This window comes from Syntrophobacterales bacterium, assembly GCA_019429105.1.
GTDB lineage: Bacteria > Desulfobacterota > Syntrophia > Syntrophales > UBA5619 > DYTH01.
The window spans coordinates 1-48,753 of sequence record JAHYJE010000026.1; the positions used below are offsets into that span (position 1 = coordinate 1).

37 protein-coding genes and 1 tRNA gene are annotated in these 48,753 nt (G+C 50.7%); 12 read left to right on the forward strand and 26 right to left on the reverse strand.

The genetic code is table 11. From position 1 onward, the window contains the following. Positions 1 to 23: 23 nt before the first annotated feature. From K0B01_09825 to K0B01_09835, 3 genes are all read right to left on the reverse strand, one after another. Complete coding sequence (locus K0B01_09825) at positions 24 to 677, reverse strand: HD-GYP domain-containing protein (protein MBW6486433.1); 654 nt, start codon at positions 675 to 677, stop codon at positions 24 to 26. Positions 678 to 797: 120 nt separating this feature from the next. Continuing rightward, positions 798 to 1,121: a transporter substrate-binding domain-containing protein gene (locus tag K0B01_09830; GenBank protein MBW6486434.1), complete on the reverse strand. Its 324-nt coding sequence runs from the start codon at positions 1,119 to 1,121 to the stop codon at positions 798 to 800. 490 nt (positions 1,122 to 1,611) lie between these two features. Beyond that, positions 1,612 to 1,699 (reverse strand) — tRNA-Leu (locus K0B01_09835). Between the two features lie 123 nt (positions 1,700 to 1,822). On the opposite strand from K0B01_09835, the gene K0B01_09840 reads away from it, so the two are divergent. After that, entirely contained in the window at positions 1,823 to 3,142 is a 1,320-nt protein-coding gene (locus K0B01_09840; GenBank protein ID MBW6486435.1) for an amidohydrolase, read from the forward strand. A 31-nt stretch (positions 3,143 to 3,173) separates the two neighbouring features. On the opposite strand, the gene K0B01_09845 is transcribed toward K0B01_09840, so the two are convergent. Further along, positions 3,174 to 5,876, reverse strand: coding sequence for a glycogen/starch synthase (locus tag K0B01_09845; GenBank protein MBW6486436.1), 2,703 nt, complete (start codon positions 5,874 to 5,876; stop codon positions 3,174 to 3,176). 191 nt (positions 5,877 to 6,067) lie between these two features. On the opposite strand from K0B01_09845, the gene K0B01_09850 reads away from it, so the two are divergent. After that, positions 6,068 to 6,886, forward strand: coding sequence for a class I SAM-dependent methyltransferase (locus K0B01_09850; protein MBW6486437.1), 819 nt, complete (start codon positions 6,068 to 6,070; stop codon positions 6,884 to 6,886). On the opposite strand, the gene K0B01_09855 is transcribed toward K0B01_09850, so the two are convergent. After that, positions 6,883 to 9,735, reverse strand: coding sequence for a PAS domain S-box protein (locus tag K0B01_09855; GenBank protein ID MBW6486438.1), 2,853 nt, complete (start codon positions 9,733 to 9,735; stop codon positions 6,883 to 6,885). The genes K0B01_09850 and K0B01_09855 overlap by 4 nt on opposite strands. A 21-nt stretch (positions 9,736 to 9,756) precedes the next feature. Then, positions 9,757 to 11,859: a PilZ domain-containing protein gene (locus tag K0B01_09860; protein MBW6486439.1), complete on the reverse strand. Its 2,103-nt coding sequence runs from the start codon at positions 11,857 to 11,859 to the stop codon at positions 9,757 to 9,759. Positions 11,860 to 12,288: 429 nt separating this feature from the next. Here K0B01_09860 and hrpA point away from each other — a divergent pair, with 429 nt between their 5' ends. Genes hrpA through K0B01_09875 form a run of 3 tightly spaced genes read left to right on the forward strand, consistent with a single transcriptional unit; the run spans position 12,289 to position 17,524 of the window. Next, positions 12,289 to 16,098: an ATP-dependent RNA helicase HrpA gene (gene hrpA / locus K0B01_09865; protein MBW6486440.1), complete on the forward strand. Its 3,810-nt coding sequence runs from the start codon at positions 12,289 to 12,291 to the stop codon at positions 16,096 to 16,098. 56 nt (positions 16,099 to 16,154) lie between these two features. Continuing rightward, on the forward strand, positions 16,155 to 17,198 hold the full coding sequence (locus K0B01_09870) for a hypothetical protein (GenBank protein MBW6486441.1): 1,044 nt from the start codon (positions 16,155 to 16,157) through the stop codon (positions 17,196 to 17,198). Between the two features lie 32 nt (positions 17,199 to 17,230). Further along, positions 17,231 to 17,524: an antibiotic biosynthesis monooxygenase gene (locus K0B01_09875; GenBank protein ID MBW6486442.1), complete on the forward strand. Its 294-nt coding sequence runs from the start codon at positions 17,231 to 17,233 to the stop codon at positions 17,522 to 17,524. 43 nt (positions 17,525 to 17,567) lie between these two features. On the opposite strand, the gene K0B01_09880 is transcribed toward K0B01_09875, so the two are convergent. The 17 genes from K0B01_09880 to K0B01_09960 all read right to left on the reverse strand — a co-directional run bounded on the left by K0B01_09880 (position 17,568) and on the right by K0B01_09960 (position 36,311). Then, positions 17,568 to 18,506 (reverse strand): dihydroorotate dehydrogenase, encoded by a 939-nt coding sequence (locus tag K0B01_09880; GenBank protein MBW6486443.1) that lies wholly within the window; start codon positions 18,504 to 18,506, stop codon positions 17,568 to 17,570. 38 nt (positions 18,507 to 18,544) lie between these two features. Next, positions 18,545 to 19,381 carry a dihydroorotate dehydrogenase electron transfer subunit gene (locus tag K0B01_09885; GenBank protein MBW6486444.1) on the reverse strand — a complete coding sequence of 279 codons (837 nt, stop codon included), beginning with the start codon at positions 19,379 to 19,381 and terminating at the stop codon, positions 18,545 to 18,547. 99 nt (positions 19,382 to 19,480) lie between these two features. Continuing rightward, positions 19,481 to 19,948 (reverse strand): ribosomal protein S18-alanine N-acetyltransferase, encoded by a 468-nt coding sequence (gene rimI, locus K0B01_09890; protein ID MBW6486445.1) that lies wholly within the window; start codon positions 19,946 to 19,948, stop codon positions 19,481 to 19,483. Between the two features lie 3 nt (positions 19,949 to 19,951). Further along, entirely contained in the window at positions 19,952 to 20,650 is a 699-nt protein-coding gene (locus K0B01_09895; protein MBW6486446.1) for a PTS sugar transporter subunit IIC, read from the reverse strand. 64 nt (positions 20,651 to 20,714) lie between these two features. Then, a complete protein-coding gene (locus tag K0B01_09900; protein MBW6486447.1) occupies positions 20,715 to 21,215 on the reverse strand; it encodes a PTS sugar transporter subunit IIB in 501 nt (166 codons plus the stop codon). 6 nt (positions 21,216 to 21,221) lie between these two features. Further along, positions 21,222 to 21,635, reverse strand: a complete 414-nt coding sequence (locus K0B01_09905; protein MBW6486448.1) for a PTS sugar transporter subunit IIA — start codon at positions 21,633 to 21,635, stop codon at positions 21,222 to 21,224. Positions 21,636 to 21,771: 136 nt separating this feature from the next. Continuing rightward, the gene (gene recD / locus K0B01_09910; GenBank protein ID MBW6486449.1) at positions 21,772 to 23,694 is read right to left on the reverse strand and encodes an exodeoxyribonuclease V subunit alpha; all 1,923 of its coding nucleotides are present in this window, start codon (positions 23,692 to 23,694) and stop codon (positions 21,772 to 21,774) included. Between the two features lie 96 nt (positions 23,695 to 23,790). Then, complete coding sequence (locus K0B01_09915; protein ID MBW6486450.1) at positions 23,791 to 25,389, reverse strand: CTP synthase; 1,599 nt, start codon at positions 25,387 to 25,389, stop codon at positions 23,791 to 23,793. A 7-nt stretch (positions 25,390 to 25,396) separates the two neighbouring features. Continuing rightward, positions 25,397 to 29,068, reverse strand: a complete 3,672-nt coding sequence (locus tag K0B01_09920; GenBank protein MBW6486451.1) for an SIS domain-containing protein — start codon at positions 29,066 to 29,068, stop codon at positions 25,397 to 25,399. 169 nt (positions 29,069 to 29,237) lie between these two features. Then, on the reverse strand, positions 29,238 to 30,491 hold the full coding sequence (locus K0B01_09925) for a UDP-N-acetylglucosamine pyrophosphorylase (GenBank protein ID MBW6486452.1): 1,254 nt from the start codon (positions 30,489 to 30,491) through the stop codon (positions 29,238 to 29,240). A 103-nt stretch (positions 30,492 to 30,594) separates the two neighbouring features. Next, positions 30,595 to 30,897, reverse strand: a complete 303-nt coding sequence (locus K0B01_09930) for a hypothetical protein (protein MBW6486453.1) — start codon at positions 30,895 to 30,897, stop codon at positions 30,595 to 30,597. Between the two features lie 78 nt (positions 30,898 to 30,975). Continuing rightward, positions 30,976 to 31,407: a PH domain-containing protein gene (locus K0B01_09935; GenBank protein ID MBW6486454.1), complete on the reverse strand. Its 432-nt coding sequence runs from the start codon at positions 31,405 to 31,407 to the stop codon at positions 30,976 to 30,978. A gap of 122 nt (positions 31,408 to 31,529) precedes the next feature. Then, positions 31,530 to 32,018: a cyclic pyranopterin monophosphate synthase MoaC gene (gene moaC / locus K0B01_09940; GenBank protein ID MBW6486455.1), complete on the reverse strand. Its 489-nt coding sequence runs from the start codon at positions 32,016 to 32,018 to the stop codon at positions 31,530 to 31,532. A gap of 175 nt (positions 32,019 to 32,193) precedes the next feature. Beyond that, on the reverse strand, positions 32,194 to 32,895 hold the full coding sequence (locus K0B01_09945; GenBank protein ID MBW6486456.1) for a hypothetical protein: 702 nt from the start codon (positions 32,893 to 32,895) through the stop codon (positions 32,194 to 32,196). Between the two features lie 12 nt (positions 32,896 to 32,907). Continuing rightward, positions 32,908 to 34,170, reverse strand: a complete 1,263-nt coding sequence (locus K0B01_09950; GenBank protein MBW6486457.1) for a glycosyltransferase — start codon at positions 34,168 to 34,170, stop codon at positions 32,908 to 32,910. A gap of 51 nt (positions 34,171 to 34,221) precedes the next feature. Then, a complete protein-coding gene (locus tag K0B01_09955) occupies positions 34,222 to 35,430 on the reverse strand; it encodes a glycosyl transferase (GenBank protein ID MBW6486458.1) in 1,209 nt (402 codons plus the stop codon). A 32-nt stretch (positions 35,431 to 35,462) separates the two neighbouring features. Further along, positions 35,463 to 36,311 carry an HAD-IIB family hydrolase gene (locus K0B01_09960; protein ID MBW6486459.1) on the reverse strand — a complete coding sequence of 283 codons (849 nt, stop codon included), beginning with the start codon at positions 36,309 to 36,311 and terminating at the stop codon, positions 35,463 to 35,465. Positions 36,312 to 36,575: 264 nt separating this feature from the next. On the opposite strand from K0B01_09960, the gene K0B01_09965 reads away from it, so the two are divergent. The 7 genes from K0B01_09965 to glgP all read left to right on the forward strand — a co-directional run bounded on the left by K0B01_09965 (position 36,576) and on the right by glgP (position 47,724). After that, entirely contained in the window at positions 36,576 to 36,794 is a 219-nt protein-coding gene (locus tag K0B01_09965; protein MBW6486460.1) for a hypothetical protein, read from the forward strand. Positions 36,795 to 37,020: 226 nt separating this feature from the next. Beyond that, positions 37,021 to 37,554, forward strand: coding sequence for a hypothetical protein (locus tag K0B01_09970; GenBank protein ID MBW6486461.1), 534 nt, complete (start codon positions 37,021 to 37,023; stop codon positions 37,552 to 37,554). 42 nt (positions 37,555 to 37,596) lie between these two features. Beyond that, positions 37,597 to 39,126, forward strand: a complete 1,530-nt coding sequence (locus tag K0B01_09975; protein MBW6486462.1) for a YifB family Mg chelatase-like AAA ATPase — start codon at positions 37,597 to 37,599, stop codon at positions 39,124 to 39,126. A 63-nt stretch (positions 39,127 to 39,189) separates the two neighbouring features. Then, positions 39,190 to 40,266 (forward strand): branched-chain amino acid aminotransferase, encoded by a 1,077-nt coding sequence (locus K0B01_09980; GenBank protein MBW6486463.1) that lies wholly within the window; start codon positions 39,190 to 39,192, stop codon positions 40,264 to 40,266. Positions 40,267 to 40,630: 364 nt separating this feature from the next. Next, positions 40,631 to 41,239, forward strand: coding sequence for an outer membrane lipoprotein carrier protein LolA (locus K0B01_09985; GenBank protein MBW6486464.1), 609 nt, complete (start codon positions 40,631 to 40,633; stop codon positions 41,237 to 41,239). A 162-nt stretch (positions 41,240 to 41,401) separates the two neighbouring features. Further along, positions 41,402 to 43,378 (forward strand): amylo-alpha-1,6-glucosidase, encoded by a 1,977-nt coding sequence (locus K0B01_09990; protein ID MBW6486465.1) that lies wholly within the window; start codon positions 41,402 to 41,404, stop codon positions 43,376 to 43,378. A gap of 92 nt (positions 43,379 to 43,470) precedes the next feature. Continuing rightward, positions 43,471 to 47,724, forward strand: coding sequence for an alpha-glucan family phosphorylase (glgP, locus tag K0B01_09995; protein MBW6486466.1), 4,254 nt, complete (start codon positions 43,471 to 43,473; stop codon positions 47,722 to 47,724). Between the two features lie 50 nt (positions 47,725 to 47,774). Here glgP and K0B01_10000 read toward each other — a convergent pair whose 3' ends face one another. The 3 genes from K0B01_10000 to K0B01_10010 all read right to left on the reverse strand — a co-directional run. Then, positions 47,775 to 48,209, reverse strand: coding sequence for a DUF488 domain-containing protein (locus K0B01_10000; protein ID MBW6486467.1), 435 nt, complete (start codon positions 48,207 to 48,209; stop codon positions 47,775 to 47,777). Between the two features lie 13 nt (positions 48,210 to 48,222). Continuing rightward, positions 48,223 to 48,591: a DUF488 domain-containing protein gene (locus K0B01_10005; protein MBW6486468.1), complete on the reverse strand. Its 369-nt coding sequence runs from the start codon at positions 48,589 to 48,591 to the stop codon at positions 48,223 to 48,225. Next, positions 48,566 to 48,753, reverse strand: a 188-nt coding sequence (locus K0B01_10010; protein MBW6486469.1) for a type II toxin-antitoxin system HicB family antitoxin, incomplete at its 5' end; no start/stop codon positions are given. The genes K0B01_10005 and K0B01_10010, both read right to left, overlap by 26 nt.

The following is a 48,753-nucleotide window of genomic DNA, read 5'->3' on the forward strand; positions in this document are numbered from 1 at the left end:
AATTGCAAAACTCTCACATTCTGTCATTCCCGCAATGATTTTAAGCGGGAATCTGGTTCTAACTGCTTGAAAAACCGTATTCCCGATAGAAGCATTCGGGAATGACAAATAGTTTTGCAATTGGCTCCTTTTACCCGAAATAATCTGAGACAAGCATCTGCGACGGCATTGTCGTAAAATATTCCCCTGTTATTCTCGATCTCCGCCAAAGCTGCATCGATGCCCAAGGCGGGACGATAGGGCCTATGTGAGGCCATGGCTTCCACTACGTCGGCAACAGAAAGAATACGGGCCTCGATGAGTATTTCCTCTCCTTTCAGCTTTCCCGGATAGCCGGAGCCGTCCATCCGCTCATGGTGCTGGAGGACAATCTCCGCCAGCGGCCAGGGAGATTCCACGTCTTTCAACAGCTCGAATCCTCTTTGGGCATGTTCCTTAATCATGGCAAATTCGATGTCTGTAAGTTTTGTCGGCTTGGACAATATCTCGGCAGGTATGGATATCTTCCCAATATCATGAATGGAACCGGCCATGCGGATGCCTTGAATTTTCTCTTCGGGTAATCCCATTTCCGTGGCGATGGCACGGGCCAGATCCGCAGACCGAATCTGGTGGCCCGCCGTATAGGGATCTCTTGCTTCCACGGCCGACACCATGACCTGTATGGTCGTATTCACTGCTTCCTGAGACTTTCGAGGGTAATTTCGAGATGTTTCTCTGCTTTTTTGCGCTCGGTAATGTCGCTGATAAAATTTAACGTTGCCGGATTCTTCCATAAAGAAAATCATATCGATCACCTAGGCATTTCCTTCGGTCATCGTCTTTTGGGCCTTATCCCAGTCCATCCCCCGCAGGTCTGCTTTGCTTCCCGTTTTTTCTTCCCAGAGACGCCATTCATCCACCAGAATGCCCTGAAGATGACCTTTCTCATCGCGAAAAATAAAAGGCGGATAATTGTCATCCGAGACGACCGTAATTTCTTTCAGCGAGGTGGTATTCGCAGCCATGCCGGCGATGGCCGGAAAATAAAAAATAAGAAACAGGAGTGCAAAAAGGAGGTAATGAGCGGCCTGTGTTTTTTGACTTTTATAAGAGGGATTGTGTTTCTTGACAATGGACATCGCTGATGCATCTCGATCATTGAATGAATGGTTTCGTCATCCGAACGGTTGGCGCCCTGTCAGATGCCCTTTCCGGAACCGATCAAAAACTGCAATTAAGTTTGTGCTCCGTTTGCTGCTTGGTTTCCCGGCAGTACCACAAGATTTCATGTTTAATCAAGCCCCTTCAAGTTTAAAACCTCGTTTTTTGGCTGGAGTTTATTTTGGAGTCACCCCGCTTTCATCACACACTTAAACAGACTTTTATCAGTGAATCAGAATCCTTATCGATTCTCCTCCCATGAACTGGGCCAGTTTATGGATTGTCGTAGATATGCCTAAACGATATTGCTGCTTGTGTACAGAAACTTATGACGTGACTTTCGGAATTATCCTTCAAAATCTCCGCCGTCTAGGCCAAAGACTGATTAACGTTCAAATGGCAAACACCACGCAGAGCAAAAAAACAAAGGGATTAACAGATTCAATCTCTGCAAATCCCTGATTTTTTTGGTGCCTAGGGAGGGGGTCGAACCCTCACAGCGACAAGCGCCGAGGGATTTTAAGTCCCTTGCGTCTACCAGTTCCGCCACCCAGGCAATAACTTGAAGGGTGTTGTCTATATTCTTTCTTGAAAATGGTGTCAAGAATTTCATTCTCAATGCATTTTGATTGATTTTTCCGCTTGCCTGTGCCAAAGGCAGCGGCGGGAGGCGCTTTTTATGACAATCGTTGATACAATTATTCTGGGAGGACGGGTTCTCCCGATGGACGATATGAACACCGTTCTGACCGAGGGAGCGGTTGCGATAGAGGGCGAAAATATCGTCGCCGTTGCCTCGGTTGCGGAGATAAAAAGCCGTTTTACGGGACATTTGGAGATTGACGCCCGGGATTCGCTGATCATGCCGGGGCTGATAAACTCTCACACCCACGCCGCCATGACCTGCTTCCGCGGAATCGCCGACGACATGGAGTTGATGGAATGGTTGAACCGCTACATCTTCCCGGCGGAGGCGAGAAATGTTGATCCGGAGCTGGCCTATCGGGGAAGCATGCTGGCCTGTGCGGAAATGATCCGTTCCGGGACGACAACATTTTGCGATATGTACATATTCGAGGATGAGACGGCCCGTGCAGCCAAGGAAGCGGGCGTGCGCTGTCTGGTCGGAGAGGTTCTTTTCGATTTTCCTTCGCCGAATTTTCAGACGCCGGCAGAAGGGTTGTCATACACGCGGAAATTACTTGAGAAATGGGCAGGCGATTCACTGGTGCAGATCGTTGTCGAACCGCACGCACTTTACACCTGCTCCCCTTCCCTGCTCAAGGATGCCAAGGCGCTGGCCGATGAATTCAGAGCGCCTTATGCAACGCATCTGCTTGAAAATAAAATGGAAGCTAATCAACTCCAGGAGAAATTCGGCAAACCGGCAATGAAATTTCTCGAAGAGATCGGTTTTCTGAGCGAGCGTTTTACCGCCTTTCACTGTGTGGCAATGACCGACGAAGATATCCGGATTTTTGCAGATCATGGTTGCCGGGCGGTGCATAATCCGGAAAGCAACATGAAGCTGGCCTCCGGCATCGCCCCTGTATCGGCGATGCGGAAACAGGGAATCCCTGTTGGCCTGGGTACTGACGGCTGCGCAAGCAACAACGATCTGAATATGTTCGGGGAAATGGATACAGCGGCAAAGCTGGCCAAGGTCGCCTCTCTTGATCCAACCGCTCTGCCGGCGCTCGACGTGATAAGAATGGCAACCTGCGAAGGCGCCCGCGCCCTGGGTTTGGAGCATGAAACCGGCTCGCTGGAGGTCGGTAAAAAGGCTGACATCATTATAATCGGGCTCAAAGAGCCTCACCTTACCCCGCTCTACAATGAATATTCACAGATCGTCTATGCGGCGGCAGGCGCCGATGTGGATACGGTATTCATTAACGGCAAGATGGTCATGCAGAATAGAAAATTGCTGACAATCGACGAGAAGGAGGCGATGGAGCGGGTAAGAGAAATCGCGGTACGGGTCAGAAAAAGTCTGTAAACCGTAGGACCCGTCAGGTTTTCCATCACCGCTAAACGAGCGGACGCCCGCCGTTGAGCTTTTCGTAAATGGCTATATATTCGGCGATCATGTGTCCGAGGCTGTAGCGCTCCCGCGCATATCGCATAATTGTCACGATATGCCGCCTGCGCACTTCCGCTGGATGCCGGTGAAATGCGACGCATTTTTCCAGACCGTGCCACAATCCGCCGGCATCATAATCATGGAAAAGAAAGCCGTTGCCGAAATCAAACGAAGTTCCGTCTTCCTGAAGCCGCAATTCATGTATTTTGTCATGGTAGCCCCCGGTGTCGCGGTTAGTGGCTGTCGCTCCGAAGATGTTTCCAACCTGGTCAATCTGTCCACACGGCTCATACAACGACGCCCCGAATACATCATGTGCGGCGGCATAACCCAGAAGGGACAAGGCCTCATCAAAGGGTTGATAAGCGATCCGTCCTCCGGAAGCGCAGGCAATTCCCCCTAAAATATCCACATGCGTCCGATCGGCGCCGATTCCGTCGCCAACAAAGGCAAATTGCACATCTTGATGCGTTTCGGCAAATTTCTGAACAATCTGTTCGATAAGCTCCACCCCTTTTTGAAAGGCATCCAGGCGGGAAGGCCAGTAAAGGAGGATCGCCTCCGGGTCAACTCTCAATCCCATTCTCCGTTGGAATTCGAGCATATTTTCCCGTTTGGCCTCTATTACATCGTCGTCAGGGCCATATTTTCGGACCAGCGCTTCGCAATGTTCGGGATACATAAGCGAGGAAGGGGCATTGATGATAGAACGTACGACGCCATGCCGGAACTTCTCCTTAACCTCGTTGCGGACGCTTTGCGGCACCAGCTCCCTGTCTAAAAAATAATCCTCCACGACCTCCTGCAAAAACCGCTCGCCCACGAAATTGATCATCGTCGCGTTTTTTATTGCCGTTGCCTGGGCGTCTATACAGGCCTTTCCGTCCTTCTCGGAGCGGTACATCAGGTCACCGATGCGATCCATATCGATTCCCTCAAAAAGATCAAATGGAATGAGCGAAGTAAAGATGTTATGCACAGTGTGCAGAACGGGCAGGCCGGTTGCTTTGGCATAGGCAACTATTGCGCCTCCCGCCATCCAGTCGTGCGTGTGGAGGAGCAGGCGGTTGCCGCTCTGGGCGCGTACGGTTTTTATTATGTTCTTTACCGTTTCCTTCTGGAATTCTGCCGCCGTGGCAATCGGATCGCCGGAATAGGCGCTCAGGTTATCGGCAAAGAGCGAGGAACTGATCAAGTGGATATTTTCCGGATCAATTCGATAGCGCGCCTCCCGCCATTGAACCTCGCTCATCTGTAATTCGCGCTGAAATCTCTTTTTGAGATTCAGGATGGCAAGGTGAACCTCCAAACCCCGTTCGGTAAGCCCTTCGCACAAGGCGGAAACAACCTCGCCCTGGCCGCCGCTTTTCCCGGAGATGAAACGGGCGAGGTTTCCCATATCCTCCGGCAGTCTGCCAGTTTCCGGAGAGATAATCAGTATTGCAGTTTTTTCCCGTTTCTTGATCACATCAAAGCGCTTTACGGCAACCTCAAGTTTATCGATCTTCCTGGTGAGAATATGGGTGGGCTGAGCTATCGAACCGCCGTAAGGGTTGAAGTAGGCATGGACGGCATGGTCCTCCCCTACCCGCTCATGCAGAAAATAAACGTGATCCGAGGTTGTCAAATGCCGCCAACGCTTGAGAAGATCTCCCCCCGCTCTTTTGGCGTGATTCTCCAGCCTTTCAATATCCTTAAAGAGTTCATACTGAGTCGGGTTTCCGAGCCAGCCGAAGGTGTCGCGGCCGGCATCCGCCCAAGAGGAGGTGGAAAGTCCGTGGATGTCGACAATCGGACAGGAAACATCATGAAATTTAACAGCAATTTCGGTAGGAGTCGCGGGCACGATATTGGAATAATCCTTGAGCGCCTCAGGCAGACCCTTCCAGAAATCAAAAATCCCGGACTCCTCCCAGATATGCTCGCCAATATGTTCAAAATCATATCCGAGCAGCACCACTTCGCCGTCAATCAGGGACAGGTATCGCGCGTACTGAGCAGGGGTGAGCGGATTGTGAGGAAACCGGAAGGCAATATCGTCGCTCAATTCCCGATTGCGCGGAATAACGATCATATTGGTATTTTGAGCGCGGAAAACCGTATTGGGAGAGATCACTTCACCATCGCTTCGGTACATGTCATCGCGCTTTTCGCACAGCATCGCCTTGTAGCCCATCTCGGCCACGACCCCGGCGATGTCGTTGTTGTACATGAGTTCGGTATTGCGAAACGAGGTCGGAAAAATACCGAAGACCCTTTTTATCATCTCCCGGTGCAGCAGGATCTGCGCCAGAAACTCCTTTTTTTTCGGGTCTTCGAACAGACTGGTCAGTGAGTGGTAATAGGTCTCATCGAGTATTTCCACCTGGCTTCCGCTGGCGCCCGCATCCCTTAATTCCTGAAGCGCGCCGACCACATCCGGACGGTACTGTTCGGCCTGCTCAAGGAAGGTTCCCGACAACCCCAGGGCGATCTTGAACGAGGGATTTTCTTTAATAAGCTGCACGAACATCCGTACGGCGGGAAGATAGCACTTGTCGGCTACCTTGATGAATACCTCCCGGTTCTTCTCCTCCCAGAGGAATTTATCGCCGTCGGGATGGAGACGAAAAGGCTGGTGAAGCTGAAAATAAAAAGCGACAAGCGGCATGTCAAGCCTCCCCGAGAATTATGACGATTGAATAGAGGACTGTTTAGACTTATAGAAGAATCTCCGGTTAAAATCAACAGATAAGAAACATGAATCCCGGCATGTTTACTGTTGTCTCCAGCAAGCTTGTTGTGTTATGGGGGCCGTGCCAATTTCATCTGAATTGTTCAGGCGAAAATCAAGGAGAAATTATGCAGACAAAAAGCGATTATCTGATGGAAAACAGTGAAGAGGCCCTGCGCCTCAGTCAGAAAACTGATCCGGACGCGGTGCGCAAACAGGCCGCCTGGTGCGGCATCAAGGCCGGTCTGCGGGTACTCGATTTTGGCTGCGGGCCGGGAGTGACAACGGATATTTTCCGCGAAATGGTCCAGCCGGGAGGAAGTGTTGTCGGCGTGGATATTTCCGAGGAGCGCATTGCCGGCGCCATCAGCAGTTATGGTGGAAAGTCGGGAATCGCTTTTGTCCTCCGCGACCTCAGACAACCTATACGGGATATCGGTACATTTGATATAATTTGGGTACGCTTCGTACTTGAATATTTTCGCAAAGAAAGCAAAGCGATCGTTGAAAATTTAAAATCTCTGCTTAACCCAGGCGGATGGCTTTGCCTGCTCGATCTCGATTGCAACTGTCTCAATCATTACGAACTTCCCGAGCCGATGCAAGACATTTTACCCAAACTGATGGCGCTGCTCGATGAAAAATACAATTTCGACACCTTCTCCGGGCGAAAGCTCTATTCTTATCTTTTTGACGGGCAATATGAAAACTTACAGGTGGAATTGATGGCACATCACCTCATTTACGGTAAGGCCAAGGAAACGGATGTATTCAACTGGACAAAAAAGATTGAAGTCACCGCGGATCGTCTGCAACCCCTTTTCAGGGCTTATCCGGGCGGAATTGAACAATTTAAAGATGATTTCAGAAGATTTTTTGTCGATCCCCGGCGTTTTACCTATACTTCGCTTATCATGTGCAAAGGGATGAAACCCTACAGAAATTAAACTCGAACATCAAGCAATTCTCTGATTTTTTGATTCAGTTCATCGATTCTGTATGGCTTGCGAATAAACGCAGTTGCTCCTGAATCCATAATTTCTTTCTTTTTTTTGTCCTCAATAAACCCGCTTGCCATGATCACCTTCATATCCGGATATGTTTTCAGCACCTCCTGGAGGCACTTGCCTCCCCCCATTCCGGGCATCATCACATCCATAATAATCAGCTCTATTTCCCCTCGTTTCTCCAGCAGCACATCCAGCGCTTCTTCCCCGGAGGAAGCGGTAAGAATGTCGTACCCGGCAAGGGAAAGGAGTTCCTGTCCTGTTTCAAGCAGGGAAGTCTCATCATCAACGAGGAGAATTGTCTCTCCTCCCCCCATCTTCTCGCTAGAAAGATGATTGTCTTCTTTTTCATCAGGCGCAACGGCAGCTTCAATGACTGGCAGATAAAATTCAAAAGTCGTCCCCTTGCCTGTTTCACTGTGACAGAAGATATAGCCGCCGTGGTTTTTGATGACTCCGTAAACAACGGCGAGCCCAATCCCCGTTCCTTTGCCTACCGCCTTGGTGGTATAAAAGGGTTCAAAAATGTGTTCGAGCACATTTGGTTCGATCCCGGAACCGGTGTCAGAAACACGCGAAACGACATAACTTCCGGGGATCACCCTTACCGAAGAAGATTCAAAAGGTTTTTTCAGATCAACATTTGCCGTTTCGATTTTCAGCGTTCCGCCCCCGGGCATGGCATCTTTCGCGTTTACCGCAAGATTGAGGATTACCTGTCCGATCTGCCCCGCATCGCCATTGACAGTCCGCAGGTTGTCGGCAAGATCGTAGTCTATATTGATATTCTTTGGAAAAGTGCCAAACAGAAGTTCTGCACTATTTTTGATCTCCCTGTTCAAATCGAGAGGACGCAAACTGATTTCGATCTTTCTGCCGAAAATCATCATCTGCCTGACAAGATCGGCGCCCCGGCCTGTTAATTCATGAATGCTGCGCAGATACTTCCAATCCGCGTCAGTTTCCTGCTTCCCGCGCTTCAAAATTTCGGCGTAAGAACCGATAGCCTGCAATATGTTGTTAAAATCATGGGCAATTCCCCCGGTAAGCTTGCCGATGGCATTCATTTTCGAGGTATGGCGGAGCTGCTCCTCAAGGCGGCGCTGTTCGGTGACATCCTTAAGAGTGCCGGTTATTCCCGTAATTTCTCCTGTTACATTAATGTTGGACGCGGCACTGATCGTGAACAACCGCTCCTCGCCGCCCCTTGTCAAGAGCTTTCCGTTAAAATATTTTATGGTTTCATGGCCATGGATGATGTTTTTAAAAAGTTCAGTAAAGATGCCGACATCCTCTTTGCGGATAATGTCGGCAAACGGCTTTCCTACAATATCCTCCGGGGAATAGCGCAGGCTTTCCTTCACCGCCGGGTTGACGTAGGTAATCACAGCTCTGTTGTCAACCGTATAGATGATATCCGGGGAGTTTTCACTCAGGGCGCGGAAACGTTCCTCGCTTTCCTTGAGTTTGCGGTGACTCCTGGCGTTATTGAGACTGATCGCTATTTGCGTTGCGACCCCCATCAGCATGTTGACACCGCTTTGTCCGAGCGGCCGGCTTGACTTGTAATTGTCAACCGCGAGAACCCCCTCCGAAATGCCCTCATAGACGATGGGAACGCAGATAAACGAACTTGCGCCCAGTTTTTCGGCAAATTCAATTCCCCGCGGGGAGAAGTTATGTTTGATGTCATTTATGTCGCTGACAAGGATAGGGGTTTGTTTGACGAAGGAGGCTACGAACGGCCCCCGGGAATCGGGGTTGTTGAGATGGAAGTTCGTATTGCGCATAACGTCAGTCAGTTCAGGCGCGTATCCGTATCCGGTCGCATAGACGAGATTCGTCCTGGCTGAGTCGGCAAGCATGATCATGCCCCGGTCGAAGTTTAGTCTTTTTCCCAGGGTTTCTCCAATCACTTCGAGTAGCCTGTCGATATCGAGGGTGTTTGATACAGCTTGACCAATCTCCTGAACGAGCAAGGAATTTTCATAACTCTCCGTTATCTGGTCGAGAAATCGGTTGGCGGTGTCCCCCTGGCGTTCTATTTTTTCATAGAGCTCCCTTTTTTCAGTGATCTGGCTGTAATAGGATAAACCAACCAGAATTCCGGCGAGGATGACGGCGCATTCGGCAAATTGCAGCGGGGAGTAGAGAAAACCGCAGACGATAGCGAGCGCTATCGCAGGAATGGCCAGATAATTCCTGGCCCGCCTCAGTTTAAGATAAGCGGGCTCCTCCCAGCTTATTGTATAAACACAACTGTTTCCTCCTTTGTGGACGCAGACGGGATGCTCTACCAAAGGCAGTTTCCCGGTGAACAGCTTGGCAATAGCCTCAAAACTGCCGACCCTGTTATCGCATTGGTAGAGTTTGTCTTTCACGCCGTTCAAAATTTTTACTACTATCTCCACCTTGTTGCGACCTGTTTTTTCCACTGCGTAAGAAGTTGCCCTGTTCATGTAAGCGGCAACCTTGGGGACTCTCAGATAGGCTTGCGTCGGGGTAATGAACCCGAGCAGAAACTGCCGGATTATACCAAAAGACTGGGAGGTCGACATGTACCTCCCCGCCTTCCTGAACAGCGAGGGGTCGTTGGCCTGCAGCATTAGGGCGTCATGAAAGGAATCCACCTGCCTCTGTGTCAGCCAGTGGCCTTCATCCTCGAGTTCATAGGACTCAATTCCGGAATCGGAGATCAGCTTCTGGATATCAACCTCTGGTCGGAATTTAATTAGATATTCGAGATAAGTGTAAATAATCCTACTGTTATAAAGCCGTGGTTCACCCATACCGACCATACTTTCCCTTCATTACAGCCTTATTCTGAATTTACGACCAAGATATTCGATAAATTCGTTCCCATATTGCATATCAAGTATCCACAAGACGTACTCTTTAGTATGCAAGCCTAAATTGTTTTTATAAGCGTATTCTGCCGGATAAATCATCAACGATAGGGCTTCATCAGGTTTAATATTTCTGATTTGTGATACAGCGGCAAAAATTATTTTGGGGTTAACATTTTCGTCCGCAACAAAAATTTTTAGTCCATTCAAGAGATTCGACAAGTTTAATCCCATATCCGATTTTTCGTCAATGATAAAAGCTTTGGGGGCGTTTATATGGTACAAAATATACATTTTCCATCCGCGCGTAAACCCGGATACCGAAAAAGTTTCCTCAAGAGATGGAGATTCTGTGGTTTTTAGACGTTTAACGATGGAGGGAAACAGACCGCCTGAATTATTCCGGTTAAACTGCTGAAAATCGAAAGAATCACAATCATCGCATTCTTTCAGAAACCAGTCAGAGGGAAGTTCCCAAAGAGTTTTCCCAACCGGGTATGTCATGTAAGCAAACCGGTTAACAGAGCAATGCCGGAAATTGCCGTGATAATCGGCAAACCCGCCGAATATTTTCTCGGGAAATTTGTTGCCTGGACGAAAATACGTCATGACAAAGTCCATATTTGCCGACGGCAAATGGCTAACATCATTCAAATAATATATCATCTGTTTCAACACTGCCAGACCTATCGGTCTTCCTCCCATCGGCCGAGCGGCCAAGTGGTGAATCATCCAGGTCCTTTCGTATGCCCTCAGCATGGATATATGTCCGTAAATATGTCCGTTTTTCTGGTAGGTAAAATAACTGGCGATATCCGGAGTCTCTTCATAAAGCCTTTTGTAGATATCCTTAAACTCATCCTTAAAGGTTTGAATTAATGTATATTTTTGAGGGTAAATAAAATCGGTATCGAAAAAGAATTCCCATAGTTCATCCAAGCTTACCTTATTCAACATGCCTTCGTCAGCGCTATTGGCGTTATTCAAAATCTGAAAAAGCTTTCTATAGTTTGTCAGATCCATATCAAGAATGGCTATTCCGAAACGAACGCCATCGCTTTCAGTGCTGCGATAGATAACCTGAACCTTGCAGCGTATATCCAGAATGCCGGCATAAGAAATTGACATTTGGGGAATGATCATGCCTGTAAACAGGACAATCTCCGAAGATTGGTCGAATAGGGAAAAACCGGATGTGGATACATCGAAAATTGGATGTTGGATTGTTTTCTTTGTAAAGGGATGCTCAAAAATCGCATGAAGGGGCGGGGAACCTTGCCTTCGGGGAGTTCGCAGGGCTTTCGGGCTGAATCTCTGGATCATGTTATCAATGATTGAGAAAACTATTTCCCTGTCTGCACCCTCCTGTTTTTCGTATAGTGACTTACAATTGCCTGAATAAAAAATGTCTTTCCCTTCGTACAAACGGATCTGCGACGGAACCGTGCTGTTGAACCAACGAAACGAAGAAGGAGGGGCAGCACAGACACGGACGCGAAATGCATTGGGGGTAAAATCTATCAATGAACCGGAAGCTTGGAAACCGTTTTGCCACAAATCTGCCTTGACGCCCTTACTTATGAAACGTGGATACAGCCTGTCGCTTATGAGAAAACTGGCCTCGGGCAATGCTATTGATAGCCCCTGCTCCAGAGCCTCAACTCTTTCAACTGGGACAAGAATAACTGACTGGTCATAAGAAACAACAAGATAGCTAAATTTATACTGGTCGAAATTAGATAAAGTCAAAGTATTCTGACTCCACCTGAATACCAAAATCTCCCCTAAACAAGCTTCCGAAAACAGTTTGACAAGGATTTCATCCTGGAAAGATGGATGGCTAATCATCAGATTAAGATGTTCACCCTTGAAATGTTTGTAGTTGAGAATATTAGTGAGCTTTTTCTGATCGATTTTTACCGCTGTTGATATAGCTTTTAGCAGCTCATTGTGTTTGAATAACCATGGTTGCAACTCTTCTTTTTCGCCAATATTGCCATCCACGTTATCTTTTTTAATGTCAGTCATCATCTTCTCACTATTGTGATGCTTGTTGATTTTCCGCATATAGAAACTCGTTAGATCGTTTCGGGTTTATAAAGGGTGTCCCGATCCTTTGCAAGTGAAAATTTGCTTTATCCATGAGCGGACAACCTTGCCATCTGCAAGGGGAATGAAACCGCGCTGGGCGAAAGGTTGCTTTAAACATAAATCGGCTTTGAGTTTCTTGTCAGAAACAGGTATGAGATCGTTGCGAAAAGGATCAACCGATAAAAGGAATGAGGTAATTGCAAAACTCCGTGTCATGCCCGAGTGCTTTTGTCGGGCATCCATGATTTCAAATGGTTAAAAAATTGATTCCCGCCCAGAAGCGTTGCGGGAATGACAGCGTTGGGAGTTTTGCAATTGGCTCGGAATGGAATGATTTTGCAAACAGACAGAGAATCAACCCGGTCAAAAGAACACCGAAGACCGTTTGCGGCCCGCCGCGTTGTTATGCCGCGGCTCTTATACCCGCTGGAGCTGCCGATCCTGGAGCGGAAGGATGAGATTATCGCCGCTCTCAAAAAAAATCCGGCGATTGTGGTAACTGGGGAAACCGGTTCCGGCAAGACAACCCAGATACCCAAATTCTGCATCGAAGCGGGCCGGGGGCGAACCGGCATGATCGCCTGCACGCAGCCGCGGCGCATTGCCGCGATTGCCGTTGCCCGGAGAATCGCCGAGGAGATGGGAGAAGAGGTTGGCCGTTCGGTTGGCTACAAGATACGCTTCGACGATCGCACCTCCCCTGGCGCCGCAATCAAGATAATGACCGATGGCGTCCTGCTGATGGAGACGCATAGGGATCCGCTGCTCCGAAGATATGACACGATCATCGTCGATGAGGCGCATGAAAGAAGCCTCAACATCGACTTTGTGCTCGGCATTTTAAAAAATATCCTGATGAAACGGGATGACCTGCGCGTCATCATCACCTCGGCGACGATCGACACCGAAAAGTTCTCCGAGGCGTTTGACAAGGCGCCGATCATCGAAGTTTCCGGAAGGGTGTACCCGGTACAGGTACGCTACTCGCCCCCAGACCGCGATTCCGAAGAGCAGGGCGAGGGAAATTACATCGAGGGTGCGGTGCAGGCGGTTGATGATCTGGTGCAGAAAAAGGAACGGGGCGATATCCTTATTTTCATGCCGACAGAACAGGATATCCGGGAAACCTGTGAACTGCTGCAGGGACATCTGGGCGAAGATGCCGTTATCCTGCCGCTTTTTTCCCGACTCAGCCGCGTGGAACAGCAACGGGTCTTTCAGCAGACAATCCAAAGACGAATCGTTGTTGCGACGAACGTTGCGGAAACATCCCTCACCATTCCCGGCATCCGGTTTGTCATCGATACCGGGCTCGCCAGGATCTCCACCTATAACCCTCGCTCCCGCACCGCGGGGCTTCCCGTCCGGTCGATTTCCAAAAGCAGCGCCGATCAGCGCCAAGGCCGCTGCGGACGGGTCGCAAGTGGCGTCTGCATCCGTCTTTACTCGGAAGAGGAGTACCTGGCCAAGCCCCTTTATACCCCCCCCGAAATCCTCCGCGCGAATCTCGCCGGGGTTATTCTCCGGATGCTCGCCCTGGGGCTCGGAGACATCAGCGCCTTTCCTTTTATCGACAAGCCCGCCCCGAAGAGCATCAAGGACGGATTGGAGACGCTCCAGGAACTCAAGGCGGTGGAGCATTTGATGGGGCCGCAGGGCAATGGGGAGCCCTGGCATTTAACAAAAATGGGGAAAATCATGGCCAGTTTGCCGATCGATCCCCGTATCGCCAGGATCATTATCGAGGCGAAAAAAGAGAATTGCCTCCGGGAGGTCATTGTAATCGCCGCCGCCCTGACCATTCAGGACCCGCGGGAAAGACCGCTGGAAAAGGAAAAGGATGCCGATCGGGCCCATGCCCCGTACAAGGACCCTGCCTCGGATTTCATTTCGCTCTTGAAGATATATGATCATGTTTACGACGCCGCCGATGGCGGAAAGTCACAAAACCGGCTCCGCAAATTATGCCGCGACAACTTCCTCTCCTGGCGCCGCATTCGGGAATGGCGAGATATTTACACTCAGCTCACGACCATCCTTACGGAAAACAAATTTCTCACTCCCTTGGAAACGGGCGAAGGGATAGGAAAAATATCCCCCGACAAAAAAACCGGCTCCCCCAAAAACCGCCTCGCATCTGAAAATCGCAGCGGCGCTGCTGCTTACATGGCCATTCACCGCTCGATACTTAGCGGTTTTCTTGGACATATCGCCTTTAAAAAGGAAAAAAACCTCTACACGGCAACTCAGGGAAGGCAGGCGATGCTCTTCCCCGGCTCCGGTCTTTTCAACCATGGCGGAAACTGGATAGTTGCAGCAGAATTAATCGAAACATCAAGACTTTTTGCCAGAATCGTTGCCAATATAGACAGTGCGTGGATTGAAGAGTTGGCCGGAGACCTCTGCCGCCATACATATTTTGCCCCGCATTGGGAGAAGAAGCGCGGCGAGGTTGTAGCTACACAGCAGGTTACCCTTTTCGGCCTGACAATCGTCGCCGGCAGACCGGTTTCTTACGGAAAAATCGATCCTGCAGAGGCATCCCGAATATTCATCCGCGGCGCTCTTGTTGAGGGAGAGGTAAATTCTCCCCTCCCCTTCCTGATCCGCAACCAGGCGTTGATCAAGAAAATATCCGACATGGAAGAAAAAATCCGCCGTCACGACCTGCTCGTCGGCGAGGAGGAAATTGCCCGCTTTTATGAAGATCGCCTGCCGGGGATTTTCGATATCAGAACGCTCCAGCGGCTGGTGCGCGACCGTGGGGATGACTCCTTCCTGCTGATGAAGGAGGAAGACCTGCTGGTCAAGGAACCGGATTCCCACGAAATCGGGCTCTATCCCGATTCAGTTTCCGCAGCGGGCTGGAAACTTGAGTGCAACTATCGTTTTGCCCCCGGGAAACCCGAGGACGGCATAACTCTGAAAATTCCGGTGCAATCCGTCTCTTCCTTGCCGGCAGCCGCTCTTGACTGGGGGGTGCCCGGCCTTCTACAGGAAAAAATTGCCGCCCTGCTGCGCGCGCTGCCAAAGGAATACCGCAAAAAACTCATGCCGTTGACTAATACGGCAGGCATAGTTTTACGAGAGATACCCCGCGAGGGTCGCCTGCTTTCAACCCTTAGCCGCTTTCTCCATGACCGGTTCGGGGTGGATGTCCCCGCCTCATGCTGGCAGCTTGCCAACGTCGAAGAAAGGCTCAACCTACGGTTTTCCGTCGTCGATGCCAAGGGTCGGGAAGTCGCGGCAGGCAGAGACCTCTCTCTCTTTGAAAGACAGTATGACGATTCTGAAGGTGATAGGGCTTTAGCCAGGGCACGCGCGGTCTGGGAAAAAACGGGACTGATTACATGGGATTTCGGGGATATTCCGGAAAATATTGTCATCGAGGAACAAGGCGGCAAACCATTCGTCCTCTACCCTGCCCTGGAGGCTGAAGGCGATGCGGCTTCACTGCGCCTCTTCAATAGTGCCCGGGAGGCAAATGCCCTTCACCTTTCGGGTGTTGAAGCACTTTTTACCCTGCATTTTCCGAAGGAGCTGCGCGCCCTGCACAAGTCCCTCTCCCCCGGCGGAGAGCTTAAAATGCCCGCTGCCGCCTTCGGAGGGACGAAAAGTCTGGAAAACGCCCTCTATGAAAAGGTGCTGAATGATCTTTTTGCAGTTGACATCCGCACAGAGCGAGCTTTCTATTCGCATGCGCAAAAAGTCCAACCCCTTATTCTGCCAAAGGGGGAGGAGATAATCAAGCTTGCTGCACCCGTCATAAAGGCGCTCTACGAGGCTGCTGAAAAATTTCGCAAGCTGGAAGCCGCCAATGGCTCCAACCGCCCTTTTCTCAATTTTCTTGCTGGTTTGCGCAATGAACTTAATCGCCTTGTCCCCACCGACTTTCTGATCAAATACGATGAAAAGCGGCTTGTACAGATCGTCCGTTATCTCCGTGCGCTGATTATTCGTGCGGAAAAGGGCGCTGTTCATCTGGAAAAGGCCCTCAGCCGAGGGGGTGAAATACGGACGCTGGAGGATATTTCAAGGGAGCTATCGGCTATGCCGCAATCCTCTGCAGAAGAAAAGCTCACCGCCCTCGAAGAACTCCGCTGGATGATCGAAGAATACAAAGTATCGGTTTTTGCGCAGGAATTAAAAACACCATTCCCCATCTCCCGAAAACGTCTGGATGCCCGAATCGAAGAAATACGGAGAATGGTTTGACAAGCGCCAACTTTGCGGTTAGAAGCATCAATATGAAAAAATAGGAGAAGTTGCTTATGAAGAGCGCCCTGCCGTTTTCCGGCAATCTTATGACAACGGGAATGGGAATCCTCCCGCATAAATATCTTGACGACGCCCTGGAACTTGTGATGAGCCTTGACATCCCCTTCTGGCCGCAACTACCGAAGATTAATTATTACGAGGACATGTATGTTCAGGCCACGGAAAAATTCCCGGGCATTATCGTAGAGCAGGAAGCCGCAAAAATTTATTTCAATACGGAAAAGTTTTATCTTGAGCTTGAGGATGTGCTGAACAATTTTGAAAACGAGAGTTTCTTCCGTATTACTCCTCAATATTCGGCAACTTATCACCGCTTTCTCGCAGCGGATTTGTCATCTTACAAGGCGATTCGCGGGCAAATAGAAGGCCCGGTCAGCGTCGGCCTGGCGATTCTCGATGAAAACAGACAATCCATTATTTACAATGATGAGGTCCGCTCCCTGCTCTTCGATTTCATGGCGCGCAAGGCGAACTGCCAGCTTCACGAACTGAAGGAAAAGAACCCCAATGCCTTTCTTTTCATCGATGAACCGGGGCTACAGTACATCTTCAGCGCGATGTCGGGCTATTCGAATGACCACGCCAAAGAGGACATGAATGGATTTTTTGCGCAGATCGAACACCCCCGCGGGGTGCACCTCTGCGGCAACCCTGATTGGGATTTTCTTCTTAACCTTGATATCGATATCCTCTCCTTCAACTCCTACAATTTAGGTGAGATATTTGTAAAATACCGTGCTGGGATAAAGAGATTTCTCGATTCCGGGAAAATGTTGGGATGGGGAATTGTGCCGGCCAACCGTGAAGAGTTCGATATCGAAACGGAGGAAGGTCTCTTCCATCGGATCGAAAAACTATGGGCTGAGCTTCAGAAATCGGGGTTCGACTTGGAACAGATCCTTTCCCAGAGCATTCTGATGCCGGCGACCTGCTCCCTGATCAATCCCGACGGGGCAAAAACAGTTGATAAATCTTACAGTTCTTTAAGGAAGCTCTCCGGTCTGCTCCGGGAAAAGTATCTTGGAGAGCATAAATGAGCAGGATGCTCGCTTAAAAAAAGGAGATAAAAATGGTTACGTTGATCGCAAAGATGAAAATAAAAGAGGGAAAAATGGATGAGGCCGCTGAATTATTCAAGGAGCTCGTAAAAAAGGTTCGAGAAGAAAAGGGAACGGTAAGCTACGCCGTCTGCCGCAACGCTGCAGAACCGGATACCCTCACCATTTCCGAGCGATACCAGGACATGGAAGCAATCCAGGCACACTCATCTTCGTCTTATTTCAAGGAGTTTTCCCGAACGATAGCCCCGTTTCTGGACGGAAAGCCCGCGATATCACTGCTCGAAGAGATTGCATCCATATAGGAAACAACCATTGCAAAAGACAGGGGAAACGCCCTGTTCCCTGTCAAGTACGCAGAGAACCAATAACTTCGCTGATATCCTCGATATTATGCCGAACAAGATAGTCCTCGAGGCCGTTTAATACATCCATCGTCGCCAGGGGGTTGATAAAATTGGCCGTGCCGATTTGAACTGCCTGCGCCCCCGCGATCAGGAATTCCAGGGCATCAGAGGCGGTCATAATTCCGCCGATGCCGATTACCGGAATCTTGACGGCGCGAACAACCTGCCAAACCATCCGTAAAGCCACCGGCTTCAGAGCCGGTCCGGAGAGGCCGCCGGTGATATTTGCCAGATGAGGACGTCTGGATTCAATATCCACAGACATCCCCGTCAGGGTGTTGATCAGCGAAAGCGCGTCTGCGCCTGCATTTTCGACGGCCAGGGCGATTTGCGTTATATCGGTCACGTTCGGCGTCAGTTTGACAATGACGGGAAGGTCTGTTTCCGCTGCCACCGCTTTTGTCACCGAGGCGGCCACAGCGGGGTCCGTTCCAAAAGCCACCCCCCCTTTTTTGACGTTCGGACACGAAATGTTGACCTCGATTGCATGCACGCCCTCAGCCTGCGCCAGAATTGCTGAAATTTTCTGATATTCTTCGATGGTTTCGCCAAAGATGTTGGCAATCACCTTGACATCAAATTGCCTCAAAAAGTGAAGTTTTTCCGAGATAAACGCCTCGACGCCGACATTCTGCAAGCCGATCGCGTTGAGCATCCCGGACGGGGTTTCGATTATCCGGGGAGGCGGGTTTCCCGCTCTCGGGCGCAGGGAAAGCCCCTTTACCACAACCGCTCCCAGTCGGCTCAGATCAAAAAAAGGTGAATATTCCTCACCGTATCCAAATGTTCCCGAAGCGGTCATGACCGGGTTCTTCAAGAAGAGCCTGCCGATATTCACTCCCATTTTTACCCGCCTACTGTCGATTGTATTGTCCGTCATCAGTCAAGTTTCCGCGATTAATTTCCTGGCGTTAACCATTAAAAGGGGTGATTCCATACGATTTCCCGGATATCGAAAACAGGTCCGTCCTTGCAGACCCTTTTGTAGATCATCTCCCCGTAAGCGTCTTTTGTTGCGACGACACATCCGATGCAGGCGCCCACACCGCAGGCCATCCTCTCTTCAAGGGAAACCTGGCAGCGTATCGGTTTATCCCCAAGAAGACGGGCAAGCGCCCTTGTCATTGCCGTCGGTCCGCAAGCCAAGATCTGCGTGCTTTCATAATCACAGGTTTGCAGTTCCTCACTGAGCATATCCGTTACAGCTCCATGATATCCGGCGCTTCCGTCGTCGGTCGCCAAGTGGGTAACGCTTAAACCGGTAAAACGCGCCTGCAGCATGGTCGCAATCTCTGATGTTTTCGCGCCCAAAAAGGCAGTCACCGGCAGGGGAGACACTCTCCGAACATGCTCCTGCAGAAAAAAGGCGAGAGGCGCGGCGCCAACCCCGCCAGCAAGAAGGATTATCCTTTTGACGGCAGCATCAACTGTAAAGCCATGCCCGAGGGGACCCAGCACTCCGACCCTCCCTCCGGCGCCAAGGCGCGACAGCAACCGTGTGCCTCGGCCGGCAACGCGGCATAAAAGCTCAAGAATCGTCTGCCCGTTCTCTGTTCGGAATCCATAAACGCTGAACGGACGGGACAGCAGGGTTTCGCCATTTTCAAGGTTGCGCAGCATGACGAACTGCCCGGGAACCGGCGCCGAAAAAGAGCCCGGCAGTTTAATCGAAAGCAGGAAATGGCCGGGGGCAACGTCGCAGATGCCGATTATCTGTCCCGCGCTGATTGTGACATTTTTTGCATTTTCGTTCATTATTATTACTCAAGCCTTGATTCAACTGCAAAACACCGTCTGGATTGCCGAAAATATCTAAAAATCACCTTTTATTATGGTGCGTTGCGCTTCTTGCATCTAATCTTGCAGATCAGCCCACATGATTAACGCATCTTCTTTGGTATCACCGTAATATCGGGGTCTGACCCCTTTTACCGAAAAGCCGAACTTGTCGTACAGTTTAAGGGCCGGAAGGTTGGAACCGCGCACCTCAAGCGTTGCCCGCTGCGTATTTGCCGCTGCTGAAGACTTTATCGCCTCTTGGAGCAAGCGGGAAGCAAATCCATGCCGCCGCAAATCCCGGTGGATCGCTATTTTCTGCAGATGCAATTCATCAGCCACCAGCCAGTAAACGATATAACCGACAATGTTTCTTGCGCCTTCGCCGACAAGCCTGGCAACAAGGACTCGGGAAACGGGGTTTGCCAGTTCCTGCCGAAAAAGAGGCGCCGACCAGGGGCTGGAGAAAGAATCCCTTTCGATGACCATTATTTCGTCAATATCCTTTGCCAGACAGCCGTCTATTTCAATCGTCTCTGCTGCCATACCTCAGATAATTCCCTTAAAATAGTAAAATACAATGCCGGCAAAAAGAAAAACCCCGCAAAAAATGGGGAGAACCCCGCGAACATGGACGGAGTTAATGGCGACGGCGGTGCCGATTAACGGCAGCAGCGGATAGAGAAGACCAAGCCCCCGGATCGTCCAGCCCGGCAAGGATGGATATAAAAAAGCAATAAACGGAATCCCGACCAATAGGGCAAGCAAGATGAACCCGGTGGAAAAAAACCATGTCTTGAGCAGTGCAAAGAGATGCTTGCGGGAAAGGGATTTGACATTCCCGTCAAGGACGTCTTTCCGGACGTCGCTTGCCAGTTTTTCATTTCCTTTGACTATCCAGAGATCCATTTTCTGCGCAACATGGCCAAATGGCACATAAACAAGAACGGTAAGGGCAAGCAGTCCGTGAGGCATGGAGCCAAGAATCCGGGCCGCTTCGATTGAGGATGCGGCAATCAGGATCGCAGTTATCGTGTCGTTGGGGGGGATATACATCCCTATCGGCAGCCGGTCTATCCAGAAAAGTTCGGTAAAGGCGCCGGCGATGAGCCCGGTATATGGATCTCCCAGCAGAAAGCCGATTGCCGGTGCGGCGATTATCGGGCGCGAGATCATAAGCAGCAGGAAAACTCGATCCAGACAGAGAAAACCGCCCACTATCGCTGTAATAAAAACATTCGCAATCATTTAAACCGCTTCATCAGTTAAAAAAATCGGATAGTCTGCGCTTGTGCAACGCCGTTGTTGTTTTTCAGGTTTTGATACTGCGGACGACGTCAAAAAAATCAAGCGGCTTTTCCCGGGGAACGCGCCGCAGCTCTATTCGGACACCGGCATCACGAAGCAACGTTATGTCGTGAATATCATTCTCGCTGAGAAGCACCGAGGGGGTGCAGCAGATGGTGTAGGAGTCGTTGTAAATATTTCCGATATTGAGTTTATCGAACCGGAACCCCAGTTCGAAGGCCTTGCGAGCCGGGGCGACCGCACCGAACAGGACAATGGTTTTATGGCCGCTGCCCGTCTGGAAGGGGGTTGTCTTCACAAAATCTTCCACATTGCATACTATTACGGCTATTTCCCTGGGAACTGCCATCCGGATAACCGTTTCCCGGAACATATCAGAGGCGGTCAAGTCATCAACTACAACAATGCAGTCCGCCTTGATATAGGGAATCCAGGCTTCCAGAATCTGACCATGAACCAGACGATTATCCACCCTGACCAGGGCTATGTCCAAAGAATGATGCAAGTTTCGCTATCCGGAAAACTTTTTGCCGAGGATTTCACTCGCCAGGGAAATATTCTTTATGCCGTACTCCTTGAGAGAATGGGCAAATTCTTCAAGCGTCGTACCTTCCTGAACTTCGTTGAGTTTAAGGAGCATCGGGAGATTAACTCCGGTTACCACCTCAACCTTTCCCGCCTTCAGAAACGACAGTGAGAGATTGGAAGGCGTGCCGCCGAAGAGATCGGTGAGGATAAGAACCCCCTTCCCCTGATCGAGCTTTTTGATTCCGGCGCTGATTTCCTTTTTTATCTCTTCGACCCCCTTATCCTGATCAACGGCGACATGGGCAACTAATTTCATGCTGCCGTGAATCATTTCCGCCGCTTTGATGAGCTCACTCCCCAGGTTTCCGTGGGTGGCGATCAGCACACCTATCATCATAATCCTCCCGTCTCGGTAATATAGGGAAGCTAATGGATTAACCTCCAATTGTCAAGTTTAATTGATAACGAACGATCTGCGGAAATCCTGCCCTCAGACCGGAGAATTGAAAGAATCACGCGAGAGTAAAGAAAGATTAACCATCAAGAAGCTGGTCGCGCAAGCCGGAGGAACGTCTTATGCGACGCGCAACAGCCCTGAGGAAAATATCCTCATTCCCACTTATTGCAATGGTTTTTCTTGATCTTGTCACAGCGGTGTAGAGCAATTCGCTGGTCAGTACGGACGCGTCTTGATCAGGCAGAATCAGCAGCAAATTATCGAATTCCGATCCCTGACTTTTGTGAACCGTCATCGCATAAGCCGTTTCGTGCGGGGGCAGACGAAGCGGGGGGAAACTTCGCAGCTTTCCTCCGTCATTGCTCTGGAAAAACGCCTTCAGGCCGCCATCTGCTTCCATATCCGGAAGGATGAAACCTATGTCGCCGTTAAAGAGCTTCATCCCGTAATCGTTTTTCGTAATCATTACCGGACGTCCCGAATAAAAGATTTCCCGGCCGGAAACACCCCTCTTCCGTAAAATCATCTGCTCACAGAGGCGATTGACCTCAAGGGCGCCATAAGGGCCGCGGCGCAGCGCGCAGAGTATTCTGAAACGAGCAAAAACATCTAATATCATATGGTATTTACTTTTGTTATCAATATGTTCAAAATATTCATTAAAGTTGATTATTATGTCCTGGAGCAATCGCGGCATTTCCGAGGGAGGGGGAATGCGCGACCAGCAACAAGAAACATCGCCAATATCTTGGAGAATGCCAAGCGCCGCGGCGCCGTCCCCATTCTTTATGGCGCGACTCAGGGCGGAAATTCCACTGTCATCGGAAAACCGGTAATTACGCTGGAGTTCAACCAGGGAATTCCGGAGCGGCACCGGTGGCGGCGCTAAAGAAGGCGATTCCGTGCCGGCAGTTTCCGTCAGCGAAGCAAGAATTGAGATAAAATCAGCGGAAAAATCATTGAGCGCCCGATAGCCGCAAATGTCGCCGAGAACCGCCCCGGCCTCAACAGAGGCAAGCTGTTCCCGGTCTCCAAGGAGTATCAGCCGGGCCTGAACCGGCAAGGCGCTGATCAGTTTTGCCATGAGCGGAAGGTCAATCATCGATGCTTCATCAATTATTACAATGTCATAAGGCAAAGGGTTGCTGCTGTTCCAGCGAAAATTGGATGAATGGGGGGTGCTGCCAATAAGGCGATGGATTGTCATTGCCCGCCTCGGCAAGCCCTCCTTAATTTGGCCCTCTTCTCCCAAAACGTCAGCCGCAACCGCCAGGATCGCCTCCTGCAGTCGCAAGGCGGCCTTTCCGGTGGGAGCGGCAACGGCAATCCGCGGCAATTTCCCCTGGGCAAATTCGAGAAGAAGAATAATCGCTCGGGCGATTGTCGCCGTCTTGCCGGTGCCTGGTCCACCGGTTATCACGGTCAGATTGTTGAAAAGCACGCAAAGCGCCGCAACCTTCTGCCAATTAACTGTATTTTTTGGTTCACTGCCAGCCGCAGGACAGCCAGGAGAATTGACGTCAGCAAAAAGGACGTCGAGCCTTTGCCGGAGTTTTTTTCTTTCCTGTTCGTTTTGGCTGATAGAAGTTTGAAGTGGTGATTTTTCCTGCCCTTTTTTTATCAGGAAGGAAGCTATCCGCTGCTCGTAATCCCAATAACGGTAAAGGTAAAGGCGTGCCGCTCCGTCAATGATGAGAGGTTTTACCTCACCGGGACGCCCGACTACAGAACATTTTCGCAGCTCCTCCGGCCAGCTTTGCAAATTGATTGTTGGTAAGACTAAATCCGGCGGAAAAAAAGATTGAGAGACAGCGGTTAGATCAAGGCAGACATTGCCTTCCCTGACGCTGCGGCTGACGAGGGCGGCCGCAGCAAAAAGCAAAGGATTTTCGCCCCCATCAATTTTTTCGAGAAAACGGCCGAAACTGACGTCAATGGCGGGGGAAACTCCCCGTTCCTTATCGACCTGTAAACCTGCAAAATCGGAAGGGAAAGGCATAGCCCTTTAAAAACCCGTATGGAGATTGGCGAAACACTTCTTTTCGCTGTAATAACCGGCCCTGCTGCCTGAGACAAAATCTGAAATGTAATTGCGCTATTGCTTTTTCTTCAGTGCCGCCTTGATGAAATCCCGGAAAAGCGGGTGAGGATTCGTCGGTCGGGATTTGAACTCGGGATGAAACTGACAGCCCAAAAACCACGGATGTCCGGGAATCTCGACGATTTCGGCAAGCCTGCCGTCGGGGGAAACGCCGGTAATGGCAAGTCCTTTTGCCAGAAGCTCCTCCTTGAAGGCGGCATTGAATTCATACCGGTGGCGATGGCGTTCGCTGATCTCTTTTGCTCCATAAGCCGCGCCTGCCGCTGATTTTTCATTAACTATACAGGGATACGCCCCGAGGCGCATTGACGCTCCTTTTTCCGTTATCTGTTTTTGCTCAGGCAAAAGATCGATCACCGGGTACGGGGTTGCGGCGTCAAATTCCGAGCTGTTCGCTTTGGCCAGGCCGCAGACGTTTCTGGCGTATTCCACAGCCGCCATTTGCATGCCGAGGCAGATGCCGAAAAAAGGGATGCCGTTTTTTCTGGCATGCTTGATTGCCAGAATCATCCCTTCGACCCCCCGGTTGCCAAACCCGCCGGGGACGAGTATCCCGTCCAAACCATCGAAAACATTCCCAACGCCCTCATTTTCCAGCTTTTCTGAATCGACGAAACAAAGTTTCACCCGGCAGTCGTTGGCGATCCCTCCGTGGGCCAGGGCCTCGTTGAGACTCTTGTAAGAATCGGTCAGGTTGACATATTTGCCGACAATGCCGATCGTCACTTCCCACTGGGGATGGAGAAACCGGGCCACTACGTTCTCCCATTTTTCAAGGCGAGGTTGGCCGGCCCAGATATTCAGCAGATCGGTAATCTTCCGATCCAGTCCCTCCCGGTGAAAAATCAACGGGCACTCGTAGATGCACTCCACATCCTTGGCGGTGAAGACTGCCGCCACCTCGACATTGCAGAAGAGGGCAATCTTGGTTTTGATGTCGTCGGAGAGGAAATTTTCCGTCCGGCACAACAGGATGTCCGGCTGGATGCCGATCTCCCGCAGGGCCTTGACGCTATGCTGCGTCGGTTTGGTCTTTACCTCGCCGGCGGTTTTGATGAACGGCACCCAGGTCAGGTGGATAAAGATTGCATTTTCCCTGCCGACTTCATTGCGAAACTGGCGAATCGCCTCGAGAAAGGGAAGACTTTCGATATCGCCAACGGTCCCGCCGATCTCGACTATCGCAACATCATGCCCTTCGGCGGTTTTCTTGATAAAGTCTTTTATTTCATTGGTGATATGGGGAATTACTTGAACGGTTTTACCCAGATAATCCCCGCGCCGCTCCTTGGTGATGACGGAAAAATAGACCTGACCCGTCGTCAGGTTATTCGCCTTTCCCATCGTGGTGCCGGTAAATCGTTCGTAATGGCCGAGATCCAAGTCGGTTTCGGCGCCATCGTCGGTCACGAACACTTCTCCGTGCTGAAACGGGCTCATGGTGCCCGGATCGACATTTATGTACGGGTCGAGTTTCTGATTTGTGACCCGCAGTCCCCTGCACTCGAGGATAGCCGCAATGGAGGCAGCCGCCAAACCCTTGCCGAGGGAGGAAAGAACGCCTCCGGTAACGAAAATAAATTTAGTTTTCATGAATTTCCTATCCCTTCCTGCAAAAGGTTGAATTTTTCGTGATCCACCCGACTATTGTCTCCGCTGATTCGCCAAGCAGAAACCCGACGGGGATGTCAGCAAGGAGATTGTCATTCCAAGAAAGATTGCATTCCTGAATCAAATCCTTGAGTTTATTTACTCTTTTGCCGATGATTTTAAGCCTTTCCTTTACGGAGAGGTTCTCGTTGAAGATTACATGCAGCAACAACAGATTTTCGACCCGTTCATTATTGCCAAGCAGCGGGACAATAACAAGCGGGGCGCCATCCGTTCGGCCAAGCCCCGCATAGATCCTTTGCAGGGCCACAATTCCCTTTTTGGTTCCGACCAGGGCGCTGGTTTTCTCAACCCGCGATTGCATCTGCAGTGAGACTCCACCCCGCTTTACAATCATGATGGTCGTCTCATCAACGGGTTTTCCTGCTTTGTCTAATTTGTCAATGGCGTAAAGCGTATAACCTGTCACCGCAGAAACCGCCCCCTGTATTCTCTCCAGGAGCAAAATATTCGAGCTGAGCAGTGATTGAACCCCGAATGAAAGCAGGCTGAGCAAAGCGGAGACCGGTCCTTCCGGCAGTGTTTCTTTTCTGCTTGTTCCTACGGTTACTGTCTTTGCCTGATGGCGGATCGCGTCAATCGGGCGGGAAAGTTCATCAACGGCATTACCCAGCGTCACATCCAGCAGATCGACCGGGGACAACAATTCGCTCTCGGGAAAATCGTGGCGAAAATCATCGAGCGGCAGCTTTCCTCCCGCGTATTTCAGCAGCAGCGTCAGATCAGAGATTGTCCCCACCCCAGTCTGGGAAAACCGCCCCAGTTGTTTCATTTTCAGAAATTCAGTGGTAAAATTATTGACAAGACCTCGCAGCCCTTCGTCGGTGAAACCTTCATAAGCGGAAAGTTTTCTTTTTACCTGGTCAACCATGACAGTATTAAGCCGGCTTTTAAACGTCCGGAGAAACAGGGCGTCTTCGTCAATGCTGCATGCGGCATAATAGCCGAAAAGGTGTCCGGCGAGGGTGTTCAGAATTACTGGAAGCGGCAGGGGTGCGCCGGGAAGCTGGATCACCGCATCGGCAACGGCGTCGAAGCGGGTTTCCCCCTCTTCGGCAAAGACCACGACTGATGACTTGTGGGCCTTGAAAATCGCCACGTCCTTGGCAATGTCGCCGATGACGCTTTCGGGACTCCCGGCGGCGCAGACGATGATCAACGGTTCGGCGGAAAGGTCGATGTGTTTCTTGTTTTCAACAACATCGGAGGAGATTGTCAGGTAGCACAGCTCGCTCAGCTTGATCCTTATTTCATCGGCGGCGGCCTTGTTCGGTCCGCTTCCGACAATCGCCCAATATCTTTTATGGTTTATCGTCTTTTCGACGGCCTTGCGAATATTCTCCCGCTGGCCCAGCACATTTCCCATTAACCCCGGCGCCGTCTCCAGCGTGCGGAGTTCCGTTGCCGCCTGCTCGCCGGAAATGGAAGAAACCAAAGCGGCAATGGCGAGCGCAAGGACGTTGCCGGCAATGATCTGCGAATAGAATGCCTTCGTTGAGGCGACTGCCATCTCGATATCGCGGCCATCGGAGGTATAAAAAACACCGTCCGCCTTCATCGTGATATCGGACTGCCGGCGATTGACGATTGCGACTATTTTAGCGCCGCGTTCCCGGGCCATCGCCACGGCGCGGTTGGTATCGGTAGTCGTTCCAGACTGGGTGATCGGAATAACCAGTGTATCATGGAGGTCCTGTTTGAGACTGAAGCCGCTGAGCTCGGAGGCAAGCATGGCCTGCACAGTGATTCCGCTTCCCCGCAGATGGCGTGCCAGCGCATCGGCTATGGCTTTTCCGGCGACGGCTGCCGTTCCGTGGCCAATCACGCATATAATGTTGATCTTTCCGGACAGCAACCCCTCCCGTATTTCTTCGGGAATGACATCTTCTCCCAGACTGAAAACCGCCGTTTCTCCCCGTTTTCCTTTTTCGATCAGGTATTTGCCAAGGAGTGTTTTACGGACGGAGTGGGCGGATTCACCAATTTCCTTCAAAAAATAATGGGGGTAGCGGCCACGATCGATATCACGGGTTGTGATCTCCGCCCGCCGGACATCCTCTTCATTGAGCCTGACAGGTGTTTTATCATAGAAAAAGGCGGTTACCCCTTCCACCCCTCCCGGGGTATCCTGATCGAGAATAAAGATCTGCCCGCTTCCCTTTTCATTGCCGCCGGGTGGCGCTTTTTCCCCGTCTATTTTTATGAAAAAAGGGGTCTCCTCGACCAGACCATAGAGTTCCGAGGAAAACAGATAGCGATCGGGGGCGATTCCGACATAAATTGATTGGCCGCTCCCCCTGAGCGCCAGCAAAACCTTGCCCGGTTCCAGACTGCTTACCAGGGCAATGGCATGCGAGCCCTCAAAATCCCTGACTGCAAGCCGGAAAGCCTCTTCCAGATCGCACCCGCCGCGCAGGTAGTGCTCAATTCGCAGCGGAATGATCTTGGTATCCGTGGTCACTTCCGGGGCGATCGCTCCCCCTTGTGCCGAGAAGGATTCCCGGAGCTGCTGATAATTATCGATGTCGCCGTTGAGTACTACATTGATCGTCCATAACCCTTTTCCGTAAAAGGGGAAATCCTGTTCTTTCAACGTGGCCGCACCATTTCCCGGCAAGGTGAAGTTTCCGATTGGATGGCAGTTTTCTTCGGTGATGGAACCAACGGAAGCCCAACGGGTATGGGTAAACGCCGTTTCAAAGGCCGCGGGGATGTCGGCAAAAAGATGAAAAAGGGCATCCCCGGCAATCCTCTTGCGTAGTTCCCGGACATTCCTTCCCAGCTCGCCGATGATCTCCGCAGTTTTATAGGTAAAAGAAACGGCGGTTGCCTTACCCGCAGCAGCCCGGGGGGTAAAGCAAATCGATCCATCAACTGCATCGCCGGCGGCGGTGCGTTTTTCCCATTCCGCCGATAATCCCCTGGTGCGGATGACGTTCATAATCCCGCTCAAATCAGCGTTATTTTCAGGGACAAACGATATCTGCACCCCCGCCGAATCCCGTCCGCGGACTTCGAGGCGATCGAGACTGTTCAAAAGAAAGTTTAGTTTCCGGTATTTGTAAAGGGCCGGCGGCGGCAGCAAGAGGGGATCATCGATACCGGCAACGGTGCAAATCTTGTTAACGTTATCAATAACATCCTTTTCCAACACCCAAAGCAAATCCCGAAGCATGATCAAACCCCGGTTTATTTCTTCGAGATCGGAGGTGGAAATCCGTCCGGCTTGTTCTGCAAGTGTTGACTCCTCTCTAACAAGAAATTCCTGCATGGTCCCGCAAAGCCTGCGCAAAAGCTTCACCGCGGCAGGATCGTAAAAAAGCGCTTGCCGGCCCTTTTCTCCTTTCAAATAGAGCAGCTCCTGCTCCATTTGAGTTTGGGCGTCCTTGCCGCCCAGATAGGAAGCCGGAGCGATTCCGCCGGAAAAAACGGCATTCAGATCATTTTCGGACAGGGATGTAAAAATCTCGACGAGTTTGCCTCCTTGGCATGCATCGCCGTTCACGCCCGTTCGGTTGGAAACGGCAGGCACGCGGCGCAGTGTCAGTATCCCCGCGAAACCGCAGCACAAGGTGTTGGGAAGAAGAGGAAAAATGATCAAGGTTGGCGTCCCGACACGCAGCGGATTATGGCCTACCACAACCCGACATTCCCTCAGGAAAGAGAAACTGTTTTTAAAAAACTTCTTTAAGGTCATCAATTAAGTGTCCCTTCGACAATATAAAAAACAACGGCTGGCGCTCGGCAATCAGAGAGCTTCTGTGCCGTCATTAGCGAAAAGAGGGTATTATCGAAAGCGCCCGTTCGACAACGTCATCTACTGTACACTGCATCCACTTGGCGCCCGTTGAGGAAACTTCCTTGTCAAGAGCCGCCATGACTCCCAAATAGTCTTTGCCTGCACCATTTGGGGAAGCGAAAAATGAGGTGAGAAATTGCTCACGCATGCTTTTTCCGGCATCCGCTTCCCTTTGCCCGGCAATGCCTTTCTCTAGTTCTCCCCAGCGATCGCGAAATTCGCCCTGTCGGCGGAGAATTTTTTCACGAACATGCTCCGGCAAAAGTTTTTGTCCCAGCGCAATCGAGCTGTCCATATTTTCGGCCAAGGCCCGGAAACGCGAGAGCCTTTCGGATGCCGCCGCGTCTATAACCTCCAAAGCCCCCTCGATGAGGGCGTCTCCATATTCCGCATCCCTGAAAAACCGGGCGCGAATGTGGATGTACCACTGCCTCAACGCCAGCAGATTCGCATAGTAGATGATATTGTTGATTACCCGCCTTTTGATGTCGCCGTAAAGTCCAGGATGAAATCCCTTTTCAATAGCCGGTTTTCTTCCGCTGCGGAGCAATTTCCCGCCCTCGGGACAATCCCCGCTCCATACCTCGCCTGCGGCAATTACCGTTCCGAAGCCGATCCTGGCCGGCCCGATCAGCCCCCCCTGCCCGCCCAGAAAAATCGGCGCCTCCTTCAACATAACCCCCCGGGGCACGTCTCCCAAAAGCGAGGCGGTAGCCTTGTCCTGGTTGGGCGTATAATTAAAATGAATATATGAACTTCCCACTTCGCTATGATTTTTGCGGCTGGTTCCCCCGGCCATCAAGACATCGCAGAAATTTATCAGACTCCCGAGGGTGACAAAGGGAAAGAGGATTGTCTGTTTGAGCCCCACCGTGTGTCCCGTTTTAGCCTCTTCTTCAAGCAGGCAGCCAGCGCGAATATGCGCGCCAGAAGCCATGCTTACCCGCTCCAAAAAGACAGAATCGGAAAAAAAACCCCCTTTTAGTTCGACATTTTCTCCCAAGCTGCAATTATCAAGGACAACCGGCGCCTCTTCGCCCAGTTTCACGCCCGCACTGAGCAACGTCTTTTTGCCGGTTATTCTTGTTCCGCCGAAGAGCACAACGCCATTTGCGGCAATACGTTCCGGGTCCACCTCTGCGCCGATTTCCACCAAACCGGGATTCGGCATGGTGACCCCTTTTTCCCGCAGTCTAATCACGGTTTCCGGTATTTTCATGTCCATAAGAGAAACCCGCTGCTGGAAGTCCGTGCCGCGTGCCGGAATTTAATTTCCACCAAAATCCCTTGCCTGCATAGCCGCAACAGCACCCTGGAGATCGGTAAATTCATTCCCCTTCGTCGCCAAGTTGCAGCTTAATTAGCTTCTTCTGAAGCGTGTTGCGATTTATTCCGAGATAGGATGCCGCCGCGCTCTTGACCTGGTTTGTCCGCCGCAGGGAAATGCGCAGTAGCGACCGGTCCACCATCTCCATTACCTCATCGTAGATACGGCTTTTATTTATACCCGGTTGGAACAAGATAGCGGTTATATCATCAAGATTTTTTTCCAAAATCCTTTCCGCCACATCCTTCGGAGTTGTCTGCGTTGAACGCAGCGCCAACCCGTTTCCATTTTTCTTCGCTGCCATAATCACACTCAACCACCCTCTCTTGCCGGATAGGAGGACATCCCGCCACAGACGAACCACCTGAATAATTGCCTAAACTCATAAAATAAAAGGGTACATCTTCAAGACGATAATACCGGTTAGCAAAACAGCGGCCACCCAGACTAAAGCAACTCCGGCCACCCCCACCGGTTTTTCTTCAACCAGAAAACGCGCTGCGTCTTCAACCCTGTCGGTTTCGACATGAGACAGGAGATCTTCCGCCAAAAGGTTAAATTTTTCATAATAATTTGAAATTATGAAGAAACCGACGGCAGTTGTGAGCAAGATATAAGACTTGTTTTTTATCGTCAAGCCTCCCACATGGGTTATCGCTTCCCATGGCAGTTTTTTCTGGTTCAGAAGCCTGCGGAGAAAGAGGCCGTTTTCGTCAATGGTCACTCTGCGCCAGAGTGATTCCCAAAACAGATATGCCGTCCCGATAAAAAAAACTGTGAATAATGCCTTTTCAAGCGCAGAACCTACCACCATGAGCGATATCATCACTAAACACAGCAACAACAAGGCATCGATGCCGAGTGAGAAGCGCAACTCAATCTTTATTCTATAATTACGCATGATTCATACTAATCTGCGGAATAATGGCAGTTTCTTCAAGCCTTTGCCTCAGGTCTGACAAAAACCCCGCTCTTGCCGCCTTCCTTTCTGATAAGCTTGATGTCGGTCAAAATAATTTCCCGATCAACTGCCTTGCACATATCATAAATAGTCAGCGCCGCGACCGCAACCGCGGTCATGACTTCCATCTCGATACCCGTCCGGCCAATCATCCCGGCTTTCGCCTCGATCACAATCTCCCCTGCGGAAACATCGGTCAAAAAGGAAAGTTCAATCGCCGTCATTTCCAGGGGATGACACATCGGTATCAGCTCCGGCGTCTTTTTGGCCGCCATAATGCCAGCGATGCGCGCCGTGGAGAAAACATCCCCCTTCGGCATCCCTCCCTCCTGAATCAGCGCCGCTGTTTCCGGGCGCATCAGCACCCTTCCCCTGGCGGTTGCCTGACGATGGGTTGCGGGTTTGGCCGTTACGTCAACCATGCGTGCCTGGCCTTTTTCGTCGAGATGGGACAGCTCTTTCATTGTTACCCTTTCCATGCTGCGCAACTGAGAGTTTGGACGGCTTAACACAGCAGGCTAACGCCGTCAAGAAGGACAATCTTTACCCCGGTACGTCATTGCCCTTGATGCCGGAGCACAATGGGCCCCGCGGTTCACAAAGCAACTGCCAATCGCCGCCATTCCGAGCAGGGAATAGCTAAAGATGGTTGATGCCGTCATCCTGCTGTTCCTTGTTTTCTTTGAGTTTTTTTTCAAGGAACTCCTTCGCTATGTCTTTGCCTCCCAGTCCAAAGGCCAATGAGAGCGCTAAAACCATGCCGCTAAACACGACGGCAAAGGCAATTTCTACCGTTTCCTTTCCGATGCCGACATGTTCCAGAGCCATTGTCACGGATAGCGCTACAATTATATACTTTACGAAAGCCGCCACAAAACGGGAAAAAGTTATCCCGGCGTTCACCGCCGCTATCAGAACCGTTCGTCCCAGAAAATTGCCGAGCAGCCAGCCGGACAGCAGTATCAGGAGGGCAATAACAATATTAGGGAGATAGAAAAGGAATTTTTCCACCAACCTAACCAGGATATCTATTTCCAGGGCTCTCATGGCAAGCAGGGTAAAGATCAGAAAGATCACGCCTCCGAAAAATTTTGCCAGCAGCAAAGAAAGGGCATCCTTAACACCGCCTTTCTTCAACAATTCCTGGAATCCCAGACGTCTCGAAAAGCTGTTGAGACCGATGGCTTTAAAAAGCCATTCCAAACAAAATTTTATAGCCAGCGAGATGACAAGGCCTGTTAGAAATATAAATAACGAAGTCAGAATATTGGGCAGAAAGACCAGAATACTCTCTACGCTTTTTGCAGCTGGTTCAAGAATTATCCTATCCATTAAATTCATCGGCTTCTCCTTTCATATCTGCCAGTTTTCGGAGAGAATATGTTTCTTTCTCTCAAACAGCCGGCACAATTCCTCGATCTTCTCTTCAACCTCCGCCGCGTCGCTTTCTATGGTTTCTTTTACAAAGGAAGCCGTTCTGCCGATGTACAGAGGGGTAAGCGCTTTGAGAAGATGTTCACGGTTTATCATCCGGGTATGAGCCGCCAGGGCAAAGCTGTAGATGATCCCAGCCCAGGCTTCGTCAGAAAAAGAGAATTCTGCTTCAGGAAGTTCCGCTACCCGCAAAAGATATCCAATTACCTTACGGGGAAGAAATTTTCCCCATATATCGACGAGTTCCCTGACTCCGAGTCTGAATCTTTCAATCATTCTCTGAATATTCACGGAAACAGGCTCCAACCCGACGGCATACCTGAAGCCAAACGTGGGTATCGGTTTTGAGGCTGTAACAGTTTCCCATTCTTTTGCATAATCTTCCATAAGGTCAAAGGCGGCGCCCACAACCTGATACAGCATCGCACTCAAATCGGCGCCGGGATCCTTGGCGTCGTGAATCTTTGCACCGAGGAATGATTGACATATTCTGTAATCGTTCGCGATAGCGGTTGTCGTCATCCATATGTCGATCCCGTATCTAGCCACATCCGTATCCCAGACATCTTTTGCGAGATAGAATGAGGCAAGCTCTCCGGAGAAACCAAAATCCCCTCCAATGGGCTGCCGCACCTGCTTTCCGTAGAGCGCCCTGGTTAAGGGATAAACAATGCTGTTGGTTATGGTTCCGTCATATTTATGTCTGTGGTATAAAGGGGCGACAAAATCGAAATCGCCCCTCAAGACGGGCTTGACAAGCAGTTCAACCCATTCGGGGGTAATGCTTCGGAGATCGGAATCAACCACAATGCAGGCCTTGGCCTGGAGCAGTTCCGCCACGCTGAAGATGGTTCTGAAGGCGCTGCCTTTTCCGGGAATACCGTGATACGGGGTGGTAATTTTCAGCGCCGGTTCCTTGCGATGCGTTAAAAGTATAGAATCAAAATCGTCAATTGCAGCGTCCTGGACGGTCTTGACCGTACTGTCGGTTGAACCTCCATCGGAATTGACAATCACGGCCTTGCACTCGGGAAAATATTTGGACAGTCCCGCTTGAACAGCGCGAACGACATGCCCGATGGTCGCTGCATTATTGAAACTGGGGATGCCGACAAGAATGTCCGTTTTTTTCAGGTCATGAATCTTGTTAAGCACATCATCTTTGAGAACGGTGTTTTTCATGAAATGCCCTTTTATCCGAAAATTGCCCCTCCGTTATTCACTGAGCTTGCACTAGCGATTTTCCTCTTCCACCACAGCATATAGCCTGTCGGAAAAATCCGGGATTGCCGCCCATACTCGTTTCCAGGCGGCAAGCATGGGACAACCGACTGGATCGTTCACGAATTCGTCCATTGCCATTTTCAGCGAAGTGACGAAGGCCTCCACCGCCTCCACTTCCTGATGCCGGTCATATTCAAGGCCGTTGAGCAGCGCCAGCGCATTGTATTTTTCGATCGCAATTCGGGATTCCTGCATATATGCGGTAAGCAGGGTTCGAAAAAACGCCTCGCTCATAACCAGTCCATCCTCGCTCAAGACCCGAAACAGGGCGTTGCCGATGTCGGTCGCCATTCTGATTAACCCTTGCGTCGCATGAGCTTTATCCAGTTTTTGATGTTTGTGTTCATAGGATTCAATGACTTCGACCTGACATATTCGATTAACGGAGGTCTTCTGGTAAACCTCGCTTAGCATCGAAACCTCCAGCCCCCAGGTTGGGGAGATGCGGATGCCCTTCGCCAAATGGGTGTCAAAAGCAAACTCCCCGGACAGGGCATAACGAAAATTGCCCAGATATTCGATGAAGGCGTTGTAACCGAGCATTCTCCTGAGCGTCTGAATAAGCGGCGTGTAGAATAGTCTCGTAACCCTTCCATAGAGTCTGTCTGTCACCCGCGCGTAGTACCCCTTGCTGAACTCGAAATCCAGACCGGGATGCACGACCGGGTAGAGCAGTCGCGAAACTATCTCCCGCTGATAGTTTACGATATCGCAATCGTGCAAGGCAATCGCGTAAACATCGCTGTGAGCGAGGATATAACCGATCGACATCCATACCGAACGGCCTTTGCCGGGAATTTCCATTTGGAAATCGGCAGACGCCAGCTCACCCAGCAAACGCTTCATCCGGGGGCCATCATGCCAGATAACCCGCACCTCGACCGGCAGCGAAGCCATCATATTTTTGGCCTGCAAAAACTGCGCTTCGTCGGCTCTGTCAAGTGATAAAACTATCCGGTGGAGATAATCTATTCCCTTCAGTTCTTTGATGATTTTGGGCATCGCCGGCCCTTTAAACTCCGAAAAAAGCGCCGGCAGCAAAAGAACCATTTTCCGCTCGTCGGAAACCTTCTTCAGTTCGAGATCGATCTCGCCGGCTGATCTATTCCCAAGTTTTTGCAGTGTCGTAATTACACCGTTCTGACAAAAGTCAGCCATTTTATTACCTCCTTAGTAAACAATTTTTTCCCCTAAGGGCGGGCAAACACTTTCCCGGGGAAATCACCACCAGCGAGATCATTCAGTATCGCTCCGACAGCGCTGTTCCATCCGCGGCATCCGGGTTCACCCGCCCGAACAAGCCCCGGCAATTCAATATTCAGAAACCCCTGCTGTGGACGGGGAATCAGAACCGGGATATCAACCTGCTGGAGCATCGGCAGATCATTCTCGCTGTCGCCGATCCCGACGGTCACTAACGCCGTTTCCATTCCATCTTTACGGTAGATATCGATTAATCTATTCACCGCGACGCCCTTGTCCTGTCCGGCGCCAAGCAGATGAAAGAAACGGCCGCCTTTCGTTATCTTAAATCCCTCCCGGCGGGCCATCCTTTCTATTTCACGAATATCCTCGTCATTTTCCGCCAGGAAAGGCTCCGTAAATTCTCTGCGCCTGGCCCGCCCGACGTCAATATCAGACATGCCGGTCAACTCGGCAATCTCGGCGGTCTTCATGTCGCCGAAACCCCTTATCGCAAAACGGGAAGCCGCTTTTACGAAAAACGTTCGGATATTCCCATACGATGCACCCAAACGGATAAAGGTATATTTGCCTTTTTTCTCACCACCCGCCAGGTTTTTCATCCCCAGCGAATCCGGGAAAAAAATTCCGCCGCCGTTCTCTGTGATAAAAGGATCGGCAATATTCATTTTCGTTTGCAGATGTTCCACCTCGGTTCTGGTTTTGCTGGTCACCATAACCAAAGGAATGCCGGCTGCCTTGATCTTTTCCAAGGTCGGCACGGCCTCCGCATACAGATAATCTTCCTGGTTAAGGAGGCTTCCGTCAAGATCTGTAAAAATTAAAATACGCACCAGAAATGTCTCACTGCGGGCATGATTGCCCTGCTGATGGCAAATTGCTGTTAGTAAACCTCAATGCTGCTGCAAGAAGTGTTTCCCGGTTTTTTAAGACCTTGGTCGTACTTATCAGAAATCAGCAGCAGATTCAACCAGCAAAGCCGATAAAATTTCCTCACCGGCTGGCGCCGCCCCTGAAATAAATAATCTTTTGACATTCGCTGTATTTTTATGTAAGAGACTCTATTATGTTGTCAATGTCATTTAATAAAGGAGGAATGCATGAAGAAATTATTTTTGGTCGCCATGGCAGCGCTTTTTCTCGCCGGGTGCGGCGCCGCCGCAAGAGAATCGGGCTTCTACGAACACGACACTATGTACAAAGACTGGGAACATTTGAAATTCAGTATTTGCGGTTATCCCAGTGCGGATAAAAAGGACGCCCAGGTATCAAAAACCGGAAATTGGTGGGGTAAGGAAATTGACGTAACCGGGAAATAGTTGTTTGAATTAAGCAGGCTTATTGTTACAAATTTTCTGTATCTGGATACAATAAGCCTGCCGCTGTAATTGCCCTGTCCAGTTTTCTCGGCTTTACCATACGCACGCACAGAAGAATGCTACGTCCTGTATTTGATGCCTTTCTGCGACACGCTTCATTTTCCCCGAGATATATTTTTCATATAAATTCTAATCTCGAAAAATATAATCATTCGGCAAGAGCCTGTTGCAGAAAGGAATTTTAAAAATACTTCCTTGTTCAACATTGAGATTAAGGATAAAAGCTATGACTATAAAAACGTTTGCCTTAATGCTTGTTTTTGCGGTTTTGGCCCTCTTTGCCATCGTCAACTGGAATTCGTTTATGGCCCCCACCAGCCTGTGGCTTCTGATTACATCGATCAATGCGCCGCTGGGATTGATCATGCTTGGCTTCATTGCGCTGATCACCCTGTTGTTTTTAATCTATATCGCCTATCTCCAATCTGCCCAACTGTCAGAATCAAGGCGTTTCAACAAAGATTTGAACTCCCTGCGCGAACTGGCCGAGAAGGCGGAAGCATCGAGGCTCACCGGGTTGCAAGGATTTCTGCAGACTGAATTGTCAAAAATGGAGGGAAAAACCGTTGCTTCGGATGAGGCATTGCAAAAACGTTTGACTCAACTTGATCAGGCTCTGCGCAGCGCAGTAGAACAGACGGGAAATACCCTGGCCGCATACATAGGGGAACTGGAAGATCGCCTGATGCAAAAACGCTAATAATTTCGCACTTTTCATCTGACTCGCCAACAGGAAGTTTGCATGATCGTCAAAACATTGAGTTCCGCAATCATCGGCATCGATTCCTTCCCAGTTGAAGTTGAGGTAGATATAACCGCCGGCCTTCCCCAGTTTTCCACGGTTGGCCTGCCCGATGCTTCCGTCCGGGAAAGCAAGGATCGCATCAAGGCCGCGATCAACAATTCCGGCTATAAATTCCCTGCTCATCATGTCACCATCAATCTCGCCCCTGCCGACATAAAAAAAGAAGGCACCTCTTTCGACCTGCCGATCGCGATGGCGATACTGGCCGCGCAGGGGATGGTTTCCCTGGGGCCGCTTACGCAGTATCTTCTTATCGGCGAGCTTTCCCTCGATGGCAGCGTCAAAGGTGTGCATGGGGCTCTTTCCTCCGCTTTTACGGCACTCTCTCTCGGCGTTCGGGGCATAGTTCTCCCGAAAGAAAACGCCAGCGAAGCGGCGTTGGTCGAAGGAATCGATGTCATTCCGGTGGATCACCTCTCCGACGTTGTCGAATTTTTTGCAGAGCGCCGGGAAATCAATCCATTCCACGTCGATATCGAGGCGCTCTTCCGGCAAAACAGCGACTATCCATTTGATTTCAGTGATATTAAAGGACAAGAACAGGCCAAACGAGCAATCGAGGTTGCCACTGCTGGCGGGCATAACATCCTGATGATCGGTCCGCCCGGTTCGGGAAAAAGTATGCTTGCTCAGAGAATCGTTACCATAATTCCGGACTTTTCCTTGAGTGAGGCCATCGAAACAACGCAAATCTATTCCGTAGCGGGAATATTGGACCGAAAAGAGGCGCTGATCGCGACGAGGCCGTTTCGCGCAGTGCATCATACCATCTCCGACGCAGGATTGGTCGGCGGAGGCCATATCCCGCGACCGGGGGAGATAAGTCTGGCTCATCATGGGGTCCTTTTTCTCGACGAACTGCCCGAGTTCCGAAAAAACGTTCTGGAGACGCTGCGTCAACCCCTGGAGGACGGCAAAATAACCATAACGCGTTCAGCGCAAACGGCAACCTACCCTGCCCGCTTCGCGCTGGTTGCGTCGATGAATCCCTGTCCCTGCGGTTATTACGGTGACAGCAGCAATCGCTGTCATTGCACTCCGCAGCAGATCCGCCAGTACCAAGGTCGGGTATCCGGTCCTCTTCTCGACCGGATCGACATCCATATTGAGGTGCCCTCCGTCCGCTATCGCGATTTGACGGCGCGGGGAGCAGGAGAAGCCTCGTCGGCAATCAAAAACCGCATAGAAAAAGCCCGGGCGATTCAACAAAAGCGTTTTAGCGGGGAGCAAACCATCTGCAACGCCCGGATGAGCGAAGCCCAGATTCGCGCTTTTTGCCTGATTGACGATGAATCTCATAAACTTATCGAGATGGCGATCGACAAGCTGGGATTGAGCGCCCGCGCCTACACCAGGATACTGAAGGTAGCCAGAACTATTGCTGATCTTGACAACAGCGCTTGTCTAACCTCCTCCCATATTGCCGAGGCTATCCAGTATAGAAGTCTTGATCGCCATCTGATTTAGTGGTAAGGGTGTAACCGTAACCCTGTTATCACCGATATCAACTGAAATAAAAGGAGACTATCAATGGAAATAAAATTTGTTCAGGCTGTGCCTGAAAAAAGAAAGGCCAAACCACAGGACGAATCGCAGTTGGGATTTGGCAAGATCTTTACCGATCATTTTTTTACAATGACCTGGAGCAGCGGCCGCGGCTGGCACGATGGTGCAGTCGAACCGTATCGTCCGCTTCAACTTGACCCGACAGCCATGTGCCTGCATTATGGCCAGGAGATTTTCGAGGGGATGAAGGCCTATCGGGGAGAAAATGGCGGCGTTTTCCTTTTTCGGCCAGCGGAAAACATAAAACGGATGAACAACTCGGCGGAGAGACTCTGCATGCCGAAGATTGAGGAGCCTCTTTTTATGGAAGCGCTGGAAAAGCTGCTGGCGGCGGATAAAGACTGGATACCTCGTACGGAAGGATCCTCATTGTATATACGACCAACCATGATTGCCACCGAGCATGCCTTGGGGGTGCACCCGGCAAACGAGTATCTGTTCTTCATCATAATGAGCCCCGTCGGGGCCTATTATGCCGAGGGCTTCAGCCCGACGAAGATCTTCGTCACCGAGGATTACATTCGTTCGGCCCCCGGCGGAATCGGCAACTGCAAGGCAGCAGGGAATTACGCAGCCAGCCTCTACGCAGGGGAAATCGCAAAAAAAATGGGATATACGCAGGTGCTATGGCTCGATGCAATCGAACGGAAGTATGTAGAGGAAGTGGGAACAAGCAATATCTTCTTCGTAATCGATAACGAGTTGATAACCCCTCCCCTTTCGGGAAGCATCCTCCCCGGCGTTACCAGAAACTCGGTGCTTCAGCTTGCCAAAAGCTGGGGAATAAAGGTTTCCGAAAGACGGCTCTCGATGGATGAAATAATTAACGCAATCAATAACGGCAAGTTGCAGGAGGCTTTTGCCTCGGGAACAGCCGCTGTTGTTTCACCTGTCGGTTGGATTTACTACCGAAACAGGGAGTACGCCATTGCCGGTGGTAAAATTGGCGAACTTACCGCCCGGTTGTATAACGATATTCTCAATATCCAGTATGGGAATAAAGACGATGCCTTCGGTTGGCGCATTAAGATATTGGCTTAACTAAGAAAGCACAAAACAAACCCCTTGCGGGTAGCTTTCGCATGAATCAACAGCAGTGTGGAAAGGGTTGTTGATAAAAGTGTTGATAACTATCGCAACCATTCAAATGTTACTATTTTTTACCGGTTTGCATAAGGTTTAGGCAATAAATATGCTAAGTAATAACAGTATTTTAGAAAATTACAGCGCTATCCCTGATAGTTATGAGCCACCTTTTGGACCCGGCAGACTGCGAGGGTCCAAAGGGCTGTTCCGCGGATGCCGGCCTACATGGTCGTTTTTCCCCGGGACTCGCCCTTGCAAGCCCAGCACCCTTTTATTTATAGGTATTTTACTAACTGTTTTATGGTTGGGGTTGCCCTCTTTGGGTCACGCGGAATTTCGCACCGTCGAAGAATTGACCGCCCGGATTCAGGATGTTTACGAAAAGACAGGCGATTTGAAGGCTCATTTTATTCAGGAAGTAACCATCAAATCCATGAAAAAGACGGATCGTGAAGAAGGAACAGTCTGGATCAAGAACCCGAAAATGATGTATTGGGATTATACAAAGCCCAAAGTAAAGAAACTGATCATAGACTCTCGCAAAGCATGGCTTTATGTAGCAGAGGATCGGATGGCGTACCTCCAGAGCGCCGATGACGTTTACCGCTCACGACTCGCTGTAAAATTCCTGTCGGGAATCGGGAAGCTTTCTGAAGACTTTTCCGTTCGTTTTCCCAAGGATGGACATGCCGACATAAACGGGAATTATCTTCTGAAATTAACGGCGAAAGAAAAGGGAAACGGCATTGAGCGCATTGATTTGACGATCGACAAAAAAACCTTTCAGATCATTCAATGCCGTTTCGATGATGAATATGGCAATACCACCCGCCTCAACTTCACAAATATTCAAACTAATAAAGGCGTTTCCAGATCTTTTTTCACCTTTACGCCGCCTGCGGACGTTGAAATAGTCAAGATGCCATAGCTGATTTACGCTAACGAATCATCATTGCTTTGCTTGCATATAATAATAAAGAAGCGTACATAGATAGCGCGTACGTTTTTAATCATTGCGCGTTGCGCTACTTCTAGGCGTCATAAGACTATCTGTTGCTTAGGAGATTGATTAGACCAAGGAGGCTTTATCATGATAAAAATCGATCTCGCAGGATTTCACGATTTGTCCATTTCCCGGGAATGGCTGGAAACAGATGGCCGGGGGGGATATGCGACCAGCACGCTCGAAAATCGGCACACACGCAAATATCACGGGTTGTTTGTCGCCAATCTCCCCAAACCGGCAGGGCGCTGCGTTTTGCTGTCCAAGATAGAGGATTCATTAATCAACAGGCAGGAAGAACATTTTTTCACTTCCCATCTCTATCCGGGTCTTGTCTTCCCTCCTGAACACACGCCGCTTGCCGATTTTAGCTTCGATCATTTTCCCAGTTTCACCTACCGAATCGGCTCGATAACCATTAAGAAATCGCTATTATTGCCGGCGGACAAATCCGTCCTGCTTGTCCGTTACGATCTTGACAAATGTCCCCGGGGGGGCATTTTACGACTGAAACCGCTCCTTGCCTTCCGCGGCTATCACGAATTGTCCAAAGAAAACGGATATCTCCAAAACAGGTTGGAAATGTTGACAAACGGTTTTAGTTTATCACCCTACGAGGGAATGCCGGCGATTGTCTTTCAGACATCACGGGGTTCAGGGTTTATCCCCGTGGGGGCATGGTATAGGCGCTTTCAATACAACGAGGAGATAAACCGCGGTTTCGCCGGCGAAGAGGACCTCTTTATGCCCGGCATTATTGATATCCCCGTGGAAAGAAAATGCACCGTCATTCTTTCCGTTGCTCTTGATAAATCACTGAAGAATTCTCCGGCGGCATGGCAGACCGAAACGGTGCGACGCGGGCGTGAAAGAACAATCGATAAAAAGCACGCCGCCGGTCTGGAGGATGAGGACGGGAAACTCTATCTGTCCTTGCTCCAGGCCGGACGTCAGTTTCTAATCAAAACCCCGTCCGGAAAGTCCGCAATCATTGCCGGATATCCATGGTTTGACAGTTGGGGCAGAGACACGCTGATATCCCTCTCGGGGCTTTGCTTTCACGCCGGGCGATTGCCGGAAGGGATCGAAGTGCTCAAGGAGATCAGTCTGCACGAAAAGGACGGCCTCTTCCCCAATTTTTTTACCGCAGATGGCACCCCGGATGCTTACAACACCGTGGACAGCTCCCTGTGGTATTTCTGGACCGTTCAGGAACTGCTTCAGGCGACGAGCGATACGGAGCTTATCCGCACCTACTTCTGGCCGGTAATGAAACGGATCATCCGTTCCTTTCTCGCCGGGACCAGATTCGAAACCGGAATTGATAATTCCGGACTGCTGCATGCGGGCAATCCGGGGATTGCGCTTACCTGGATGGATGCCATGGTCAATAACAAACCCGTCACCTCCCGCCACGGACGTCCCGTCGAGATAAACGCCCTCTGGTACAATGCCCTGTGTTTTTCCCGGGAGCTGGCCGACCAATTCGGCGAGTCCGAGCTTGTTGACCCCGGCTTTATCCCGCATCTGCGGACAGCTTTTCAGGAAACATTTTGGAACCGTGAGGATAACTGCCTCGGCGATGTGTGGAATAACGGGATTCTGGATCGTGCCATCCGTCCCAATCAGCTTTTTGCCGTTTCGCTGCCCTTTTCCCCGCTCGACGATGAGGAACAGAAAGCCGTTGTACAAGCCGCACGAGAACATCTTCTGACACCCTTCGGTTTGCGGACCCTCTCCCCCTCCGACCCTGAATATCGCGGACTCTACATCGGAAATCCCGCCGAACGGGATAGCGCATATCATCAGGGGACCGTCTGGCCATGGCTTCTCGGCGCCTTCGGGCAGGCGGCGCTTAAGACCGCGGCAGACAAGGAACAGGAAAGGGAAAACCTCAAGAAATATTTGCGCGCATTTCTCAAAAAACATCTGTCGGAGGCGGGAATAGGCAGCATTTCCGAGGTATTTGACGGAAACGAACCTCACAATCCCGGCGGCTGCATCGCCCAGGCCTGGAGCGTTGCCGAATTGACAAGGCTGTACTCACTGCTCATAAGGGCTTGATCTGCTTAAGGTCAATCAATTCAAAATCTTGTACCGGGAGCGCCGCCGCGACAAGATTTTCACTACGAAATCAATAATGAAGGAGAGTTGTCATGATACAGGAACGGGAACACTTTCTATTTGAAGTAAGCTGGGAGGTCTGCAACAAGGTTGGCGGCATTTATACGGTTATAACAAGCAAACTTCCCGAGGCTTCGCGAGTATTCGGCGAGCGATATTTTGTCCTCGGTCCTGATTTAAAGACAAACGCGGAATTCGAGGAAACGGACGAGGATATCTGGAACGACATTCGGGAAGGGGTGGCCATCAAGGAGATACCCTGCCGCTTCGGCCGCTGGAATGTACCGGGAAGACCAAAGGCCATTCTTGTGGGGTTCGGTGAAAAATACGACAAGCATCAGCTCCTCTTTAAGCTCTGGGAGGATTATGGGGTAGATTCCATAGCCGGAGGGTGGGACTATGTGGAGCCGGTCATGTTCAGTTACGCGGCAAGCGAGGTGATCGAAACCATCCATAATCTGCTTGTTCGCCCCCAGCAGCTAAAAAGCGTCGCCCAGTTCCACGAATGGATGACCGGGGCGGGGCTGCTCGGCCTGAAGAAACAGGCGCCGGAAATCGGAACCGTCTTTACAACCCATGCCACGATGCTGGGACGAACGCTCGCCTCGTCAGGCGTTGACATCTATTCTTCGATGGACCATATATCTCCGCAGCAGGAGGCAAGCGCCCACAATATTACCGCCAAATGTTCAATGGAAACAGCCTCGGCCCGGGAAGCCGACTGTTTTACCACGGTAAGCGAAATAACTGCTTTGGAAGCCAAAAACTTTCTCGGTCGCGCCCCCGATCTGATTACCCCGAACGGTCTCGATATCGCCAGTATTCCTGATTTCGCCGCAGACAATGCCGCCGCGCTTTTCTCCCGCAAAAAGCTTCTTGCCGCCGCGAGCCGCTTCATGAACAGGGATTTACCGGAAAATACGAGAATTATCCTGACGTCAGGGCGCGGGGAATTCCATAATAAGGGCATTGACATCCTGCTTGCGGCGCTCGGCCGCCTGAACAAGGAACTCACCGAGGATAACACCATCCTTGTCTTTATTTTTGTCCTTGGCGGCTACACGGATCTTATCCCTTCCCTGAAAAACGACGATGTCAAACCAGATCCGAACAATCCCCCCATCTCCACCCACCGCATGCAAAACGAAGCCTCCGATCCCATTCTGCAGACATGCGAGCGCCTCGGCCTGCGAAACTTTCCTCAGAACAGGGTTCAGACAATCTATGTCCCGGCCTATTTGAACGGTCACGATGGCCTGATAAACATGTCCTATTACGAAGCGCTGTCCGGCTGCGATCTGGGGGTTTTCACCTCCAACTATGAGCCATGGGGATACACGCCGCTCGAAAGCGCGGCCTACGCGGTTCCGACAATCACCACGGATCAGGCCGGCTTCGGACTTTGGGCGCGACAATACCTGAACGGCAACAAGGGAATCATTATCATCAACAGAATGGGGCAGCCGGATGCCGTAATAGAAGACGATCTCCACGAAATACTGAGGAAATTTGTCGGACTGACAAACGAGGAACTCCACGAGATGCGCGTTGGGGCGCGATCCGTGGCGGCCAAGGCAAACTGGAATGATTTTTTCAGCTATTATTCCCAGGCGTTTGGGCTTGCCCTCTCCGTATCTCAGATTCGCACAGAGGCACTCAAAGACGACGAACTGCTGGCAGGTATAAAGCACACGTTTGCCGGGACCGCTTCGGTTTCTCCCCACTTCCGCACCTTTACAGCAGTGGCTAACCTTCCACTGAAGATAGCGAGGCTCCGGGAGCTTTCCTATAATCTCTGGTGGTCCTGGAACCCGCGCACGCTCGAACTCTTTTCGGCACTGGACCCCAAGCTATGGGAAGGGATGGGCAACAACCCCGTGCGGATGCTGGAGACCGTCTCTTCCGGACGTCTCCTCGAAGCTTCTGAAAACACAAGCTATCTGAACCTCTACACCCATATTTTGAAACAATTTGACGACTACATGGACGATAAAAGTCTGCATCCTCTGCTCGAACAGCACGAAGGGCTCAAACGTCTGTCGCCCGTTGCCTACTTCAGCGCCGAATACGGCTTGCATGAGTCGCTGCCGATATATTCCGGCGGTTTGGGGACGCTTTCCGGCGATCACCTGAAGACGGCGAGCGACCTCAACATACCCTTGGTCGGTGTCGGTCTTCTCTACAAGAGCGGTTTTTTCATGCAGATCATCGATAAAAACGGCGCCCAGAAAGAGGAATATCCCCATAACGATTTTTCCAGCATGCCCCTCGAAATTGTCCAGGACGACCGCGGCAATGCGGTTCAGATATCCATGGAATTCCCGGGGCGTACCCTTTTTGCCAACATCTGGCAGGTTCATGTCGGTCGTATCCAGCTTTATCTGCTGGACACCGATATCCCCAGAAACACCCCCCAGGATCGGAAAATCACCGAAAGGCTGTACTGCTCTGACACCCGGGTCCGTATAGAGCAGGAAATACTCCTCGGGATGGGTGGGGTAAAGCTGCTCAAAAAGCTCGGGATTCGTCCCCGCGTTTACCATATCAACGAAGGACACTCGGCATTTCTCGTCTTTGAGAGGATTGCCTCTTTGATGACCGAAGAAAAACTGTCGTTCTACGAGGCGCTCGAGATCGTCCGCGGCGCGATCGTATTTACCACGCACACCCCGGTGGAGGCCGGGAATGAGCGGTTCAGCCAGGAATTGCTTGAACACTATTTTGCCAATTTCGTGAAACGCACCGGGATTTCCTGGTCGCAGTTCTGGCAGTTGGGACGGAGGGAAGCGGGAGAAGGCAAGCCCTTCTTCATGACGATCCTGGCGCTGAATATGGCCCACAAAAGCAACGCCGTAAGCAAACTGCACGAAGAGGTCTCCCGGAGGATGTGGCGCGATGTGTGGAAGGGTTTCGATGAATCGGACATCCCGATCACCCATGTTACCAACGGCGCCCATACCCTTTCCTATATCGCCCCGCGGATGAAAACGGTGTTCAACACCTTCCTCGGCATGGACTGGGAAAAGCACCTGTCCGATCCGGAATACTGGGCGCGGGTGCAGGAAATTCCCGACAACATCCTGTGGCGGGCCAGATACGAACTAAGGCAGAAACTGGTCTATTTCCTCCGGGATGAAATTGCCCGCAACTGGAGCAAATACGGCTATACAAAGACATGGCAGGAAGAGCTTTTCTCCAGACTGAATCCGACGACGCTGACAATTGGGTTTGCCCGCCGCTTCGCGCCTTACAAGCGGGCGGATATGATCCTTTCCGACCTCGATCGGCTCGACCGAATCTTGAACCATCCCACCCGGCCGGTGCAAATAGTGTTTTCCGGAAAATCTCACCCGATGGATGACATGGGAAAAGAATTGATCAAAAAGGTAATAGGCGTCTGCAAGGATCCCCGCTTCCGGGGAAGAATATTTTTTGTGGAGGGTTACGGAATTGGCGTTGCCCGGCAGCTCGTTCAGGGGGTGGACGTCTGGCTGAACAATCCCCGCCGCCCAATGGAGGCCTCCGGCACCAGCGGCGAAAAGGTGGTTGCCAATGGCGTTCTTAACCTCAGCATCTCCGATGGCTGGTGGGTTGAGGGCTATGACGGGACCAACGGCTGGACAATCGGTCCCGTCGTCAATGAGTACCGGGATGAACCAGGAAATCCCGATCAGGAGGACAGCGAGTCGCTCTATTCACTGCTGGAAAACTCGGTGGTTCCCATGTTCTATGAAAGGGAAATATCCGGTCTTCCGGAGCGATGGATCGCCATGGTCAAGCGTTCCATGCAGACTCTTATCCCTATGTTTAATACTAACCGCATGCTGATAGATTACTATCACGACCTCTACCTGCCTACGGCGCTGCGTGAACATGACATCTATCTCGACAACTACAAAATGGCCCGCGAACTGGCCGATTGGAAACAGAAACTGCCGATGCGTTTCTCCTCGCTGCACATTATTGAGGTTGTTGTTGCGGGAATTCAGGGCGATACCATCCGGGTGGAGGAACCTCTCGAGGTAAGCGTCCGGATCGACCCCGGCAAGATGGCCCCGGAAGAGATTCTGGTAGAGATGGTAATTGGCAGGAGCGATCCCGGCGCTGTCTGGCAGCCGGAATGTGTTCAGCTGCCGCTGGAGGGCAGGGATTCCGTGGGCATTCTCAAATTCTTCATTTCCTATCGGGTCAAAAAGAATGGCGCCCACAACTACGGGATCCGCGTCTTGCCGAACCATCCGCACCTGGCCGCCAAGCAGGAGACCAATCTGGTTTACTGGGGGTAAAAAACCATTTCCCGGTCATTCCGTATAATTCAGGATTGACCGGGAAAGGTTTATAGGTGAATGATCCGCACGTTTCCCCATTTTGAACGCAAATATTCGGCGACGAGCCGGCGATGGCAATGCAGGGGCTTATCCTCACTGCACAGGAGGCAGCCCTCATTCAGCAGTTCCGGGGTTATGTTCATTTCTGCCTGTCTTTCGACAAGCAATTGTTGGAAGTCCCGCTCGTAATCAACCAAGCTTCCCTTGTTTTTCTTGAAGGCATCCAGTATCTGCTGAGTCGGCGCCAGATCCGGGCGATGAAGATAATCAATTTCGCCGATCGCCCGCAGAAAATAGCGCAAATCATCCCGCTTGGCAAACCCGGCCAGTTGAGAGACATTGTTGAGCCGGATATCGATCACCCGCTTGACTCCCGCTTTCTTCAGAATTGTAAAGAATTCCTCTGCCGTCTTTTTGGTGAAACCAATGGTGAATACCTTTATTTTATTCATGATCTCAGGCTTTTTCAATCAGACTATAGGCCACTTTTTCACTTTGGAGATTATAGGCAAGTTCGATCAGCTCTTCTTTGGAGCAAAAAAGGTCGTCCGAATCAAGTTTCAATAATCTCATCAGACGCATTTCCGTATCCCGATTATCCTCCAAGGCGCCGTCCTCAAGAATATGACTGATAACAACATCATCAGCGCGTAAATAGCGGCAGATCAGCAGCATACGATGACATGTGAGCGGGTCTTTTTCGGCGCATAACAGCGCAACAGCAGAATAATCAGGATTGTGCACCCAATTTGTTGCGGGATGGACTGGCGCGAAGCGCCAGAACAAAAGCGGATGGCAATCAGCGGAATTGAGCGTCCGGACCATTCTTCATCCGGCCTGCGGCTTGATAGATAACCGGTCGGTACTTTGGAGGAGGAATCGGTTTTTTCTCAGCCCGGGCAGCCTGCAACCAAAGCTCTTTGGCTTTTTGAACCTCTTGAAGAGCCTTGTCAGGAGTCTGGCCAAACGCAGAACATGCCTCCAAAT

What these genes read in the sequence shown, in the direction of transcription:
- K0B01_09830 (MBW6486434.1), bottom strand. Translation starts at nt 1,121, where the DNA reads ATGTCCATTGTCAAGAAACACAATCCCTCTTATAAAAGTCAAAAAACA.
- K0B01_09840 (MBW6486435.1), top strand. Translation starts at nt 1,823, where the DNA reads ATGACAATCGTTGATACAATTATTCTGGGAGGACGGGTTCTCCCGATG.
- K0B01_09845 (MBW6486436.1), bottom strand. Translation starts at nt 5,876, where the DNA reads ATGCCGCTTGTCGCTTTTTATTTTCAGCTTCACCAGCCTTTTCGTCTC.
- K0B01_09850 (MBW6486437.1), top strand. Translation starts at nt 6,068, where the DNA reads ATGCAGACAAAAAGCGATTATCTGATGGAAAACAGTGAAGAGGCCCTG.
- K0B01_09855 (MBW6486438.1), bottom strand. Translation starts at nt 9,735, where the DNA reads ATGGGTGAACCACGGCTTTATAACAGTAGGATTATTTACACTTATCTC.
- K0B01_09860 (MBW6486439.1), bottom strand. Translation starts at nt 11,859, where the DNA reads ATGCGGAAAATCAACAAGCATCACAATAGTGAGAAGATGATGACTGAC.
- hrpA (MBW6486440.1), top strand. Translation starts at nt 12,289, where the DNA reads ATGCCGCGGCTCTTATACCCGCTGGAGCTGCCGATCCTGGAGCGGAAG.
- K0B01_09870 (MBW6486441.1), top strand. Translation starts at nt 16,155, where the DNA reads ATGAAGAGCGCCCTGCCGTTTTCCGGCAATCTTATGACAACGGGAATG.
- K0B01_09875 (MBW6486442.1), top strand. Translation starts at nt 17,231, where the DNA reads ATGGTTACGTTGATCGCAAAGATGAAAATAAAAGAGGGAAAAATGGAT.
- K0B01_09880 (MBW6486443.1), bottom strand. Translation starts at nt 18,506, where the DNA reads ATGACGGACAATACAATCGACAGTAGGCGGGTAAAAATGGGAGTGAAT.
- K0B01_09885 (MBW6486444.1), bottom strand. Translation starts at nt 19,381, where the DNA reads ATGAACGAAAATGCAAAAAATGTCACAATCAGCGCGGGACAGATAATC.
- rimI (MBW6486445.1), bottom strand. Translation starts at nt 19,948, where the DNA reads ATGGCAGCAGAGACGATTGAAATAGACGGCTGTCTGGCAAAGGATATT.
- K0B01_09895 (MBW6486446.1), bottom strand. Translation starts at nt 20,650, where the DNA reads ATGATTGCGAATGTTTTTATTACAGCGATAGTGGGCGGTTTTCTCTGT.
- K0B01_09905 (MBW6486448.1), bottom strand. Translation starts at nt 21,635, where the DNA reads ATGATGATAGGTGTGCTGATCGCCACCCACGGAAACCTGGGGAGTGAG.
- recD (MBW6486449.1), bottom strand. Translation starts at nt 23,694, where the DNA reads ATGCCTTTCCCTTCCGATTTTGCAGGTTTACAGGTCGATAAGGAACGG.
- K0B01_09915 (MBW6486450.1), bottom strand. Translation starts at nt 25,389, where the DNA reads ATGAAAACTAAATTTATTTTCGTTACCGGAGGCGTTCTTTCCTCCCTC.
- K0B01_09925 (MBW6486452.1), bottom strand. Translation starts at nt 30,491, where the DNA reads ATGGACATGAAAATACCGGAAACCGTGATTAGACTGCGGGAAAAAGGG.
- K0B01_09930 (MBW6486453.1), bottom strand. Translation starts at nt 30,897, where the DNA reads ATGGCAGCGAAGAAAAATGGAAACGGGTTGGCGCTGCGTTCAACGCAG.
- K0B01_09935 (MBW6486454.1), bottom strand. Translation starts at nt 31,407, where the DNA reads ATGGTGGTAGGTTCTGCGCTTGAAAAGGCATTATTCACAGTTTTTTTT.
- moaC (MBW6486455.1), bottom strand. Translation starts at nt 32,018, where the DNA reads ATGAAAGAGCTGTCCCATCTCGACGAAAAAGGCCAGGCACGCATGGTT.
- K0B01_09945 (MBW6486456.1), bottom strand. Translation starts at nt 32,895, where the DNA reads ATGAATTTAATGGATAGGATAATTCTTGAACCAGCTGCAAAAAGCGTA.
- K0B01_09950 (MBW6486457.1), bottom strand. Translation starts at nt 34,170, where the DNA reads ATGAAAAACACCGTTCTCAAAGATGATGTGCTTAACAAGATTCATGAC.
- K0B01_09955 (MBW6486458.1), bottom strand. Translation starts at nt 35,430, where the DNA reads ATGGCTGACTTTTGTCAGAACGGTGTAATTACGACACTGCAAAAACTT.
- K0B01_09965 (MBW6486460.1), top strand. Translation starts at nt 36,576, where the DNA reads ATGAAGAAATTATTTTTGGTCGCCATGGCAGCGCTTTTTCTCGCCGGG.
- K0B01_09975 (MBW6486462.1), top strand. Translation starts at nt 37,597, where the DNA reads ATGATCGTCAAAACATTGAGTTCCGCAATCATCGGCATCGATTCCTTC.
- K0B01_09980 (MBW6486463.1), top strand. Translation starts at nt 39,190, where the DNA reads ATGGAAATAAAATTTGTTCAGGCTGTGCCTGAAAAAAGAAAGGCCAAA.
- K0B01_09990 (MBW6486465.1), top strand. Translation starts at nt 41,402, where the DNA reads ATGATAAAAATCGATCTCGCAGGATTTCACGATTTGTCCATTTCCCGG.
- glgP (MBW6486466.1), top strand. Translation starts at nt 43,471, where the DNA reads ATGATACAGGAACGGGAACACTTTCTATTTGAAGTAAGCTGGGAGGTC.
- K0B01_10005 (MBW6486468.1), bottom strand. Translation starts at nt 48,591, where the DNA reads ATGGTCCGGACGCTCAATTCCGCTGATTGCCATCCGCTTTTGTTCTGG.